Genomic DNA, 55965 nt, shown 5'->3' with positions numbered 1-55965 from the left:
CCTGATTTTGCTGGTGGTGGTGGGGCCGATGCTGCTCGCCACCGGCATGTACAAACTGCAGTTCTGGGTGCCGGAAGGCCGCAGCTACCACGGCGAGATGATCGGCAATGGCCAGAGCCTGGCCGACCTTGGCGTGCAGTCCGACGACCAGCGCTGGCAGTTGCTGGTCACCACGCCGAAGGAGTGCGCGGTGGACTGCCAGCAACTGGTCTACCTGGCCCGCCAGATCAACATCGGCCTGGCCCGCGACGCCGGCCGCGCCAGCCACGCCCTGGCCAGCACGGAACCGCTGAGCGGCGAGTACCTGGCGCGGGTCGAGCGCGAATACCCGCAATTGCAGCGCTACGCACTGGACCCGACGCGCTATGGCGCGACCATTCCCAACCGCGGCGAGGCGCAACTGTGGATCGTCGATCCTCACGGCAACCTGGTGTTGCGCTACGACGCACGGGTCAAGGGCAAGGACGTGCTCAACGACCTGCGCCACCTGCTCAAACTGTCCAACATCGGTTAGGAGCACGTCATGACCCGACCTGGATATCGCCTCGCTGTGTTCGCCACCGGGCTGGCGCTGCTGGTGGTGCTGCTCGGCGCCTACACCCGCCTCACCCACGCCGGCCTCGGCTGCCCGGACTGGCCGGGCTGCTACGGCTTCATCAGCGTGCCCAAGACCGAAGCGCAACTGGCCCACGCCGAGCTGAACTTCCCCGACTCGCCGGTGGAAGCGCACAAGGGCCGCAACGAGATGGTCCACCGCTATTTCGCCGGCACCCTGGCCCTGGTGATCGCCATGCTCGCGGTGCAGGCGCTGCGCCGCCATGGGCATGACGGCCAGCCCTATCGCCTGCCACTGATCGTGCTCGGGGTGGTGCTGGTGCAGGCGGCGTTCGGCATGTGGACCGTGACCCTGCAACTCTGGCCGCAGGTGGTGACGGCGCACCTGCTCGGTGGCTTTGCCACCTTGAGCCTGCTGTTCCTGCTCAGCTTGCGCCTGTCCCGCGCCTATATGCCGCTGCCCGGTCTGCCGCGACGACTGCGTCGGTTGGCGGCCGCGGCGTTGTTGCTGGTGATCGGGCAGGTCGCCTTGGGGGGCTGGGTCAGCGCCAACTACGCGGCGGTGGCCTGCATCGACCTGCCAACGTGCCACGGGCAATGGTGGCCGGAGGCGGACTTCGCCAACGGCTTCCACCTCACCCAGCACATCGGCCCCAACTACCTGGGCGGCCAGCTCGACAGCGAGGCCCGCACCGCCATCCACCTCACCCACCGGCTCGGCGCGATGCTGGTCACCTGCGTGGCGCTGGTGCTGGCCTGGCAACTGCACCGCGTCGGCTTGCGGCGCCTGGCCAAGCTGGTGCTGGCGGCGCTGTTCATACAAATCGCCCTGGGCATCAGCAACGTGGTGTTCCACCTGCCGCTGGCCGTGGCGGTCGCGCACAACGCCGGCGGCGCCGGATTGCTGCTGACCATGGTGCTGGTCAATTACCGCACCCGCCTGGCCATGCAGCCACGCGCGCGCCGCGTCAGCCCGGGCTGGCGGCTTACCCCGCTCAGGCTTGCGGGTGACCTTCATTATCTGGGAGACAATCCATGGCAGCGCTTCTGACCGAAAGCCAGAGCCAGGCCGGCTGGCGTGACTATCTGGAACTGACCAAACCCAAGGTGGTGGTGCTGATGCTCATCACCTCGCTGGTGGGCATGTTCCTCGCGACGCGCGCCGGGGTGCCCTGGACCGTGCTGCTGTTCGGCAACCTGGGCATCGGCTGTTGCGCCGGCGCGGCGGCGGCGGTGAACCACGTAGTGGACCGGCGGATCGACGCGCTGATGGCCCGCACCCACAAACGACCGCTGGCCGAAGGCCGGGTGGCGCCGCTGCCGGCGATGCTGTTCGCGCTGCTGCTGGCGCTGGTCGGCCTGACCCTGCTGCTGACCTTCACCAACGCCCTCACCGCCTGGCTGACCCTGGCCTCGCTGCTGGGCTACGCGGTGATCTACACCGGCTTTCTCAAGCGCGCGACACCGCAGAACATCGTGATCGGCGGACTGGCCGGCGCGGCGCCGCCGCTGTTGGGCTGGGTGGCGGTAAGCGGGCATCTGAGCGCCGAACCGCTGCTGCTGGTGCTGATCATCTTCGCCTGGACCCCGCCGCACTTCTGGGCCCTGGCCATCCACCGCAAGGCCGAATACGCCAAGGCCGACATCCCGATGCTGCCGGTGACCCACGGCGAGCACTACACCAAGGTGCACATCCTGCTTTACACCTGCGTATTGCTGGCGGTGAGCCTGCTGCCGTATGCCATCCATATGAGTGGGCCGCTTTACCTGGCCTGTGCCGTGCTGCTGGGGGCGCGCTTCCTGCAGTGGGCCTGGGTGTTGTACCGTGGCGTTCGGCCGCACGCTGCGATCAAGACCTTCAAGTACTCTGTCTGGTACTTGTTCCTGCTGTTCATCGCGCTGCTCGTAGACCACTACCTACTACTGAATCTATGACTCGAACCCAGAAAACCGTCTTTATCCTCGTCGCCCTGGTCGCATTGATTCTCGGGCTTACCATCAACAAAGTGCTCAGCGGTCGCAGCCAGGGCAACCCGGCCGAGCTGATCGACGCCGGCATCATCCTGCTGCCGCAGAGCCGCGCGGTGCCGGAGCTTGAAATGAGCGACGAAAACGGCCAGCCGGTGCGCGTGGACCAGTTGAAGGGCAAGTGGTCGCTGGTGTTCTTCGGCTACACCTTCTGCCCGGACATCTGCCCGACGACCCTGGCGCAATTGCGGCAGGTGAAGAGTGAGCTGCCGAAAGAGGCGGTGGAGCGGATGCAGGTGGTGCTGGTCAGCGTCGACCCGAACCGCGACACGCCGGCTCAGCTCAAGCAATACCTGGGTTATTTCGACAAGGATTTCCGCGGCCTGACCGGCTCGCTGGAAGCGACGCAGAAACTGGCGAATGCCCTGAGCATTCCGTTCATTCCGGCGGATACCAGCAAGGAGGGGTACACCGTGGATCACAGCGGCAACCTCGCGGTGATCGGACCGGATGGCGCGCAGCGGGGCTTTATACGGGCGCCGTTCAACAACCAGAAGCTGGTAGCGCAATTGCCGGGGTTGGTGAAGCGGGATTGAGGCGGGCCATCGCGACGGTTCGGTGCCCTGACAAGCTCGCGCCTACAGAGAACCTGTAGGAGCGAGCTCGCTCGCGATGCAGATAGATCAGAACGCCGGAATAACCGCGCCCTTGTACTTCTCGAGGATGAACTGCTTCACCTCAGGCGAGTGCAGCGCACCGACCAGTTTCTTCAGCGCGTCGGAGTCTTTGTTGTCCGGACGGGCAACCAGGATGTTCACGTAAGGCGAGTCGCTGCCTTCGATGATCAGCGCGTCTTTCTCCGGGTTCAGCTTGGCTTCCAGCGCGTAGTTGGTGTTGATCAGCGCCAGGTCGACCTGGGTCAGCACGCGCGGCAGGGTGGCGGCTTCCAGTTCGCGGATCTTCAGGTCTTTCGGGTTTTCGGCGATGTCTTTCGGCGTGGACAGGATGTTGGCCGCGTCTTTCAGCTTGATCAGGCCAGCCTTCTGCAGCAGCAGCAGCGCGCGGCCGCCGTTGGTGGCGTCGTTCGGGATGACCACGTTGGCGCCCGACGGGATTTCGTCCAGCTTCTTGAACTTGCTCGAGTAGGCGCCCAGTGGCTCCAGGTGCACGCCGGCAATGCTCACCAGATTGGTGCCCTTGCCCTTGTTGAACTCATCCAGGTACGGCTGGTGCTGGAAGAAGTTGGCGTCCAGGCGCTTTTCGGCAACCTGCACGTTCGGCTGGATGTAGTCAGTGAACACCTTCACTTTCAGGTCCACGCCTTCTTTGGCCAGGGTCGGCTTCACGAATTCGAGGATCTCGGCGTGCGGCACGGCGGTCGCCGCGACGCTCAGGGTTTCCGCGGCATTGGCGGAGATGGCCGCGAAGGCGGCGACAGCAACAAGCAGTTTTTTCATTCCATCACTCCTTGAGGGGGCCATCACGACCCCCGGCGTGTCGGCAGCGCCGACCCATTACTTACGGGAAAAATGCACAACCAGTTTGTCGCCGACGCTCTGCAGAACTTGAACCAGGATCAGCAGCAGGACCACGGTGACGATCATCACGTCGGTCTGGAAACGCTGGTAGCCAAAGCGGATGGCCAGGTCACCCAGACCGCCGGCACCGACCACACCCGCCATCGCGGTGTAGGACACCAGGGTGATAGCGGTCACGGTGATGGCGGCGAAGATACCCGGCCGCGCTTCCGGCAGCAGGGCATTGACGATGATCTGGCGGGTGGTGGCGCCCATCGACTGGGTCGCCTCGATGATGCCGCGGTCAACCTCGCGCAGCGCGGTTTCCACCAGGCGCGCGAAGAACGGCGTGGCACCGACCACCAGCGGCGGGATGGCCCCGGCCACGCCCAGCGAGGTGCCGGTGATCAACACCGTCACCGGAATCATCACGATCAGCAGGATGATGAACGGCAGCGAGCGCAGGATGTTGACGATCAGCGACAGCAGCGCATACACGCCCTTCTGTTCGAACATCTGCCGCGGCCCGCAGAGGAACAGCAGCACGCCCAGTGGCAAGCCCAGCAGCACGGTGAACAATAGCGAGCCGAACAGCATGATCATGGTGTCGCCGGTGGCCAGCCAGATCTCGGACCAGTCGACGTTGGCGAAGAAACTCAGGGCGTCCATCAGCGCAGTACCTCCATGTGAACGTCAGCCGCGGTGAAGCGGGCGAACGCCGCTTCCATGTCGCCGCCGGTGACGGCCAGGGTCAGTTGCCCATACGGAGTGTCCTTGATGCGGTCGATGCGCCCGGCAAGGATGCTGTAGTCCACGCCCGTCTCGCGGGCCACGGTGCCCAGCAGCGGCGCGTAGGTGGCGTCGCCCTGGAAGGTCAGGCGCACGATGCGGCCCGGTACGTGGGCGAAGTCGTCGCGCTGCTCGGCTTCGTCGACTTGCTCGTCTTCCTGGACGAAGCGCTTGGTGGTCGGGTGTTTCGGGTGCAGGAACACCTCGGTCACCGTGCCCTGCTCGACGATCTGGCCGGCGTCCATCACTGCAACCTGGTCGCAGACACGGCGGATCACGTCCATTTCATGGGTGATCAGCACGATGGTCAGTTTCAGCTCGCGGTTGATCTCGGCCAGCAGTTGCAGCACCGAGGCGGTGGTCTGCGGGTCGAGGGCGCTGGTGGCTTCGTCGCACAGCAGAATCTTCGGCTGGGTCGACAGGGCGCGGGCGATGCCGACGCGCTGCTTCTGTCCGCCCGACAACTGCGCCGGATATTTCTTCGCATGCTCGGACAACCCGACCCGCGCCAGCAGCTCGCTGACCCGCGCGTCGATGTCCTTGCGCGACAGCTCGCCGGCCAGGGTCAGTGGCAGGGCGACGTTGTCGGCCACGGTCTTGGAGGCGAGGAGGTTGAAGTGCTGGAAGATCATCCCGACCTGCTGGCGGAAACGGCGCAGGGCGTTGGCGTCGAACGCGGTCACGTCCTCGCCATCGACGATGATCTTGCCGCCGCTCGGGGCTTCCAGGCGATTGATCAGACGCAGCAGCGTACTTTTGCCGGCACCGGAATGGCCGATCAGGCCGAACACCTGGCCGTTGTCGATGCTCAGGCTGGTGGGGTGCAGCGCGGGAATGTCCCTACCGGCGACGCGGTAGGTCTTGTGGACTTGTTGAAACTCGATCACGTAGCGAACCTTGTGGGGCGCATGGAAAGGGGGTCAGCGGTTAGCCGGTCGCGCATTTTAGCCTGTTCGTATAGAGGTTCTTAGCATTTATTTCGTATTGGACCAACGTCGCGGGAATAACGCGATCAGTGGTCGCCACATCCGATGGAACGCCTGGCTTGCCGCCCCAGTCACTAACAGAACAAGCCCGCGAAGGGCGCCTGACGACTGATGAGGAAAGCAGATCATGCCCAGCAAGAAGAACCCGCCGCGGGAAAGCCAGCTCGCCGGTGTCGACACCCCCGACCGGGCCAACACCAACGCTAAGCTGCAGAGCCTCGAGACGGTGCGCAGCGACGCCACGGGCCAGGCCTTGCGCACCAACCAGGGCGTGAAAGTCGCCGACAACCAGAACAGCCTCAAGGCAGGCGACCGCGGGCCGTCGCTGCTGGAAGACTTCATCATGCGCGAGAAAATCACGCATTTTGACCACGAACGCATTCCGGAACGCATCGTCCATGCCCGGGGTGTCGGCGCCCACGGCTTTTTCCAGTCCTACGAGAACCACGCCGCGCTGACCAAGGCCGGTTTTCTTCAAGACCCGGAAAAGATCACCCCGGTGTTCGTCCGTTTCTCCACCGTCCAGGGCCCTCGCGGCTCGGGCGACACCGTGCGCGATGTGCGCGGCTTTGCCGTGAAGTTCTACACCGATGAGGGCAATTTCGACCTGGTTGGCAACAACATGCCGGTGTTCTTCATCCAGGACGCGATCAAGTTTCCCGACTTCGTCCACGCCGTGAAGCCCGAACCGCACAACGAGATCCCCACGGGCGGCTCGGCCCACGACACCTTCTGGGACTTCGTCTCGCTGGTGCCGGAGTCGGCGCACATGGTGATTTGGGCCATGTCTGACCGGGCCATTCCGAAAAGCCTGCGAACCATGGAAGGCTTCGGCGTGCACACCTTCCGCCTGGTCAACGCCGAGGGCGTGGCCAGTTTCGTCAAATTCCACTGGAAGCCGAAACAGGGCGTGCTGTCGCTGCTTTGGGACGAAGCGCAGAAACTCGCCGGCAAAGACACCGACTACCATCGCCGCGACCTCTGGGAGGCCATCGAAACCGGCAATTACCCGGAATGGGAATTTGGCGTGCAGATCGTGCCGGAGGCCGACGAACACAAGTTCGAATTCGACCTGCTCGACCCGACCAAGATCATCCCCGAGGAGCTGGTGCCGGTAACCCCGCTGGGCCGGCTGGTGCTCAACCGCAACCCGGACAACTTCTTCGCCGAGACCGAACAGGTGGCGTTCTGTCCTGGGCATATCGTGCCGGGCATCGATTTTAGTAACGACCCGTTGCTGCAGGGCCGGCTGTTCTCCTACACCGACACCCAGATCAGCCGCCTGGGCGGGCCGAACTTCCACGAAATCCCGATCAACCGCCCGCTGGCGCCGAACCATAACGGCCAGCGCGACGCCCTGCACCGCGTCACCATTGACAAGGGCCGCACCTCCTACGAGCCCAACTCCATCGACGGCGGCTGGCCGAAAGAAACCCCGCCCGGCCCGCGTGACGGCGGTTTCGAGTCGTACCCGGAACGCATCGAGGCGCACAAGATCCGTCAGCGCAGCGAGTCGTTCGGCGATCACTTCTCCCAGGCCCGGCTGTTTTTCCACAGCATGAGCCCGAACGAGCAGGCGCATATCGTCGCGGCCTACAGCTTCGAGTTGGGCAAGGTCGAGCGCGAGCACATCCGCGTGCGCGAGGTGAATGAAATCCTCGCCAATATCGACCTGGACCTGGCGGCGAAGGTCGCCGCTAACCTCGGCCTGCCGGCCCCGACCGCCGGAACCCTGGATACGCCTGACTCATCGCTCAAGGCCTCGCCGGCGCTCAGCCAGATGAATCATCCGGGCGAAGGCATCAAGGGCCGCAAGGTGGCGCTGCTGGTGGCCGACGGTGTCGACGCCGCCGAAACCGACAAACTGGTCAAGGCGCTGGAAGCGGAAAGCCTGCAGATCAAGGTGCTGGGCCCGACCTCGGCGCCGGTCAAGACGTCCGCGGGCAAACCGCTGGCGGTGGACGCGTCGATGGAGGGCATGCCGTCCGTGATTTTCGACGCGGTATGGATCGCCAGTGGCAAGTCGGTGCTGGATGCGCTGAAAGGCGACGGCGTGGCGGTGCACTTCATTCTCGAAGCCTACAAGCACCTCAAGCCCGTCGCGGGCGATGCGGCCGCGAAAGGCTGGTTCGACAGCCTCAACCTCAAGGCCGACAGCGGTTTGCTGGCGGGCAGCGATGGCAAAACGGTCAAGGCGTTCATTGCCGCGATCGGCAAGCATCGGGTGTGGGAGCGGGAGGCGGCGGCCAAGGCAATTCCGGCCTAAGCCCTTCGCGACGGTTCGGCGCCCGGCAAGCTCGCTTCTACAGATCCAACTGTAGGAGCGAGCTTGCTCGCGAAAGGGCCCCAGATTCGAAGAGGGATCTTTAAATCACTCGCTGCGACGGGGAGTCAGAACCACCTGCGCCGGCTGATTGCGGTGGATTTCATTGCGCACCTGCAACTCGAAATCCGGATCGCGCTTGTTCACCCGCTTGGCCAGTAAACCCGAAAGCCACGGGTAATCGGCCGTACGCGGCACCTGGAAAAGCACGTCGCACTGGTAATTGACCACGTCGGTGGCAATGTCATCGAGCTGGCGACGCAGTTTGCCGATCTCGCGGATATCCAGGGCGATCACCGTGCTCGGCGCGGTGGGATCAATCAGCTTGGCCTTGGGCTTGGCTTCGGCAGCCTTGAGCGCAGCTTCGGCCTTGTCCAGCTCGGCCTTGCGCGCCTGGGCGATGGCGCCGTTGACGCCGCCAGTCAGCGCCGGGGCCTTGGGCATCAGTGCGCGAGCGCGCGCCAAAGCGGTTGCGGCGGCATTCACATCACCTTTCTGCAGGACGATCTGGCTGCGTTGCAGGTAGGCCTCGGCCAGTTGCCGCTGGTATTGCTCGACGCGGCTGTCGTTGGGCGATTCGGTTTGCAGGGTTGCCAACTGGTCCTCGGCGGTGGCCAGTTCGTTGCTGGCGATGCTTTGTTGCAGTTGTTGCCAGGCATCCGGCGCGGCCGGCACGACGGTGCTTTCGACCGGCTTGCTGGCGCAAGCGGTCAGGATCAGGGAAAACGCGGCAAGGAGCAGATAACGGGACGCGAACGGCTTCATTCCTACGACTCTCTATTTGCGCAAAAAACGAGCAAGTCTACACCCAGTCCATGGCGTCGAACATCATTCCTTCGAAGGCTGGCGGGTAAATCGTGCTGCCGGACGCCCGCCGCGCAGGTGGCGTCCGGACGCCGGTCAACGCTTGGGAATGGCCAGGCTCAGCAAGAATAGCACCGCGGCACAGACCACGATCGACGGGCCGGCCGGGGTGTCTTTGAACCACGACATGGCCAGTCCGCCGCACACCGCGAGCACGCCCAGCAGGCTGGCGCCCAGGGCCATCTGCTCGGGCGAGCGGGCGTGGCGCTGGGCCGCGGCGGCGGGAATGATCAGCAGTGAGGTGATCAGCAGCACGCCGACGATCTTCATTGCCACGGCGATCACAACGGCGATCAGCAGCATCAGCGCCAGGCGCAGGCCGGTGACCGGCAGGCCTTCGACCCGGGCCAGTTCCTCGTGCACGGTGACCGCCAGCAGCGGCCGCCACAACACCACCATCAACAGCAGCACTGCGGCGCTGCCGCCGAGGATCCAGGCCAGGTCGCCGGGGCTGATCGCCAGCAGGTCGCCGAACAGGTAGGCCATCAGGTCGATGCGCACGTCGTGCATGAAGCTCAGCACCACCAGGCCCAGCGACAGCGTGCTGGGCGCGAGGATCCCCAGCAGCGTGTCCGAGGCCAGCGGCTGGCGTTGTTGCAGCGTCACCAGCAGCAGCGCCAGCAGCAGGCAGCCGACGGTGACGGCCAGGGCCGGGCTGATGTCGAGCATGAAACCGAGGGCGACGCCGAGCAGTGCGGCGTGGGACAGGGTGTCGCCGAAATAGGCCATGCGCCGCCAGACCACGAACGATCCCAGAGGGCCGGCGACCAGCGCCAGGGCCAGGCCCGCGAGCAGGGCGTAAAGCAGGAAATCAGCCATGCTTGCAGTTGTCTCCGTGAACATGTCCGCCCTTGGCGGGTGCGACGACCGAGCCATGCAGGTCGTGGCTGTGGTCGTGATGGTGGTGATAGATGGCCAGGCTTGGCGCGTTCTTGCCGAACAGCTCGACGAACGCCGGGTCGCCGCTGACCTGTTCCGGATGCCCGGAACAGCAGACGTGGCGGTTGAGGCAGACCACCTGGTCGGTGGTGCTCATCACCAGGTGCAGGTCGTGGGACACCATTAGCACGCCGCAACCATGGCGGTCGCGCAGGCGGGTGATCAGGCTGTACAGCTCGGCCTGGCCGGCGACATCGACGCCCTGCACCGGCTCGTCCAGCACCAGCAGCTCGGGTTCGCGCAGCAGCGCCCGGGCCAGCAGCACGCGCTGCATTTCACCGCCGGAGATGGTCTGGATCGGGCTGTCGATGACCTGTTCGGCGCCCACTTCTTCCAGCGCGCTCATCGCGGCGGCGCGGTCCACACCCGGCACCAGACGCAGGAAGCGCAGCACCGACAGCGGTAGCGTGGCGTCCACCTGGAGTTTCTGCGGCATATAGCCGATACGCAGCTTCGGCTTGCGCCAGACGCTGCCGGTCCCAGGCTTGAGCAGGCCGAGCACGGCGCGCACCAGCGTGGTCTTGCCGGCGCCGTTGGGGCCGATCAGGGTGACGATCTGGCCGGGCTCGACGGTCAGGTCGATGCTGTCGAGGATGGTCTGCCCGGCAAACGAGACGCCCACCTGCTGCAGGCGGATCAGAGCGTTGCTCATCAGGCGCTCCGGCAGTTGCCGCAGAGGCCGACCACTTCGACGGTCTGCGCTTCCACGCTGAAGCCGACATCCTTGGCGCTGTCGATGATCGCGTCGCTGATCGCCGCCTGTTCCAGCTCGATCGCCACGTGGCATTCGCGGCAGATCAGGAACTGGCCCTGGTGGGCGTGCTCGGGGTGGTTGCAGCCGATGAAGGCGTTGAGCGAGGCGATGCGGTGGACCAGGCTGTTTTCCAGCAGGAAATCCAGCGCCCGATAGACGGTCGGTGGCGCGGCGCGGCGGCCGTCCTGCTCGCTGAGCACGCCGAGGATGTCGTAGGCGCCCAGCGGCTTGTGGCTTTGCCAGACCAGCTCCAGCACGCGACGGCGCAGGGCGGTCAGGCGCACCCCTTGGCGCGCGCACAGCGCATCGGCTTCGGCCAGGGCGGTGTGGACGCAATGGGAATGGTCGTGTGGGCGGTTGGCCAGCGGAGTATTGGGCATGGGCGGCGACGGTTTTGAGGAGAGACGTTATTATGTTACCTGTCTTTGCCTCATTGAGTGGTCATCGTGTCCCGATTTTTTGCCCTTTTTGTCGCTTTTGTCTCAACCCTGGTCGTCCTCCCGGCGCACGCCGAGGTACGCGTACTGACCAGCATCCAGCCTCTGCAACTGATCGCCGCGGCGGTCCAGGACGGTGTCGGCAAGCCTGAAGTGCTGCTGCCGCCAGGGGCGTCGCCGCATCATTACGCGCTGCGCCCGTCGGATGTGCGGCGGGTGGCCGAGGTCGACCTGCTGTACTGGATCGGCCCGGACATGGAAGGTTTCCTGCCGCGGGTGCTGAATGGCCGCAGCAAGCCGACCGTCGCGGTGCAGAGCCTGCCGGGCATGCACCTGCGCCATTTTGGCGAGGACAGCCAGTCTCACGATGAACATGAAGAACACGGCGACGATGCCGATGAGCACGATCACGACCACCGCCCCGGCAGCCTTGATGCGCATTTGTGGCTGTCGACGGTCAACGCGCGGGTGATCGCCGGGCGCATGAGTGCCGACCTGAGTGCTGCGGATCCGGCCAACGCCGCGCGTTACCAGAGCAACCTGAAAGCCTTCGAACAGCGCCTCGACGCGCTGGACCAGCGCTTGAAAGAGCGTGTTGCGGGCGTGGCGGGCAAGCCGTTCTTCGTCTTCCATGAGGCGTTCGATTACTTCGAGTCGGCGTATGGCCTGAAGCACGCGGGCGTGTTCAGCGTGGCGGCGGAAGTCCAGCCGGGCGCCCAGCATGTCGCGGCGATGCGCAAGCGCCTTCAGGAAGCAGGCAAGACCTGCGTGTTCAGCGAACCGCCGCTGCGGCCGCGTCTGGCCGAGACCCTGACGGCGGGGTTGCCGGTGAAACTGGCGGAACTGGATGCACTGGGCGGCACGCTGCCGGTGACTGCTCAGGGGTATGAGCAGTTGCTGGATAACCTGGGGAATGGGTTGGCGGGGTGTCTGGAAAGTCTGTAGCGGCTGCAATCGCTGCGGTTCGGCGCCCCGAACCGCAGCGATGCTTTTAGAGGCTCAAAGCGCAAACGGCAACGCCAGCTCCACATCCTGCCGCGCCTTCAGGCGCACCTCGAACTCCGCCGGGTCATGGATCAACACATCCATCCCCGCAAAGGACTCGGCGGCAATCAGCCGCGACAGCCAGAACCGCACACACGCCACCCGCAACATCACCGGCCAGAGCTGGGCTTCGGCCGCGGTGAACGGGCGCAGCGCCGCGTAGGCGCCGAGGAAGGCGCGGGCGCGGGCCGGGTCGATTTCGCCGGCTTCGTCGCAGCACCAGTCGTTCAGGGCGATCGCCAGGTCGTAGAGCATCGGTCCGGAGCAGGCGTTGTAGAAGTCGATCACGCCGGTCAGGTGCGTGCCTTCGAACAGCGCGTTGTCGCGGAACAGGTCGGCGTGCAGGTTGGCCCGTGGCAGCGCCATGATCTGTGGCTGGTGGGCGACGATCTCGTCCAGGCTGGCCTGTAGCAGCGCCTGCTGTTCCGGGGTCAGGCGGCCCATCAGTTCGTTGCCGGTTTCCAGCATCCAGTCCAGGCCACGGTCGGTCTTGCGCTCCAGCACCTTGCCGCGGGTTGCCAAGTGAACGTGCGCGACGAACGCGGCGACCTGGATGCAATGCTGGTTGTTGGTGACCTTGATGTGCTTGCCGGCCAGGCGTGGCTGCAGCAGCGCCGGCTTGCCGGCCAGTTCGCGCAGGGCGTCGCCATCGGTGGTGCGCAGCGCGTAGGGCACCGGCAGGTCGGCTTCGTGCAGCACGTCGAGCAGTTCGATGAAGAACGGCAGGTCCTGGATCGGCCCGCGTTCGACCAGCGTCAGCACGAACTCACCCTGTTCGAGGCTGATGAAGAAGTTGCTGTTCTCGGTGCCGGCGGCAATGCCCTGGAAGTCCCGCAGGCGACCCAGTCCGTAAGGGGCCAGAAAGGTTTCCAGCTCGGGCCGGGTCAGGGGGGTGAAGACAGACATGGTCAAAAACTGCTCATACGGGCACGTCGTATCGACGTGCCGGGTGGATGTTAAAGGTCCGCGTTACCACTCGAAGATCTTCCAGGCCGGAATCAGCATGTCGGGTTGGTCGGAGCGGATGAAGTTGGCATCGGTGCCGTCCGCGCGCACCAGAAAGTAGGGCTTGCCCCCTTTCGGTGTGACCTTGATTGCGTACAGGAACCCGTTCTGACGGTACTCCTGAATGGTTTTGTCACCTTCCTGGCGAATGGTTACGTCTGGGTCGGCGGAGGGCGCGTCGTCTGCTGCAATGGCCGCGACAGGAGCGGCAGCGAGCAGGCCGAGCAACAACAGGCGATTTAATGTACCCATGATAACCTTGTCCCTTTGTCGTCAATGTTCCGGACATTCTAGCGCCGGGCCCGTCGAAAAGGTTGATTCCGCTCATGAGCCAAACCCCCCTCGTCCTGGTGGACGGTTCTTCTTACCTCTACCGCGCCTTCCATGCGCTGCCGCCGCTGACCACCTCGAAAGGCATGCCGTCCGGCGCGGTCAAGGGGGTGTTGAACATGCTCAGGAGCCTGCGCAAGCAATACCCCGAAAGCCCGTTCGCGGTGGTGTTCGACGCCAAGGGCGGGACCTTCCGCGACGAGCTGTTCGCCGACTACAAGGCCAACCGCCCAAGCATGCCCGACGACATGCGCGTGCAGATCGAGCCCCTCCACGCCGCGGTCCGCGCCTTGGGTTTCCCGCTGCTGTGCGTGGAAGGGGTCGAGGCCGACGACGTGATCGGCACCCTGGCCCGCAGCAGTGCGGCGGCGTCCCGTCCGGTGGTGGTTTCCACCGGTGACAAGGACATGGCCCAACTGGTCGACGAGCACATTACGCTGGTCAACACCATGACCGGAACCGTGCTCGACATCGAAGGCGTAAAAGGGAAATTCGGTGTCGCGCCGGAGCAGATCATCGACCTGCTGGCGCTGATGGGCGATACCGCCGACAACATTCCCGGGGTCAAGGGCGTCGGCGAGAAGACCGCCGTCGGCCTGCTGGTCGGGGTGAACGGCGGCCTGAAAGAACTCTATGAAAATCTCGACCAGGTTCCGGCCCTGCCGATCCGCGGGGCCAAGACCCTGCCGGCCAAGCTGCTGGAGCACAAGGAGATGGCCTTCCTCTCCTATCAACTGGCGACCATCAAGTGCGATGTCGAACTGGACGTGGGCCTGGACGACCTGCACCTGCGCGAGCCGGACCGCGAGAAACTGCGGGAGCTGTACACCCTGCTGGAGTTCAAGGGTTGGATCGACGACCTCGACCGGGAAGTCCGCCGTGCAGCGCAACCAGCGCCAGCGGCTGCGCTGAACCTGACGGCGGCGGCTGCCACGCCCGAGGCGGCGGTCGCTGCCGAGGTCGTAGCGCCGGCCGCTCCAGAGTACGAAACCATCCTCGACCAGGCGCGTTTCGACGTCTGGCTGCAGAAACTCAAGGATGCCCCGCTGTTCGCCTTCGATACGGAAACCACCGGGATCGACGCCCACCAGGCGCAACTGGTCGGCGTCTCGTTCGCGGTGAAGGCGCATGAAGCGGCGTACATCCCCCTGACCCACAGCTACCCCGACGCGCCAGTGCAACTGGACCGCAGTCAGGTGTTGCGTGCGCTCAAGCCGTTGCTGGAAGACCCGGCCAAGCTCAAGGTCGGCCAGCACGCCAAGTTCGACATGAACATCCTCGCCAACTGCGCCATCGAGGGTGATCAGGCCAATGGCATCGAAGTGCGCGGCGTGGCGTTCGACACCATGCTCGAATCCTACGTGCTCAATTCCACGGCCATCCGTCACGACATGGACAGCCTGGCGAAGAAGTACCTGGAACACACCACCATCACCTTCCAGGACATCGCCGGCAAAGGCGCCAAGCAACTGACCTTCGACCAGATCCCGCTGGAGAAGGCCGGGCCTTACGCCGCCGAAGACGCCGACGTGACCTTGCGCCTGCACCAGGCGCTGTTCCCGCAACTGCAGGCCATCCCGAGCCTGGCCAGCGTGCTGACCGACATCGAGATGCCGCTGGTGCCGGTACTGGCGCGGATCGAGCGCCAGGGTGCGCTGGTGGATGCAGACCTGCTGAAAATCCAGAGCCAGGAACTGGGCGACAAGATGGCCGCGCTGGAGCGCGAAGCCATTGAGTTGGCCGGCGAGGAGTTCAACCTCGGCTCGCCGCGTCAGCTTGGCGCGATCCTCTACGACAAGTTCGGCCTGCCGGTGCTGAAAAAGACCGCGAAGGGCCAGCCGTCCACCGCCGAAGAGGTTCTGGACGAACTGGCCGAGGAAGGCTATCCGCTGCCGAAGGTGCTGATGCAGTACCGCTCGCTGAGCAAGCTCAAGAGCACCTATACCGACCGCCTGCCGGAGCAGATCAACCCGCGCACCGGTCGCATCCATACCTCCTACGGGCAGGCGGTGGCTGCCACTGGTCGGCTGTCGTCGAGCGATCCGAACCTGCAGAACATCCCGGTGCGCACCGCCGAAGGCCGGCGCATTCGCCAGGCGTTCGTCGCGCCCAAGGGCTACAAGCTGCTGGCGGCGGACTACTCGCAGATTGAATTGCGCATCATGGCGCACCTGTCCCGCGACGAGGGCTTGATGAACGCCTTCCGCAACGGCCTGGACGTGCACACCGCCACCGCCGCGGAAGTGTTCAACGTGCCGCTGGAGGCGGTGACTTCCGACCAACGGCGCAGCGCCAAGGCGATCAATTTCGGTCTGATCTACGGCATGGGCGCGAAGAAGCTGGGCAAGGACATCGGCGTCGAAACCAAGCAGGCCAAGGCCTACATCGATGCCTATTTCGCCCGCTACCCCGGCGTTCGCGAATACATGGAGAGCACCCGCAAGCAGGCTGCGGAACAGGGCTACGTGGAAACCCTGTTCGGCCGCCGGTTGTACTTGCCGGCCATCAATTCAAGCCGCCCGCAGGAACGTGCCGGCGCTGAGCGCACCGCGATCAACGCGCCGATGCAGGGCACGGCCGCCGACATCATCAAGCGCGCCATGGTGGCGGTGGATAACTGGCTGCACAGCTCGGGGCTGGATGCCCGGGTGATCCTCCAGGTACACGACGAACTGGTGCTGGAGGTGCGCGAAGACCTGGTGGAACAGGTTCGTGAAGAAATTCGCCCGCACATGAGCGGCGCCGCGCAACTGGATGTTCCGCTGCTGGTTGATGTCGGAATTGGCGCGAATTGGGACGAAGCGCATTGAAAATGCAGGGAAATGCTGCGGCATAAGGTCGCGGCATTTGTCTCGCTGGCGGGGTTGGTCTTAAGAATTTTCCTACTTATCGCAAATAGTTTTCACGGCTCAGGAACTAAACCGGTGAATCGCTACTCAGAGGTACTGAATGGCTGGTGAAGCCCTTCAATGCTCCTATGTTGTGTTAAGTGTTGGCAGATATCCGGACCCCGCCCTAGCGGTTCGGAACTTGAACCCCGAACTTCCCCCTCCCCATACGAAGTCCGGGGTTTTTTTTGCCCGGCGTTTGCCGGGCAAAAGCCACCGAAGCCTTATTCTGCGGGCTTGTCAGCCAATTCCATCCAGCGTGCCAGCACCGCGTAGGCCTCTTCCAGACCTTGGCGTTTCGGCGCCGAAAACAGCTGGATCGTGACGCTTTCGCCCCAACCCTTGCGAATTTCCGACTGCACCTTGAGCAGGGTGTTCTTGGCTGCGCCAAAGGTCAGTTTGTCGGCCTTGGTCAGCAGGATGTGCATCGGCATGCCGCTGGCGATCGACCAGTCGAGCATCATCCGGTCGAAGTCCGTCATCGGGTGACGCACATCCATCATCAGGATCAGGCCCTTCAGGGCCTCGCGGCTGCCCAGGTAGGCTTCCAGGTGGCGCTGCCAGTGCTGCTTGAGCGGGATCGGAACCTTTGCATATCCGTAGCCCGGCAGGTCGACCAGACGCCGATCGTCGTCCAGACTGAAGAAGTTCAACAACTGGGTACGCCCCGGTGTTTTCGAGGTGCGGGCCAGGCTGGCGTGGGTCAGGGTGTTGAGGGCGCTGGATTTGCCGGCGTTGGAACGCCCGGCGAAGGCGACTTCGTAACCTGCATCGGGCGGGCATTGATCGACTTTTGCCGCGCTGATGGCGAATTTCGCCGTTTGGCAAAGTCCGAGGATGGGGTTTTTGACTTGCATGGGATGTCCGGTTTGGGTGTTGCCAGAGGCTGGCTCGGCAAGCGGTGTCGTTTCCGTTTCGGTAACGGGAGTATATAATGCCCTAGATTTTGTGTGCGCATTATCCCAGCGTAGGACGATGTGCACGGGGGCCTAGAATTACAGATTGCGCGACAGAACGCAGTGCAACCCCCAACCCTGAAAGGTCGTTCGCATGACGAAATGGCTGCTTGCATTCGGTGTCTTGATACCGTTTTTCAGCGCTCAGGCTACACAGGATCCCGAGGCGTTGTACAACCGCACGTGTGCGGCTTGTCACGCCGGGCAGCTGCCACAGGCACCGAAAGCGGGTGACAGTGCGGCTTGGGAGCCAAGACTGGCGCAGGGTATGGAGATGTTGGTCGGGCATGTAACCCAGGGTTTCAAGGCTATGCCGCCGCGTGGATTGTGCATGGACTGCAGTGCCGAGGACTACCAGGCAATCATCCGATGGATGAGCCAGTAGGCCCGATACATAACTCTTTCACCCTTAGCCGTAGTTGGATTAGCTGATGAACAAACTACTCGTGAGTCTGCTGTTGACCTTGGGCGTTACAGGCGGCGCCAATGCCGCAGGCACTATCGTTGGCGATGCCGCTGCCGGTCAGAGCAAAACCGCTGTTTGTGGCGCTTGTCACAATCCGGACGGCAACAGCCTGGCACCGAACTTTCCGAAGCTCGCAGGCCAGGGTGACAAATACCTGCTGAAGCAACTCAACGACATCAAGGGAGGCAAGCGCACCGTTCTGGAAATGACCGGCATGCTCACCGCCTTCTCCGATCAGGACCTGGCCGACATCGCCGCCTATTTCTCCAGCCAGAAAGGCAGCGTGGGTGCCGCCGATCCGAAACTGGTCAAGCGTGGCGAAGAGCTGTTCCGCGGCGGTGACCTGAGCAAGGGCCTGCCGGCCTGCACCGGTTGCCACTCGCCAAATGGCGCGGGTATCGCAGCCGCCGGCTTCCCGCATTTGGGCGGCCAGCACGCCAGCTATGTGGCCAAGCAGTTGACCGCGTTCCGCGAAGGCGAGCGCACCAACGACGGCGACGCCATGGCCATGCGCTCGATCGCCGCCAAGCTGAGCAACAAGGACATCGAAGCGCTGTCCAGCTACATCCAGGGTCTGCACTGATCCGGGGGCGCACCTTTAACGTTGGGTTAATGGTGCGTCACGAACATGAAAAGGGCGGCTTCGGCCGCCCTTTTTTCGTTCTACTGCCGTTACACTTACGAACTCGCACCCGCCTTGGCCTGTCAGAAGATAGGTCGTTTCAGGGCGACCCATGACTGCTCAGGAGTAAAGCATGCGTAAACTGATTCTCAGCGCCGCGTTGGTGGCTGCCAGCGCTTTCGGTATGACTGCACAGGCTGCCGAGCCAATCGAGGCGGGCAAGCAATATATCGAGCTGAGCAACCCGGTGCCGGTGTCCCAGCCGGGCAAGATCGAGGTCGTTGAGCTGTTCTGGTATGGCTGCCCGCACTGCTACGCATTCGAGCCGACCATCAATCCGTGGTCCGAAAAACTTCCCGCCGACGTCAACTTCAAGCGCATTCCCGCCATGTTCGGCGGTCCGTGGGATGCTCACGGCCAGATGTTCCTGACTCTTGAAGCCATGGGCGTGGAACACAAGGTTCATGCCGCCGTCTTCGATGCCATCCAGAACCAGAAGAAGCACCTGACCAAGCCGGACGAAATGGCCGACTTCCTGGCAACCCAAGGCGTGGACAAGGACAAGTTCCTGGCGACCTTCAACTCCTTCGCGATCAAAGGCCAGATCAACCAGGCCAAGGAACTGGCGAAGAAGTATGAAATCACCGGTGTTCCGAGCCTGGTGGTCAACGGCAAATACCGCTTCGACCTGGGCACTGCTGGCGGCCCGGAAGGCGTGCTGAACGTTGCCGATCAACTGATCGCCAAGGAGCGTGCCGCCAAGTAAGCGGCGATCACCATGAGACGTTGGAGAAGCGAGCGGATTGCCGGCCTGTGTGATCCACGGGTCAACGAAAATCATCTGGTGGAGAACAGTCTCCCGGAAGACGGTCGTCTGCGCCTGCTCAGCTTCAACATCCAGGTCGGTATCAGCACCGAGCGCTACCGGCACTACCTGACCCGCGGCTGGCAACACCTGCTGCCGCACACCGGGCGTGCCGGGAACCTGCAGAAGATCGGCGACCTGCTCAGCGACTTCGATCTGGTGGCCCTGCAGGAAGCCGATGGTGGCAGCCTGCGCTCGGGCTACGTCAATCAGGTCGAACACCTCGCCCACCTTGGTGCCTTTCCCTACTGGTACCAGCAGCTCAACCGTAACCTCGGGCGTTTCGCCCAACACAGCAATGGCGTACTCAGCCGGCTGAAGCCGCAGTTGCTGGAAGATCACCCGCTGCCCGGCCCCGCAGGGCGCGGCGCGATCCTGGTGCGCTTTGGCGAAGGCGAGGACGCGTTGGTCGTGGTGATGATGCACCTGGCCCTCGGTTCCAAGACCCGGGCGCGGCAACTGGCCTATATCCGTGAACTGATCAGTGGTTATCGCCATCAGGTGTTGATGGGCGACATGAACACCCACGCCACTGACCTGCTGCAACACTCGCCGCTGCGTGACCTCGGGCTGATCGCCCCGCAGGTCGAGGCGACCTTCCCCAGTTGGCGCCCGCAGCGCTGCCTGGACCACATTCTGCTCAGTCCGACGCTGACCCTGGAACGGGTCGAAGTCCTTTCCCAGCCAATTTCCGATCATTTGCCGGTAGCCGTTGAGATTCGTTTGCCTGATGCACTGACTGTGGATACGCTTCCGGTTTTGCGTTAGTCCCCTCCTTTGCGGACCCAGGCATGACCGACGAAGCCCAGCGCTGGAAAGAGAAGTACCTCAAGAGTATCGAGCAGCAGGAGAAGCTGGAGCGCCGTTGGGATGCCCGCCTCGACTTGCTGCGCCGTGGCCTCGTGCGCAGCACCCTCGCCGCTGAAGGCAGCGACCGCGTGGTGGACGAGTGCATGAAGGAAATGCGCGACGTCATCCGCACCGACAACATGGACGCCGCCCTCGCCGGCTTGATCCCGCGCCTGGAAAAAGCTGTGCTCGACTCCGAGCAGCGCCGTGCCACCCGGGTTTCCCAGGTCAGCACTGCGCTCACCGCGCTGGTCAACCAGTTGCAGTCGCTGTCGCTGCCCAGCGAAGTGCGCCGTCCGCTGAAGAAGTTCGCCAAGCAGGTGGAAGCCCGCGCCAGCCAGTCGCGCGAGGTGCCGTTGCTCCTCGGTGAACTGAGCAAGCTGCAAGGTCAGGCGCTGGAATTGCTGAACAATCCCGAGGAGCACAAGCAGCCGGGCTTGTTGCAGCGCCTGTTCGGTGGCCGCGATGCCGAGGCCGAAGCGGATGTCGCCCCGGCCGTCGCCGATGAGCGCCCTGTCGAAGCTGCGCCACCGCCGGCGCGGAAGGTCGAAGACGCGCCGTTGGCGGATGTTGATGAGCTGCGGCCGCTTCCGGTTGCCGCTGAGGTGACGGAGCACCGCGCCCCGACACCCGCGCCGCAACCTGCGCCTGTCGAAGCGCCGCCGCCAGCCGTCGAGATCGAGACGCCCGCCGAGCCTGTCGCCGTAGTCGAGCCTTTCGAGGTCACTGCGGCCGCCGCCGCCCCGGCCGAGGATCAGCCGCAAGCACCTGCAGAGCCCGTCGAAAGCCCGGAAGCGGAACGTCCCACGGACGAAACCCCGGAAACGACCGAAGAGCCCGCTCAGGAGCTGACCCCGGAAGAGCTTTTGTATTCGCTCCCCGATGGCACCGAGCCGACCTACAGTTCGGTCGCCACGCACATCGAAGAAACCCTGCTCGGCCTGCTCGACGACCTGACGCTGCCCGAACGCCACCAGCCGCAGGCGCAGTCCGTGCGTAATCGTCTCGAACACGGGCTGAACTGGTACGAACTGCTGCCGGTGCTGGACGACCTGGCCGTCTTGATGCTGGCCATCACCGACAGTGGCCAGCACGAATTCGAGGCGTACCTGCAACAGCTCAACGAGCGCCTGGAGTCATTCCAGAGCCATCTGCAGGAAGCCAGCGAAGGACACGCCGACAACCAGACCGCCGAACGCGACCTGAACAGCCAGTTGCGCGAACAGGTCGACGGCCTGCAAACCAGCGTGCAGGGTGCGGCAGACGTCGACAGCCTCAAGCACATTCTGGAAAACCGCCTGGAAGGCCTGCTCGGCACCATGGACGAGCACCAGAGCGAGCGCGACAAGCGCGAGCAGGAAATGTCCACCCGCCTCAAGGGCCTGGCCGAGCGTGTCGCGCACATGGAGCAGGAAGCCCAGGGCTACCGCGAGCACCTCGAAGAGCAGCGGCAGAAAGCCTTGATCGATCCGCTGACCGGCTTGCCGAACCGTGCGGCGTGGTCCGAGCGGCTGGACCTGGAAGTCGCCGACTGGCAGGAAAAAGGCGGTCACCTGCTGATGGCCATCCTCGACCTCGACCATTTCAAACGCATCAACGACAACTACGGCCACCTGGCGGGCGACAAGGTGTTGAAGATCGTCGCCAACGAACTGCGCAAGCGCCTGCGCACTCGCGACTTCATCGCCCGCTTCGGCGGTGAGGAGTTCGTCCTGCTGGTTCCGCAGACCGGCATCGCCGGTGGTCTACAGTTGGCGGAGAGCCTGCGCGCGGCGGTGGAAGCCTGCCCGTTCCACTTCAAGGGCGAGCGGGTCACCATCACCCTGTCGGTGGGCATCACCGCATTCCGCTCCGGTGAGCGCAGCGATGTGGTACTCAAGCGGGCCGACGAAGCGCTCTACCGGGCCAAACACCAGGGTCGCAACCGCGTCGAACAGGGGTGAGCGGCCTTCAGTGAGGTACGTTATGCTATTGCATTACAGACTTCCCAGGCGTCGCCCTCTTTTCATGAAAGCGTTTTTCTCCCTCCTCCTGCTGGCCGTGCTGGCAGGTTGCAGCAGCGGCCCGCAACTGCGCATCGATCGCAGCCATGTCTCGGCCAACCAGGACAGCCGCATCCAGTTCGTCGTGCTGCATTACACCAATGCCTCACTCGACCGCTCGCTGGCACTGCTGACCCATGGCGAAGTCAGCAGCCACTACCTGATCGGCGATGATCGCGACGCCACCATTTACCAACTGGTCGATGAAAGCCGCCGGGCCTGGCATGCCGGTGACAGCCAGTGGGAAGGCCGCACCTGGCTCAATTCCACCTCCATCGGTATCGAAATCGTCAATCCCGGCTTTACCGACACGCCAACCGGGCGGGTCTGGCACCCGTTCAGCGAGGCGCAGATCCAGTCGCTGATCGTCTTGCTCAAGGACATCGTCCAACGCAACAACATCCAGCCGCGGCACATCATTGGCCACAGCGATATTGCCCCGCTGCGCAAGCTCGATCCCGGCCCGCTGTTCCCCTGGAAACGCCTGGCTGATGCCGGTCTGGGCATCTGGCCCGACGCGCGGGCGGTGGCGCAGGTGCAAGCGCGCTTCGCGGTCAATCCGCCCAGCGTGACCTGGTATCAGCAGCAACTCGCCCGCTTCGGTTATGCGATCGAGCAGAGCGGCGAGCTGGATGTCGCCACCCGTCATGTCCTTGCCGCCTTCCAGATGCGCTTCCGTGCGCAGCGTTTCGACGGCCAGCCCGACGCGCAGACAGCGGCGATCCTGCAGGTGCTCAACAACGCCCGCTGATGGGGCCTGAAGGCCGCCGCCCAACGGGCAGGCTGAGTCGTCCTCCTGTTGCTATACCTCTTGGTACTCGACGGGATATTTTTGATGTCATCTGCCCTCCTGATGTTGCGCGGCCTGCTCTATCGTCCCTGGCTACTGGCCACGCTTGCGGCCTCGGCGAGTGCGATCTTGTTGCTGCTGGCCAGCCTCGGCGTGGCGATGCATCAGTTGCAGGTCAACGAAAGCGAGCAGATGAATGCCCGCGGCGAGCGCTTCCTCGACCGGCTGGAGCAGATCTTCGGGCAATTGCGCGAAGGCGTCGATGAACTCCAGGCGCAGCCGGCGCGCGGTTGCGATGCCAACATGCTCGCGGCCTTGCAGCAGGTGGCGTTCAATAATCGCTTCGTCTTCGAGGCCGCCTATGTGGACGGCCAGCAAACCTGCTCCAACCGTCTTGGCGATCGCACCTCCGAATCCCTGCCGCCCCCGGACATTCAGGGCCCCACCTACAGTTACTGGCTCAACACCAGCACCGAGCCCGATGACAACCGTGCCGCACTGGTACTCGGGCGCGGGCCGTTTCGCGTGTCCACGTCGCGCGGCCACCTCACCGACGTGGTCGACCTGCCCGCCGGCGGCAGCCTGTTGGTGGTGCTCGACCGCGGCGCCCGCGCCGTGCCGGTGTTGGGCCCGGTTCAGGCATGGCCGCCACCCGGCGACGTCTGGCCGCCGGTTTCCACGAAAGCGCTGGTGGAACTGCCGGATCGCCTGGTTTACCGCATGCCGACCAAGTCGCCGGATTACCAGCTGGTGCTGATCGCGCCGCGCGCCAGTCTGCCGTTGAAAATGAACGGCGTGCTCTGGCTGCTGTTCCCCGGCAGCCTGCTGTTGGCCTGGTGCATCGGCTGGGCGGTGCTGCAACTGGTGCGGCAGAGCCGCTCCATGAGTTCGGAACTGCAAGGCGCTTTGCGCCGGGGTGAATTGCAGGTGCTCTACCAGCCGATCTTCGAACTCACCAGCCGCAACTGCGTGGGCGCCGAGGCGCTGGTGCGCTGGCGCCGTCCGGACGGCTCGCTGACCAGCCCCGACCTGTTCATCCCGCTGGCCGAGAACACCGGCCAGATTCGCCAGATCACCGACTTTGTCCTGCAACGGGTGTTCGACCAGTTGGCCCAGCTCTTGCGCGCCAATCCGAAGCTGTACATCTCGGTCAACCTTGCCGCCTGCGACGTGATGGTGCCGCGCATCGGCCGGGTGGCGGCGCGGCTGTTGGCCACGCACCATGTGGCGGCGAGCCAGATTGCGTTCGAGGTGACCGAGCGTGGGCTGATAGACGTGGTAGTGGCCCGGGACAACCTCCAGGCGCTGCGGGCGGTGGGCCATCAAGTGCTGATCGACGACTTCGGCACCGGCTATTGCAGCCTCGCCTATTTGCAGACCCTGCCGGTGGATTGCCTGAAGATCGACAAGGCGTTCGTCGATGCCCTGGGCCATGATGCCGCCAGCAGTGGCGTCGCCCCGCACATCATCCGCATGGCCCATGCCCTGCAACTGCGGGTGATTGCCGAGGGCATCGAATACGAAGACCAGGCGCTGCTGCTCAACAGCGAGGGCGTGAATTATGGCCAGGGCTGGCTGTTCGCCCACCCGCTGAGCGCCCGCCAGTTCGTAGAGCTGATTACCCGCGGTCGGCGCCTGGGCCCACGGCGCATCGACGACGAAGCCTGAAACGCCTCAGACCGGCAGCGCCATGTAGAACTGTGTGCCTTGCTCGGGCCGCGAATAAACCCCCATGCGCCCGCCATGCAACTGGACGATCTCCTTGCACAGCGCCAGGCCGAGGCCGGCGCCGCCTTTCTTGCGTCCGACCTGGACGAAAGGCTCGAAGATCCTGCCCTGCTGGCTGTAGGCAATGCCTTCGCCGTTGTCTTCGACGCTGATGATTACCCGCTCGCCATGTCGCCTCGCCTGCAGGCGGATGCGCCCGCCCGACGGGGTGTGGCGAATGGCGTTGTCCAGCAAGTTGTCCAACACCCGGTCGAGCTGGGCGACGTCGGCCTGAATCCGCGGCAACGGGTTGCCCAGCTCCAGTTGCAGGTCGATCTGCTTGGCCGCCGCCGCACTGGCGTAACGCGCTCGCGCCCGCTCCAGCAATTCATCAAGGGGGCAGAGGCTGCGCTCCAGCTTCTGCTGGCCGCTCTGGTAACGGGAGAAGTTCAGCAGGTCGTTGATCAGTTGGGTTAGGCGCTGCATTTCCTCGCCGATGGTGTCGAACAGATCGCTCTCGCGGGACTGCTCGGGAAACTTGACCCGCTCGCGTAGCAGGCCGAAAGCCATGTGCATGCCGGTCACCGGCGTGCGCAACTCGTGGGAGGCGCGCAGCACGAACTCGCTGCGGACCCGCTCGAACGCGCGCTGCTCCGTCACATCGTGAAGCACCATCACCGCGCCGAGGATCTGCCCGTCCGGGCGGCAGACCGGCGTCAGGCTGTAGGTCAGCACGCGGTTTTCCTTTTCGATCTCCAGGTGCAGGTCTTCCGGCACCCGCTCCAGATTGCCGCCGCGCAGGACCTGATGCAGTTGCTGGTCCAGCTCGGGGCGCTGCATGGCTTCGCCAAGGCGACTGCCGGCGCGGGAGTCGTCCCAGCCCAGTTGGCGCTGGGCCACCGGGTTGAGGTGTTCCAGGCGACCCTGGCGGTCGATGATCAGCAGGCCGTCGTCGATGCTGTCGAGCACGGCTTGCAAGCGTTGCTGGCCGGCGACCAGTTCATCGACATTGGTCGCCTGATGCTGGCGCAACGCCTCGGCCATCAGGCCGAAGCGCCGGGCCAGTTGGTTGATTTCCAGTGCCGAGGTTACCGGCAGGGTCACCTCGAAATCACCGCGCCCGACTTGGTCGGCTGCGGTAGCCAGCGCCTCGATCGGCTGGCCGAAGCGACGGGCGATGCCGTGCGCGGTGAGAAAGCCTAGGCCCAGCACGGCGAGGCCAACGAAGCCCAGCACCCCGGACATCAGCACGGCTTTTTCCCGCGAGACTTTCTCCGCTCCGCGAATCTGCTCGACGGCCTGTTTGTGGGATTCGATCAGGCTGCTGCGCAGCGCGCTGAAGGCTTGCCCCAGTGGCTGATCGACGCTCAGGTTGCGCCCCGGCGCCGAGGTAGCCCGCAGTTCGCGAAGGAAGTGCTGAAACTCACTGTTGGCCCGGGTGAAGTCGTCGAAGCCGTCGGCCTGCTGCTCATGACTCAGGCCCTCGTCCAGCAACCGCTGGAACTCGCTCTGCAACTGGCTCAGGACCGACGCATCGCTGTTCTCGTCGAGAATCTGCGTCAGTTGCTCGCTGAGGTTCTGGCGCATCTTCAGGCCCATGTCGAGGACATAGGTGTTGTTGCGGATCATCGCTTCCTGCGAACTGGCCATCTGCTGAACGCTGACCAGGCTCAGCAGCAGGCCGAGCAGGGCCACGGTGATCAGCGCCGAAATGCTGAGAAACAGCCTTGTCCGCAACTTCATCGCCCATTTCATAAGTTGTACTGCTTGCGCTTGCGGTACAGCGTCGAAGCGTCGATCCCCAGGGTCTTGGCGGCTTGGTCGAGGGTGTCGCTGGTGGCCAGTACCGCGCCGATATGCGCGCGTTCCAGTTCGTCCAGGCTGAGCGCGGCACCGATGCGCGGTGCATTGCTGGCGGGTTGCTCGGCCATGCCGAGGTGGACGATTTCGACTTTCTCCTGCGGGCAGATGATGCTCGCGCGCTCGATCACGTTACGCAGCTCGCGGATGTTGCCCGGCCAGCGGTAGTTGAGCAGCGCGGCCCGCGCTTCTTCGCTGAAGGCCCGCGCCGGACGCGAGTATTCCTTGACGAAGCGGGCGAGGAAACGATCGGCCAGGGTCAGGACGTCCTCGCTGCGCTCGCGTAACGGCGGTAGGTGCAGGGTGATGACGTTGAGGCGATAGAGCAGGTCTTCGCGGAAACGGCCTTCGCGGACCATGTCCTCGAGGTTGAGGTTGGTCGCGGCGAGGATGCGCACATCGGCGCGGCGGGTGACCGGGTCGCCGACCCGCTCGTATTCCTTGTCCTGGATGAACCGCAGCAGCTTGGGTTGCAGGGCCAGGGGGAAGTCGCCGATTTCGTCGAGGAACAGCGTGCCGCCGTCGGCCTGGTTGACCCGGCCCAGGGTGCTTTCGCTGGCGCCGGTGAAGGCGCCGCGGCTATGGCCGAACAGTTCGCTTTCCATCAGTTCGGCGGTCAGGGACGGGCAGTTGATGGTGACGCAGGCCTTGCGCGCGCGCTTGCTCCAGCCGTGGATGGCCCGGGCCAGCTCGCCCTTACCGGTGCCGGACTCGCCGAGGATCAGAATGTTGGCGTCGGTGGTCGCCACCTGCCGGGCGGTTTCCAGCACCACCATCATGGCCGGGCTGTGGGAGTCCAGGCCGTCCTTGGGCTTACGGATTTCGCCTTCGAGGGCTTCGAGGCGCGCCGAAAGCTGGCGCACTTCCAGTTGCTTGGCGGTGGCCAGGCGCAACTGGTCGGGGCTGCAAGGCTTGACCAGGTAATCGGCCGCGCCGGCCTGGATAGCATCAACGGCGGTATCCACCGCCGAATGGGCGGTGACGATCACCACGCGCATCCATGGGGCCTGAATACGCATCTGTGCGAGGACGTCGAGGCCGTTGTCCTCGCCCAGGCGCAGGTCGAGGAAGCACAGGTCGAACACCTGACGCTGCAGCAGGGTTTCGGCCTGCGCAGCGCTGTTGGCGGTGGCGACGGTATAGCCCTCGTCCTCCAGGCAATAACGGAAGGTACGCAAGATGGCGGACTCATCGTCCACCAGCAGAATGCGGCCTTGAGGATCTGGGGCTGACTCCATTTTCCATGCGCTCCTTAGGAATTATCTTGGTTAGTGTCGGAAAAATCGGGCAAGTTGCATGGTCAATTCTGATTCATTCCTTTCCTTGCATGCTAGCTCCCTGCTTGCCGACCTAAATTTGGGAAAATTCCTACGGAAAAATAGTCTCTGACCATGCAAAAAGCACGACGCCGCCAGGGGGCATCGTGCAGGATGCTTTCCCGACGGTATTTGCTTCATGCGTAAATTATTGATTTATATAGAAAATATTATTAGATGCGGGCTGGCATGCAGGCTGCAATGACCCTTCCAGGTCATAACAAGATGCAGCAAGAGGAGCCCGGCATGAACCGCACACCCGCCGCCCTGGTGCTTATATCGCCATTACATCTGCGCCAGCTTTTGTTTCTCTCGCTGGCGCTGCTGCTGACACTGATTGCCGGCCAGGTGTATCACGCCTGGCAGGTCAAACAGGTCGACAGCCAACTCGCAATCCAGGTCGAGCGCCTGCATGAAAGCCGTGCCGTGCCCCTGCAAACCGCTCCGCTGATGCGCTCCAAGGCGCTGCCAGCCGCCACCGCCGCTGCCCATGTTCCACAAGAACGCTGGGTGTTTTAACGGCGAACGGCCAAGGACCCTTTCCATAACAGAAGGAGAATCACCATGTTGAGTTGGGCCATTACCTTCCTGATTATCGCCATTGTCGCTGCCGTGCTGGGCTTCGGTGGTATCGCCGGCGCCGCTACCGGTATCGCGAAGATCCTCTTCATTATCTTCCTGGTGCTGTTCGTGGCTTCCTTCTTCTTCGGACGTCGCGGTCGAGGTTGAACCAATGAAAGGCGTGATACGCAACGCCCTGGCCGCCGCCCTGTTGCTGGGCGGCTGCACGGCGGCAATGGCGGCCAATGACGGCCAGGTCCGGGCCACCGACATTCTCGGTGCGGACCCCGAGTATCGGGAAACCTGGCAGGACATGGTCAAAAAAGAGGAGCGGTTGCCCGAGTGGGTGCTCAACCTCAGCGGTGTTTCCGAGCAGCAGATGTCAGCGGTCGAGGAAGACGGCGACAAGTATCTGGTCGGACCGTTGTGCGAAAGCGAAGGCAAATGCCTGAACAAGCGTCTGATCGTGGCCTTCCGTTGGGATAAGGAAAAAGCCTACGGAATGCTGGTTGAGGTGCCTGAGGGGCTGCCCGGTGACAAGTCACCGACCCGCCACGCCGATTATCGCTGGCTGGGTGACCCCGACCCGGGCATGCAGGCCATGCTCAGGGAACAACTCAAGCGTGATCCGAACTGGTACTGAAGCCCCGCCGGGTGCTTCGGGACAGAGACAGAAGCTGAACCTTTTCACCGTTCAAGCTTCTATGTTGCGCCCACTCGAGGAGGGCAGGCGCATGACCAAGGGGCCGGGCTGCTCTGATTGCTACAGGATCGGAGGGGCCTAGGGGTACAAGGAGTGCCTCCGTCGAGGGCCGGGTCAGGAAGCAACGCCGGGAGTGGTCTGTCAGGGTGTCCCGTAATCCGGGATACCTTTGACGGGCTCTCCCGGCCGTATCCATTCCGGCAGCCCTTTCTTCCCGACAGATGGCAAATCCGCCACCCGCTCGTCTGTCCGGCAAAAATATTTTCGGCTTTTTCCTACATGCGCCGATGCGATTTTCACCCATTCGGATTGTCGAACACCTGCCTGTCGCACCTGCCGATTACCCTCCGAATCTGCCGCAATATGGCGGATTGATCGTATTCGGAATCCCGAACACCCCTTTCGCAACCCTCCTTGACGACCGTTTTTTGCCGAAAAACTCATGCCGATTCGGCATGGGGTACTCGTTTCCGGCATTAGACTAGGCCCCTCCACGCCTGAATAGTTGCGCCTTTTTTCGCCTGCCAGCGCTCATTACCGCTCGCTCGCGATGACCTTCTGCGGTGCCTTTGACTGTTGCCGAAGAAGTCTTCCAGACCCCTTTTAATGGCTCTGGAATGCTGGTTACAGCGCAATGCCCGTGTCCACTTGAACAAAAAGGTAATGACATGAAGAAGGCAAAACTGAGCCTCGCCTGGCAGATCCTCATCGGTCTGGTACTGGGTATCGCCATCGGAGCACTGCTGAATCATTTCAGTGCAGAAAAGGCATGGTGGATCAGCAATGTGCTGCAGCCAGCCGGTGACATCTTCATTCGCCTGATCAAGATGATCGTCATCCCGATCGTGATTTCGTCGCTGATCGTGGGTATCGCCGGGGTTGGCGATGCGAAGAAACTTGGCAGTATCGGCCTCAAGACCATCATTTACTTCGAGGTGGTGACCACCATCGCCATCGTCGTCGGCCTGGTCCTGGCCAACCTGTTCCACCCGGGCGCTGGCATCGACATGAGCACCCTGGGCACCGTGGACATCTCCAAGTACCAGGCCACCGCGGCCGAGGTGCAGCATGAACACGCGTTCATCGAGACCATCCTCAACCTGATTCCATCGAACATCTTCGCGGCGCTGATGCGCGGTGAAATGCTGCCGATCATCTTCTTCTCGGTACTGTTCGGCCTGGGCCTGTCCAGCCTCAACGCGGAAATCCGCGACCCGCTGGTGAAGACCTTCCAGGGCGTTTCCGAAGCCATGTTCAAGGTCACCCACATGATCATGAACTACGCCCCGATCGGTGTGTTCGCCCTGATCGCCGTGACCGTCGCCAACTTCGGCTTCGCCTCGCTGCTGCCGCTGGCCAAGCTGGTGCTGCTGGTGTACTTCGCCATCGCCTTCTTCGCCTTCATGGTGCTGGGCCTGGTGGCGCGCCTGTTCGGCTTCTCCATCATCAAGCTGATGCGCATCTTCAAGGACGAACTGGTCCTGGCCTACTCCACCGCCAGCTCGGAAACCGTGTTGCCGCGAGTGATCGAGAAGATGGAAGCCTACGGCGCGCCGAAGGCCATCTGCAGCTTCGTGGTGCCGACCGGTTACTCGTTCAACCTCGACGGTTCGACCCTGTACCAGAGCATCGCGGCGATCTTTATCGCCCAGCTCTACGGCATCGACCTGTCCATCAGCCAGCAGTTGCTGCTGGTGCTGACCCTGATGGTCACCTCCAAGGGCATCGCTGGCGTGCCGGGCGTTTCCTTCGTGGTCCTGCTGGCCACCCTGGGCAGCGTTGGCATTCCGCTGGAAGGCCTGGCGTTCATCGCCGGTGTCGACCGCATCATGGACATGGCGCGTACCGCCCTGAACGTGATCGGCAACGCTCTGGCGGTCCTGGTCATCTCCCGTTGGGAAGGCATGTACGACGACGCCAAGGGCAAGAAATACTGGGATTCGCTGCCGCACTGGCGCAGCAAGGAAGTGGCGGTGGCTGGCAAGGCCGTCAAATCCTGAGTCGTTTTCCTGCTGAATGAAAAAGCCCCGATTCGTCGGGGCTTTTTGTTTTCTGTGAGTTTGTAGGGGCCTTATCGCGAGGCAGCGTATCGGTAGGAGCGAGCTTGCTCGCGATAAGGCCCTGAAGGGGTCGCAACAGAGGACACTGGTTCTGCCGGCCGCTATCATTCAGCCCATCTTTGGGGGAGTTAACGGATGCTCAACGGCCTTTGGCTTGGTTTTTTCGTGGTGGCGGCCATTTCGGCCCTGGTGCAATGGCTGGTGGGCGGCAACGCCGGGGTCTTCGCGGCGATGGTCGAAAGCATTTTCGCCATGGCCAAGCTGTCGGTCGAGGTCATGGTCCTGCTGTTCGGCACCCTCACCCTCTGGCTGGGCTTTCTGAAGATCGCCGAGCAAGCCGGGATCGTCGAGTGGCTGGCCAAAGTGCTTGGCCCGCTGTTCCGCCGGCTCATGCCGGAAGTCCCGCCCGGTCATCCGGCGTTGGGCCTGATCACGCTCAACTTCGCCGCCAACGGCCTGGGCCTGGACAACGCCGCCACGCCCATCGGCCTCAAGGCCATGCGCGCCCTGCAGGAGCTGAACCCCAGCCCGACCACCGCCAGTAACGCGCAGATCCTGTTCCTGGTGCTCAACGCCTCGTCGCTGACCCTGTTGCCGGTGACCATCTTCATGTACCGCGCCCAGCAAGGCGCGATGGACCCGACTCTGGTGTTCCTGCCGATCCTCATCGCCACCACCGGCTCGACCCTGGTCGGCCTGCTCTCGGTGGCGGTGATGCAGCGCCTGCGCCTGTGGGATCCGGTGGTGCTCGCCTATCTGGTGCCCGGCGCCTTGCTGCTGGGCGCGTTCATGGCACTGCTGGCCGGCCTGTCCGCCACCGCGCTGGCCAACCTGTCGTCGATCCTCGGCAACCTGACCCTATTCGGCCTGATCATGCTGTTCCTGCTGATCGGCGCCTTGAAGAAGGTGAAGGTGTACGAAACCTTCGTCGAAGGGGCGAAGGAAGGCTTCGACGTAGCCAAGAATTTGCTGCCGTATCTGGTGGCGATGCTGTGCGCGGTTGGCGTGCTACGGGCGTCCGGCGCGCTGGAATTTGGTCTGGACGGGATTCGCCATACGGTCGAATGGCTGGGCTGGGACACCCGCTTCGTCGATGCCTTGCCGACCGCGCTGGTCAAACCGTTCTCCGGCAGCGCGGCGCGGGCCATGCTCATCGAAACCATGCAGACCCACGGCGTGGACAGCTTCCCGGCGCTGGTAGCGGCGACGGTGCAGGGCAGCACCGAAACCACCTTCTACGTGCTGGCGGTGTACTTCGGCGCCGTCGGTATCCAGCGCACCCGCCACGCGGTGGGTTGTGCGCTGTTGGCTGAACTGGCCGGCGTGCTGTCGGCCATCGCGGTCTGCTACTGGTTCTTCGCCTGATAGCGGTTGCCCTCGGCTACGGTCCAGTCGAGCAACTGCGCCATCAACCGGTCAGTGACCTGGCCCAGGCCACTGACCACCGCCGGGATTTCCTTGTCGGCCTGTGGCTGGCGGACTTCGAAATGACGGCTGGCGAGGATGCGCTGGGTGCGCCCCTCCACCAGCCGCGCATCCAGGCGGATCACCACGCTGATGCCCTGGGCGCTGTATTCACTCTGGAGTGCCTGTAGCTCGCCGACCAGCTCGTAGTCGGCTTGCAGGTTGCTGTCGTCGGCGCTCAAGCGCGGCACTCGGCCATCGCGCTGGAAGGCATCGAGGATGCGATTGCGCAGCAGGGTCGGGGCCGGGTCGGTCCAGCGCGCGCCCTTATAGCTGCTGATCTGGTCGCCCTGCGGCACCACGGCGATGCGCGGGACATTGAAGATGTCGCTGGCCAGCGGCTTGTTCACCCGCAACGACCAGCTCACCGGCGCGCTGGTCGACGACGCGGCCACCGCCGCCGGCAGGCGATAAACCTCGGCGTTCTCGGCCTGGGGCAGGATCGAGCAGGCGCTGCTCAGGCTGATCAGCAGGGCCAGGGTCAGGCGGCTGGCGAGGCTCATGGCTCGAACTCCTTGTTTTGATCACGGCCGAGCAGGTAGCCGCTGGGGTTGGCTTCAAGGCGACGGGAAATCCCCTTGAGCGAGTTGAGGGTGTCACGCAGTTCGCGGATCGCCGGCGACAGCTCGCGGAAGCCTTGGGCACCGCTGTCGATGGCGTCGCGATTGCTTTCCAGCAGCGCATTGAGCGTCGCGGTGCTCTGCGCCAGCGAACGCATCGCCTGGTCGGCGCTGTTGACGATCTGCGGGCCCTGGCTGCCAAGCAGCTTGTTGGCGTTGCGCATCAGCTCGCTGGTTTGCTCCAGCGTGGCGCCGGCCTGCTGGCCGATGGTCGCCAGTTCGCGGATGGCATGGCTGATGTCCTCGCGCTGCGCGGCGATGGCGCCGGTGGTTTGCTCCAGGTGTTCCAGGGTCGAGCCCAGGCGCGTGGCGTTTTCTTCGGAGAACAGGCGGTTGGCGTTGTGCAGCAGCAGGTTGATGTTGGTCACCAGGTCGCTGCTGTTGGTCAGCAGGCGGGCGATAGGCGATGGAGAGGCGATGATCACCGGCAGTTTGCCGCCCTTGCCCACCAGCGGCGGACTTTCCGGAGTACCACCGCTGAGCTGGATCAGCGAGGTGCCGGTGACGCCGGTCAGGGTCAGCTTGGCCTGGGTGTCCTGTTTCACCGGGGTTTCGGCGTTCAGGCGGATGCGCGCCAGAACCCGGCGCGGATCGGCGGGGTCCAGGTGCAGGCTGGTGACATCGCCCACCTTGATCCCGCTGTATTGCACGGCGCTGCCTTTGGACAGGCCGGTGACCGGCTCGTTGAACACCACCTCGTAGTCCTTGAAGGTGCTGTCGACGCTGGATTTGGCCAGCCACAGGCCGAACAGCATGGCGCCGGCCACCACCAGGACGGTGACCATACCGATCAGCACATGGTGCGCGCGGGTTTCCATTTCACTTCTCCTTCAGCGCTGTGGCGGCCTGATACGCCGCCCGGCCACGCGGGCCATGGAAATACTCGTGGATCCACGGGTCGTCAGTCTGGGCCACTTCGTCGATGGGCGCGGCCACCAGCACCTTCTTCTGTGCCAGTACCGCGACCCGGTCGCTGATGGTGTAGAGCGTGTCCAGGTCGTGGGTGATGAGAAACACGCTCAGGCCGAGGGCATCGCGCAGGGTCAGGATCAATTGGTCGAAGGCCGCCGCGCCGATGGGGTCGAGGCCGGCGGTGGGTTCGTCGAGGAACAGGATGTCCGGGTCCAGCGCCAGCGCGCGAGCCAGAGCGGCGCGTTTGATCATGCCGCCGGACAGCGAGGCGGGAAACTTGTCCGCCGCCGATTGCGGCAGGCCGGCCAGGGCCAGCTTGACCCCGGCCAGGTGCTCGGCGTCGTCGCGGCTCAGGCCGGCGTGCTCGATCAGCGGCAGGGCGACGTTTTCGGTGATGGTCAGCGAGGAGAACAGCGCGCCCTTCTGGAACAGCACGCCGAAGCGACGTTCGATCAGCGAGCGCTCGTTCGCGTTGGCGTTGGACAAGTCCTGGCCGAACACCCGCACCGTGCCTTCGTTGGGCCGGCGCAAGCCGATGATGCTGCGCAGCAGCACCGACTTGCCGCTGCCGGAGCCACCGACCACCGAGAGAATCTCGCCGCGGTACAAGTCCAGGTCGAGCTGCTCGTGCACGCTCTGGCTGCCGAAGCGGTTGCACAGGCCACGGACTTCGATCACCGCCTCGCGGGCGTCGGGCCGGCTCACCAGCCCATCTCCATGAAGAACAGCGCGGCCACGGCGTCGAGGACGATCACCACGAAGATCGACTGGACCACCGCCGAGGTGGTGTGGGCGCCTACCGACTCGGCGCTGCCGCTGACCTTGAAGCCTTCCAGGCAACCGATCGCGGCGATCAGGAAGGCGAAGAACGGCGCCTTGGCCATCCCCACCAGGAAGTGCTGCACACCGATGTCGTCTTCCAGCAGCGAAAGGAACATCGCAGGCGAGATGTCCAGCGACAGCGCGCAGACCACCCCACCGCCAACGATGCCGCAGAGCATCGCCAGGAACGTCAGCAGCGGCAGGGAAATCAGCAGCGCCAGCACGCGCGGGATCACCAGCAGCTCCACCGGGTCCAGGCCGAGGGTGCGAATTGCGTCGACCTCCTCGTTGGCCTTCATCGAGCCGATCTGCGCGGTGAAGGCGCTGGCGGTGCGGCCGGCCATGAGGATGGCGGTCAGCAGCACGCCGAACTCGCGCAGGAATGAGAAGGCGACAAGGTCGACGGTGAAGATGCTCGCGCCGAAGCTGGCCAGTACCGTGGCGCCGAGGAAGGCCACCACCGCGCCCACTAGGAACGTCAGCAGGGCGACGATGGGCGCGGCGTCGAGGCCGGTCTGTTCGATATGGGCGACCACCGAGGTGATGCGCCAGCGTTTGGGTTGCAGTGCGCGCCGGGCCAGGGTGGCGATGATCAGGCCGATGAAGCCGAGTAGCTGGCGGCTGTCCTGCCAGAGGGTGTCCACCGCCGCGCCGATGCGCGCCATCAGTTGGGTCATTACCGGAAGCTGGGTAACGCGCGGCGGGATGCAGAACTCGGTCAATGAAGCTTGCACGCTGTGCAGCAGGTGGCGGCTGGCGGGCGGCAGCGGGCTTTCGCTTTCCAGTTGCGCCAGGCGCTCGGGCCCGAGCAATTCCACCAGCAGCGAGGCGCCGGCGGTGTCGAGCTTGCCGAGCTGGTCCAGTTCCACAGGGGTGTTGCTGTCGTACTGGCCGCTGAGGGCCGCGGTGCTCTGCTTGAGGCTGGCGTAGTTGACCAGCGTCCAGTCACCGCTGAGCCGCAAGCGCGGCGGGCTTTGGCTCGTGTCGAGAATGGCGCTGGCGGGGCTGGTAATACGGGTCATAGGCTCCGGAGGTCCATGGGCGCTTGAACGCAGTCTGATCGTCGCGCAGGCACTTTTCCTACAAAGCCCTGAGCATAGCGTCACTGTGTGGCGGATGCTTGACCATCATCAACCACGCGGAAGCGCAACACGCCGATCACCTGGCCGTCCTCGGTCAGCACCCGGACCTGCCAGCGCCCCACCGGGTTGGCCGGGAACACCTGTTTGTGGGTCCAGGCGCGGTAGCCTTCCTTGCGCCCGCCATTGATATCGAGGGCGATGCGATCGACCTCTTTGCCGTTGAATTGCCAGACGTGATAGATGCGCTCGTTCAGCCCGCGCGGGGCCTTGATCGCGGTGTAGGCGTAAAGTCCGGCGCTGCGGATCTGGCTGGCGCTGACCTGCTTGAGGCTGTCGCCGGGGGTGCGGTTCTGCAGTTGGCTGCTGATCGCCACCTCGGTCATCCACAGGGTCGCCGGCGGCACCCAGGAACGCAGCAACCAGCCGGCACCGCCGATCGAGAGCGTCACCAGCACCAACGCGATCGCCCGGCGCGCATTGTTGATCGGGAAGCTGCTGGCCAGGCTTGGGAAGGACAGCAGCATCGCCACGCCCAGCGCGAGCTTGAAGCTCTCGGCGGTGGTCAGGTGGAGGATGATCGGCAGCGCCGTGAGCATCGCGGCGAATAGGGTCAGGGTGTGCAGGGCGAGGAACAGCCAGCGCCGGGGCGCGACCCAGCGGTAGTAGAGCGGGTCGATGATCGACACCAGCCCGGCGGCGCCCAGCAGACCGGTGAAGATCAGTTGGCCGCTGTTCCAGGTGGTGGTGACGAAGAAGAACGGCAGGACGAAGAACAGGCTTTCCTGGTGGATCATCTGCGTCGCGTAGCGCAGAAGCGGTTGCGGGATTTCGCGCTTGAACAGGCGGGCGAACAACTGGGTGAAACTGTTTTCCAGCATCAGCCAGACCCAGCTCACCAGCATCAGGATCGCGACCCAACTGGCCAGGCTTTCCTGGCGATCGACCAGGATGAAGCTGCCGATACCGGAGAGGAAACCACCGAGTGCGATGACCCCGGGATAGCGCTTGATCAGTTCGATGAGGCGCTGGATGTAGATAGGCATGGGGACATTCGCAGAGGGCTGTAAGAAACGGTTACAAGAATACTCCGGTTTGGTCGATTTTGGGGCGGCAGAGCGGCATACAAAGACGCGCGTAGGAGCGAGCTTGCTCGCGATGGGTGCCCGCCTATCCAGCGGACCTGCGCCGATACCAGGCAACCCCGCCACCCACCACCACAACCAACCCCAACACGCCCCACCAGAACAGTTCGTCATACCCCAGCAACGGCTTCTCCACCCGCACATACCCGGTGGTCTTGAACAATTCCCGCATCGCCTGGTTCGCCTCTTCCAGGCTCACCCCGCGCAGGCGCTGTTTCGGGTCGACGAAATGCCCATCGGCATAGGTGTTCAACGCGCCCCAGTAATAGTCCGCCAACGCGCTGTTGCCCTGGGTGGTCCAGGATTCGCGGTCGATGGCCGCCGCCTTGATCCGTTCGAAGGTAGACGGGTCGAGGCCCTCGTCACGCAGGCGCTTGATCAGGTCCTGCATCACCTCTTCCGCTTCTTCGACCTGATCGCGCTCCAGGTCGGCATTCAAGCTGAGCATGCCGCTGTCGCCAAAGGTTTCACGCTGGCTCCACGGTCCGTAGGACAGGCCGTGCTTGAGGCGCAGTTCGCTGTACAGCGCCCAGTCCAGGTAACGCTGGACCAGATCGAGGGTCTGGTCGTGCTCGTTGTCCAGCACCGGCTCCAGGAACAACCAGCTCAGCCGCGCGCCGTTGCCCAGCAGGCCGCGCACCAGCGTGCGGTTTTCCTCAGCCTGCCGGCTAACGCCATCCAGCGCCCGCCGCTCGGCCGGCTCCACGGGCTCCAGCTCAGCCCAGGAGCGCTCGAGATAAGCCGGCAGCAGCCGGTCGAGGCCGCCGACGATGATCAAGGTCATGTTGTTGGCCGCGTACCAGCGCTGGCGAATCTCGTCGACCTGTTCCAGGGTCATGTCGTCCAGATCGGAGCGCTCGGCGCATTTCAGGCCAAGCTCCACCGCCAACTGGTCGCTGGCGCGGTGACCGATGGCCTGACGGTCGAGCCAGCGTTGCAGGTGGGAATAGTGGCCACCGTCTTCGCGCTCGATGATGCGCTTGGACTGCGCCAGCGCGTCGTCATCGAACTGGGTCTGCTGCAGCAAGGCGAGCAGCAGGTCGAGCACTTTGCGTTGGTTGCGGGCCGGCGCTTCGATCACGAAGGTGGTGTCGGCGCTGCTGGTGTAGGCGTTCCATTCCCCGCCGAGGGCCTGAAGGCGTTGTTCCAGGCCGCCTTCGCCGCTGTCGTCAATGCCGCTGAACAGCAAGTGTTCGAGCAGGTGCGGCAGTTCTTGCCGGTCGCAGGGAAAGTCATCGAAACCGATGCCGACCACCAGGCGGATCGACACATGGTCCCGTTCGTAGCCCGGTTTGAGCAGCACTTGCAGGCCGTTGGGCAGCAGATAGCCCTCGACTTGCGTGCGGTCCAGGGCAAAGCCGGGCATGGCGCCCAGCAACAGACAAACGAACATCAGGCAACGCATGCAGGGCTTCCTTGCAGAGTGTCGACGCAGTAAAGGGTCACGGCGAGTGGATCTCGTCCGGCACGGTGTCGATCAGCAAGCCGCCGGTGTCGTGACCACCCAGTACCACATAGGCACTGCTGCAGAACAATGAGTTCAGTCGTTTCATGTCGGCGATCAGTTCCAGGTGCAGCGAGCTGGTCTCGATACTCTGCACCACCTTGCGTTGCAGGCGGCTGACGTGGGCGTGAGCCAGGCGCCGCTCCTGGGCGCGGAAGCGGCGTTTTTCCCGCAGTAGCTGGCGGGCGCTCTCCGGGTCGGCACTGAGGAACACCGACAGCCCCAGGCGCAGGTTGGCCAGCAACTGGCCCTGCAAGCCGGTCAGTTCTTCCAGGCCCACTTCGGAGAACTCGCGGCGCTGCGAGGTCTTCTGCTGCTGGATCTTGCGCAGCATGCGTTCGATCAGGTCGCTGGCCATCTTCAGGTTGATCGCCAGCTCGATGATCTCGGCCCAGCGCTGGCTGTCCTGCTCGCCGAGGTCTTCCCGCGGCATTTGCGCCAGGTACAGTTTGATGGCGTTGTACAGCGACTCGACATCGTCATGCAGGACGCGGATTTCCTGGGTCACCGCGGTCTGGGTGCCGCGCAGCACGCTGTTCATGGCTTCGAGCATGGTGTCCACCAGATCGCCCAGGCGCAGGGTTTCGCGCACGGCGTTGGCCAGGGCCAGGCTGGGTGTGGCGAGGGCGGTCGGGTCGAGGTGGCGCGGGGTGGTGTGGCCGTTGGTTTCCGGGCGTTCGGGCAGCAGCCAGCTGCAGGCCCTGGCCATCAGCTTGACCGTGGGCAGCAGGGTCAGGCAGCGCAGGCTGTTGTAGAGCAGGTGGAAACCGATCACCAGTTCGGCCGGGCTGAACGTCAGGCTGTCCATCCAGGCGACCAGCGGGGTCAGTAGCGGAATGGTCACCAGCAGGCCGATCAGCTTGTACAGCAGGCTGCCCAGCGCCACCTGGCGCCCGGCGCTGTTACGCATGCTGGTGCTGATAAAGGCCAGCAGGCCGCTGCCGATGTTGGCACCGATGACCAGGCCGATGGCGACCGGCAGGCCGATCACCCCGGCGCCGGCCAGGGTGGCGGTCAGCAGCACGGCGGCGAGGCTGGAGTAGGAAATCATGGCGAACATCGCGCCAATCAGGGCATCGAGGAGGATGTCGCCGGTCAGCGAGGCGAACAGGACTTTCACTCCTTGCGCGGTGGTGATGGGCGTCGCCGCCTCGACGATCAATTGCAGCGCCAGGATGATCAGCCCCAGGCCGATGCCCACGCGCCCGAGTTGGCCGGCGCGGGTCTGTTTGCGCGACAGGAAGAAGATCACCCCGAGGAAGATCAGCAGCGGCGACAGCCATGACAAGTCGAGCGTCAGCACCCGCGCCATCAGCGCGGTACCGACGTCGGCGCCGAGCATGATCGCCAGGGCCGGGGTCAGCGCCATCAGGCCCTGGCCGACGAACGAAGTGACCAGCATCGCCGTGGCGTTGCTGCTCTGCACCATGGCGGTGACCAGAATGCCGGCGATGAACGCCAGTGGCCGGCGTGACATGTTCTGGCTGATTACCCGGCGCAGGTTTGAACCATAGACCCGCAGGATGCCGGTACGGACGATGTGTGTGCCCCAGATCAGCAGGGCGACGGCTGACAATAGATTGAGCAGGGTCAGCATGAACGGGCCCCCTGTGTGTCTGCCCCAGCGGGGCCAATGAATGTGCGCGGAGCCTGGCCGTTGGCAACGGCGGTTTTTTCCAGTGCTCACTTAAGCTTTAGTTCGCCAGAGGCCTTGGCGCCAGCAGGGTTGGCGGGTTCTGGCAGATAAAGCCGAGAAACCGCCGCTGTTGCCGCCACAATGAAAAAAGGCCCCGGAAGGGGCCTTGATTCAGCAACTGGCCAGTATTACTGACCCGGGATGTCCTTGCGAAGTTTCACCGGTTCGCTCTGTGCTTCTTTGCGTTTCTTCGCCATCGCCGTGCGCATGCGGATATTGACGGCTTCCACGGCCAGCGAGAAGGCCATGGCGAAGTAGACGTAGCCCTTCGGCACATGCACGTCGAAGGCTTCGGCGATCAGCACGGTACCGACCACCATCAGGAACGACAGCGCGAGCATTTTCAGCGACGGGTGCTTGTCGATGAAATCGCTGATGGTCTTGGCGCAGAGCATCATCACCAGTACGGCGATGATGATTGCCGCGACCATGACCGGCACGTGGGACACCATGCCAACCGCGGTGATCACCGAGTCCAGGGAGAACACGATGTCGATGATGGCGATCTGGATGATGGTGTACAGGAACTTGCCGCCGGCGCTCGTCGTAGTCTCGTCGGCGCTTTCGTCTTCGCCCTCGAGGCCGTGGTAGATCTCCTGGGAGCTTTTCCACAGCAGGAACAGGCCACCGAAGAACAGGATCAGGTCACGGCCGGAAATGCCCTGGCCGAAGACTTCGAACAGGTCGGCGGTGAGGCGCATGACCCAGGTGATCGACAGCAGCAACATAATGCGGGTGACCATCGCCAGGGCGAGGCCGAAGATCCGGGTGCGCTGCTGCATGTGCTTGGGCATGCGGCTGACCAGGATCGAGATCATGATGATGTTGTCGATCCCGAGCACGATTTCGAGTGCGGTCAGGGTGAAAAGGGCAACCCAGATTTCCGGGTTGGTCAGCCATTCCATGTTTGTTCCTTCAGGTGTATGACGTTGCGCGCCGGATCAGGCGCGCAAACGGGTTGGGTGGATCTGTTTACTAGAGGCTACTGAACAGCGGGAAAATTCCCATGAGCAGCGCGGCGAGCATTATGCATAGGCAGACTAGCACTGCCCACTTCAGGGTAAAGCGCTGGTGGTCGCCGAACTCGATGCCGGCCAGGGCGACCAGCAGGTAGGTCGACGGCACCAGCGGGCTGAGCAGGTGAACCGGCTGTCCGACGATCGAGGCGCGGGCCATTTCCACTGGCGAAATGCCGTAGTGGCTGGCGGCTTCCGAGAGTACCGGCAGCACGCCGTAGTAGAAGGCGTCGTTGGACATGAAGAAGGTGAACGGCATGCTCACGATCGCGGTGATCACCGCCAGGTACGGGCCCAGCGCGTCCGGGATCACGGCCAGCAGGCTCTTGGACATGGCCTCGACCATGCCGGTGCCGGACAGGATGCCGGTGAAGATACCGGCGGCGAAGATCAGCCCGGTTACCGCCAATACGCTGCCGGCGTGGGCGGCGATGCGGTCTTTCTGCTGTTGCAGGCATGGGTAGTTGACGATCATCGCGATACTGAAGGCGATCATGAACAGCACTGGCAGCGGCAGCAGGCCGGCGATCAGCGCGACCATCAGCGCGGCGGTCAGGGCGCCGTTGAACCACAGCAGTTTCGGGCGGCGGGCGTCCGGGTATTGGGAAACGGTGATTTCGCTGTGGTCTATCTCGTCACCCGGCAGGTGCAACTCGCCGAGACGGGCGCGCTCGCGCTTGCCGTACATGTAGGCGATGGCCAGGATCGCCACGACACCGGCGAGCATGGCCGGGATCATCGGCACGAAGATGTCCGAAGGGTCCACATGCAGCGCGCTGGCGGCACGGGCGGTCGGGCCGCCCCACGGGGTCATGTTCATCACCCCGCCGGCGAGGATGATCAGGCCGGCCATGATCCGCGGGCTCATGCCCAGGCGGCTGTACAGCGGCAACATCGCGGCGCAGCAGATCATGTAGGTGGTGGCGCCGTCACCGTCGAGCGAGACGACCAGGGCCAGCACCGCGGTGCCGACCGAGACTTTCAGCGGGTCGCCCTTGACCAGCTTGAGGATCTTGCGCACGGCCGGGTCGAACAGGCCGGAGTCGATCATCAGGGCGAAATAGAGAATGGCGAACATCAGCATCACGCCGGTTGGGGCGAGCTTGCTGATGCCTTCCAGCATCATCGGGCCGATCTTGCTGGAAAAGCCGCCGAACAGGGCGAACAGGATCGGTACCAGGATCAGCGCGATCAAGGCCGACAGGCGCTTGGTCATGATCAGGTACATGAAGGTGATGACCATGGCGAAGCCGAGGAAGGTCAGCATGGGGGTACTCCAGGCGTAGTGCGTCGGGACGGGACGTGACGGACGGATCAGCGGGCGAGGCGCTGTGTCTGGAGTAGCGGGGGGAAATCAGGGCGCAGGAAGGTACGGAAGGACATCAGAATCACCATTGTTCTTGTTGATTGGGCCGGGCTCGGTAAATCGGATGCCCTGGCGCGCCGGTCGCTATGCCGGTGGTGAGGCGATGCTAAGGGGCTAAGCTTTCAGCCAGCTTTCGAGGGTTGAAAGGTGACGAGAGGTATTTTTCGGGACTGCCTTCGCGAGCAAGCTCGCGCCTACAAGGCAATGGTTACCCTGTAGGAGCGAGCTCGCTCGCGATGAGGCCCCAAGAACCACGGCTGAATCTGCATCAACAAGGAGTGCTGAACAAATGACTCAATTCCACGAGGGCGGCTGCCACTGCGGCGCCCTGCGCTACCGGGCCGAAGGCCCGCTCACCGATGTCGCCCACTGTCATTGCTCGATCTGCCGACGGGTCACCGGCGGTTTGCTGGTCACCTGGGTCACCGTGCCCTGCGGTGGCTTCCAGTGGTTGACCGGAACCCCGCAGCGCTACGATTCGTCCGCCAGTTGCGTGCGTTATTTCTGCAGCCGTTGTGGCGCGCATCTGGCCCTGACCACCGACCTGAGCCCGGAAACCATCGATATCACCGTCACCACGCTGGATGATCCGGAATCCGTGCCGCCAAACCGGCATATCTGGACCGAGAGCCGCTTGCCCTGGCTGCACCTGGACGAACAGTTGCCCAGCGAGCGGCACGAATCACTCTGAGGCCTAAGGCAGTTCTAGCCCGCCCGCGGCCTTGTGCAAGGCCCGCAGGTGCTCGCCGAGCTGTTTGATATTGGCCTCCACCGCTTTGATCTGCGCCGCCCGCTCCGGCCCGAGCAAGGCGCGCACTTCCGTGTCCAGGTCCACGCTCAACGCCTGCAACTGTTGCTGGCGCTGGCTGCTGCTCTGCTCCAGTTGCTGGCGCTCGGCGGGCTGCGGCAGGCCATAGCCGCCCTCCCCCAGCAATTCCGCCGGTTTGCTCAGGAAGCCACTGTTGGCGAGGATCTGCTGCAAGGTGTTGTTGGCCTTGGCCACGCTGCCGTCCTCCAGCGCGCGCCCGGTCAGGTAGCGTTGCTTGACCTCGTCCTGGGCCAGCAGCAACTGCCGGCGCAGTCCGGCCTGTTCCAGCAGCAGCAAGGCGGCGCTGGTGCGCAGGTCGGCGCGGTCGAACCACGGGCGACGCTGTTCGGCGCTCTGTTCCAGCCAGCTTTCGACGCTGTCGGCGGGGACCGGCAACTGCTTCTTGAGAATCTGGAACATCGCCTGGTAGCGATCACGGTAGGAATCAAAGCGATAGCCCAGGCGCAGCGCCTCGCGCGGGTCGTCCAGCACGCTGGTATCCGCCAGACCGCGGCCCTTGAGCACTTCCAGCAGGCCGTTGGGCATGATGTTGTCGAGGCTGGTCAGGCGTGGGTTGGCGGTGCCGCTGCGCAGCAACTTGAGGGTTTCCACCGCGCAGTTGTTGGAGAGGAAGAAGTAGTTGCCGTCGTAGCTCCAGTGCATCTCCAGTGCCTGACGCACCAGGGCCTCGAGCTCCTCGCGGGACAGCTTCAGCGGGATCGACGCGAGGCTGCGCAGCTCGGTCTTGGTGTATTCATCGATGACCTGGCCCAGCGGCAGTACGAACAGTCGCGACGGGTAGGCACCGACCAGGCCATCCCAACTGGACAGTTGCACATCGTTGACGAACGCCCGATACGACAGCACCAGATGCTGGTCCAGATCGAGACGGCAGTCCGGCCCGCGTGGCCGGCCAGGGGCGCAGATCACCAGGCGCAGCATGCTGTGGCCCCAGCGGCTGACCCAGTTCTGGTTGGCTTCGGCCAGCAGGTAATCGACCGCATAGACGCGCTCCGGGTCGATCTGCCCCAGCGGTTGCTTGGCGAAATCGTTGCCGGCATTGAGGAACGGCAGCGCCGGCTCGCAGGCCGGATGCGCCGGCGCCCAGCCGAAGTGCTTGCTCAGGTAAGCCTGCAAGGCCGGGCGGCGGCAGGCATAGCTCGGGTCGAGGAGGAAGTACTCCATGTTGACCGCGATGAATTCCTTGGGGCTGCTCAGCTCATAGCTGTCCGGGCTGCGGGCGATCTGGCGATTGTGCTGCTCGCGTTCGCCGCGACGGCCAACGTATTGCGGCCAGCCGGCAAGGTCGAGCAGGCGCGGATCATCGCTGAGGGTAAAGCGGCGTTCGGGCTGGCCGCGGCATTCATCACGCAGCCCCACCTTGCCCTGGCTGTCGTTCTGGCGTTTGCACTGGAAGATCAGCCGCCGCTCGTCGTTGGGCCAAAGCCGGGCACGGTCGTAGATATGGGTGGTTTCGTGGAGGACGGTGGCCAGCAATTCCTGGCGCACGGTGCCATGGGGGCGACCGGTCTTCTGTGTGACGGCACTGCCGTCGGTGAGGCTGGGCAGCAGGCGGCGATTGAGCGCCAGTGTGGACACCAGCGAGGCCTGGCCGTAGGCGTCTTCGGGCATGCGCGCGTCCCAACTGACCGTGATGGTGCGGTCGAGGCGGGTCTTGAAGCTGGGCGGAAGCTTCTCCATCGCTTCATCCAGCAGCGCCTGGGTGGCCTGGCGCTGGGATGAAGTCAGGCTGTCGTCCTGCAACACCAGTTCCAGGTCGGCCAACGCGGGGACGCTGAACAGTGCCAGTGCACCGCTCAGCAGCCAGTTACGCAGGGATTTCACAGGGCCAGGATGGCTTCGGCCAGGACCTGATCACTGGCCTGGCGCGCTTCCGGGACGCGTTGGCGCAGGGTGTCGAAAGCGGCTTCCAGTTGCGCGCCACGGATGTCGCCGTTGCTGGCGACGAAGCTGGCGGCATCGTCGCGGGCTTCGCGGACGACTTTCGAGTCGCGGATCGAGGTGGTGGTGTCAGAGGTAAAATCGATCGAACGGCCAAAGGCGCGGACGATGATGTTGCTGGTGGCGACCACGGTGTGTGCCTGGGCTACGTCGGCCAGCAGCAGGAAGCCGAGGGTGGCGGCAATCAGCGGATTACGCATGGAACATCTCCGGAAAAACAGGTGTGGTCATTGGACGAGAATTGCCTGCGCCAGTTCAAGGTCGCCAGCATGAAGTTCGGGGTTTTCATGGCGCAATCGCTGGATGACCGCCTCCAGCCGTGCGCCGCGCAACTGGCCGTCGCTGGCAATGAAGGCCGCGGCGTCATCGCGGGCGGCCCTGACCCACTTGCGGTCGAACGGCGCGGTCGTCACCTGGCTGGTGGCGTAGCCGCTGACGACGAGTGTGGCAGTGGTCATATCGAAGGCCAGGGCGGTGCCGGGCCCGAACAGCACAAGCAGCAATGGCAAATAACGCATGGGGAAACAGTGCCTCCGGAATCGAGGCGGCAAAGGCTATCCCAATGTGCAAGCCCGGGCCAGAGCGGTCGGCCCGGGTGTTTTGCCTGGTGTTTCGAGGGCGGACGACCCGTGTCGGATCAGATCGCCAGAATCGCCTGGGCCAGTTGTGCGTCGCTGGCCTGCAGCATTGGCTGTTGCTGGCGGATGTGGATGAAGGCGCTTTCCAGCTTCGCGCCACGGATGTCGCCGTTGCTGGCGACGAAGCTTGCGGCGTCGTCACGCGCGGCGCGGACGATCTTGTCGTCGCGGAACGAGGAGGACACATCGGAAGTGGCATCGGTGGAAGCGGCCACGGCACCTACAACGGCGTCGGTGGTGACAACGAAGCTGGTGGCCTGGGCAGTCGAGGCCAGGGCCAGCAAGACGGCGGCGCCCAGCAAGCGGGTACGGAACATGGTCGATCTCCTGAGTAGGGCTTTGGTCATCTGAATGTCAGACGCGCGCTCAGCTTATTGCGTTACGGGTGAGTCAAGCTGCGTGAAGCAAGCGTAACACGGGGTAAGCGAAACGGCGTCGGATGTAACTGTTATGGTCTTTTTTTGCTTTGTGGAAATTGTACTGCTCGTGGAGCTAGGCGCTCTATTTCGCACCTTCCAGAACGAAAAAACCCGTCAGCAGTTACCTGCGACGGGTTTCTCGGAATTCGGTGCCGGCCTTGGCCGGCGCTCCTGGCTTAACGCCAGAAAGGCTTGCTCAGCTCTTCGTAGCGCTGTGCTTCGCTGATACCGGCGTCGGCCAGCAGGCGGGCATCCAGACGGGCCAGTTGATGGCGGCTGGAGATGCGGCGCTGCCACAGCATCAGGTTAGCCAGCAGGCGCAGAGGCAGAGCGGCTTGGGATTGTTGAGCGTTGTTTTCGAAAATCAGATCGGAACTGAGGGTACGTTCCATGATGTCTTCCTTCCGCTTATGGCGGCATTGGCTAGTGGTTTAACTGATGCCAATGATCCTCCTCCGCCGTCCATAACAGTAGATACAGTTCACCTTGATTGTGAGGGTCCAGTTAACTGTTTAAGGGTGCTGTTGCACTCAAAATACGCGCAACTGTACTGGTCTGCGCACTTTTGGTGCATTTATAGTCAAGGGGAGGGTCGTGAGGTGGAAAAGCTGTGGGATATTACCGGTACAGTAGAACAGTTTTTGTGGATTTGAATGAGGCAACTGTACAGCCGGTGCGCATTGCGCGTCACCGGCTGCCAACTGTCATGGATCAACCGGCGAGCATGCGACCGGTTTCTTCCAGGTTTTCGTGCCAGGCCAGGGCCTCACGCAGGATGTGCGGGGTATGACCGCCACGCTCGCACGCGCGGGTGAAGTAGTCGTTCAGAGCCTCGCGGTAATCCGGGTGCACACAGTTGTCGATGATTACCCGGGCTCGCTCGCGTGGCGCCAGGCCGCGCAGGTCGGCCAGACCCTGCTCGGTCACCAGGATGTCGACGTCATGCTCGGTATGGTCCACATGGCTGACCATCGGAACGACGCTGGAAATTGCGCCGCCCTTGGCGATCGACTTGGTGACGAAGATGGCCAGGTGCGCGTTGCGGGCGAAGTCGCCCGAGCCGCCAATGCCGTTCATCATCCGCGTGCCGCAGACGTGGGTGGAGTTGACGTTGCCGTACAGGTCGAACTCCAGCGCGGTGTTGATGCCGATGATGCCCAGGCGACGGACCACTTCAGGGTGGTTGGAGATTTCCTGCGGACGCAGCACCAGCTTGTCCTTGTAGCGCTCCAGGTTGCCGAATACGTCGGCGTTGCGGCGGCTCGACAGGGTGATCGAACTGCCCGAGGCGAAGCTCAGCTTGCCGGCGTCGATCAGGTCGAAGGTCGAGTCCTGCAGCACTTCGGAGTACATGGTCAGGTCTTCGAACGGCGACTCGATCAGGCCGCACATCACCGCGTTGGCGATGTTGCCGATACCGGCCTGCAGCGGGCCGAGCTTGTTGGTCATGCGGCCAGCATCGACTTCCTGTTTGAGGAAGTTGATCAGGTGGTTGGCAATGCCCTGGGTTTCTTCATCCGGCGGCAGCACGGTGGACGGCGAGTCGGACTGGTTGGTGATGACGATGCCGACGATCTTCGCCGGGTCGATCGGGATCGCGGTGCTGCCGATGCGGTCGTCGACCTTGACCAGCGGAATTGGCGTGCGGGTCGGGCGGTAGGTCGGGATATAGATGTCGTGCAGGCCTTCGAGGTTGGCGTTGTGCGCCATGTTGATCTCGATGATCACTTGCTTGGCGAAGATCGCGAAGCTGGCCGAGTTGCCCACGGAAGTGGTCGGCACGATGTGGCCTTGCTCGGTGATCGCCACGGCTTCGATGACGGCGATGTCCGGCAGCTTGAGCTGGGCGTTGCGCAGTTGCTCGACGGTTTCCGACAGGTGCTGGTCGATGAACATCACCTTGCCTTCGTTGATGGCCTTGCGCAGGGTGCTGTCGACCTGGAACGGCATGCGCCGGGCCAATACGCCGGCTTCGGTCAGTTGCTTGTCCAGGTCATTGCCCAAGCTGGCGCCGGTCATCAGGCTGATTTTCAGCGGCGACTGCTTGGCCCGTTCGGCCAGCGCGTGGGGAACGGCCTTGGCTTCACCGGCACGGGTGAAACCGCTCATGCCGACGGTCATGCCATCCTGGATCAGGGCGGCGGCGTCTTCCGCGCTCATGACTTTACTGTGCAGCGAGGACAAGCGAATGCGATCACGGTACATGGATTGTTATCTCGGGCTACTGAAGCTAGATGCGCAGTCTAGTGATTTCGCAAATGTTCGTCGCGCGACCAAGGTCGTAGGCGACGCCCGGAAATAGAGCCTTCCGTCGGCGGGCCGGGGACGAAAAAGCCCCAGGCGTTACCGCGCTGGGGCTTTTTGTCACAGTACCGCGAGGGGCTTATTCCACCGCTTTGACCATGTCCTCGATGACCTTCTTGGCGTCGCCAAAGACCATCATGGTCTTGTCGAGGTAGAACAGTTCGTTGTCCAGGCCGGCATAGCCGCTGGCCATCGAGCGTTTGTTGACGATGATGGTCTTGGCCTTGAAGGCTTCCAGGATCGGCATGCCGGCGATCGGCGACTTCGGATCGTTCTTCGCCGCCGGGTTGACCACGTCGTTGGCGCCGAGCACCAGCACCACGTCGGCCTGGCCGAACTCGGAGTTGATGTCCTCCATCTCGAACACCTGGTCATACGGCACTTCGGCTTCCGCCAGCAGCACGTTCATATGGCCGGGCATACGGCCCGCCACCGGGTGGATCGCGTACTTCACGGTCACGCCGTTGTGGGTCAGCTTCTCGGTCAGTTCCTTCAGCGCGTGCTGGGCACGGGCCACCGCCAGGCCGTAGCCGGGAACGATGATCACGGTGTCGGCGTTGCTCAGCAGGAAGGTCGCGTCGTCGGCCGAACCGGACTTCACCGGACGGGCCTCCTGCGCGCCCGCCGGGCCGCCGGCATCTGCTGCACCACCGAAACCGCCGAGGATTACATTAAAGAAGGAACGGTTCATCGCCTTGCACATGATGTACGAGAGGATCGCACCGGACGAACCCACCAGGGAGCCTGCGATGATCAGCATCGAGTTGTTCAGCGAGAAGCCGATACCGGCGGCCGCCCAGCCCGAATAGCTGTTGAGCATCGACACCACCACCGGCATGTCCGCGCCGCCGATCGGGATGATGATCAGCACGCCCATGACGAACGCCAGGGCCAGCATGACTGCGAAGGCAGTGAGGTTGCCGGTGAAGGTGAACACCAGGCCCAGGCCGATGGTGGCCAGGCCGAGCACCAGATTGAGCTTGTGCTGGCCGGCGAACTGTACCGGTGCGCCCTGGAACAGGCGGAACTTGTACTTGCCCGAGAGCTTGCCGAAGGCGATGACCGAACCGGAGAAGGTGACCGCACCGATGGCCGCGCCAAGGAACAGCTCCAGGCGGTTACCGGCGGGGATCGGGTCGCTGATGCTGCTGACGATGCCCAGCGATTGCGGCTCGACCACCGCGGCGATGGCGATGAATACCGCCGCCAGGCCGATCATGCTGTGCATGAACGCCACCAGCTCCGGCATCTTGGTCATTTCAACGCGCTTGGCCATGATCGCGCCGGCGCTGCCACCGACCAGCAGGCCGACCAGCACGTAGGCGATGCCGTCGGTGGCCAGCTCGGCGCCAAGCTTGTAGATCAGGCCGACGGTGGTGACCACCGCCAGCGCCATGCCGAGCATGCCGAACAGGTTGCCGCGGCGGGACGTGGTCGGGTGCGACAGGCCTTTCAGGGCCTGGATGAAGCACACCGAAGCGACCAGGTAGAGAAGAGTTACCAGGTTCATGCTCATTTTTACTTCTGCCCCTCAGCCTTCGCGGCCTTCTTCTTGAACATCTCCAGCATGCGCCGGGTGACGAGGAATCCACCGAATACGTTCACCGCTGCCAGGGCGACCGCGAGGGTGCCCATGACCTTGCCCAGCGGGGTGACGGTCAGGGCGGCGGCGAGCATGGCGCCGACGATGACGATGGCGGAGATGGCGTTGGTGACCGCCATCAGCGGGGTGTGCAGCGCGGGCGTGACGTTCCAGACCACGTGGTAACCGACATAGATCGCCAGCACGAAGATGATCAGGTTATAGACGCCGTGAGAGATCAGCATGTCTTCCATTGTCTGGCTCCTTATCCGTTCTTGCGGATGACCTGGCCGTCGCGGCACATCAGGCACGCGGCGACGATGTCGTCTTCGAGGTTGATCGTCAGCGCGCCGTCTTTGTCGAGCAGCAGCTTCATGAAGTCCAGCAGGTTGCGGGCGTACAGCGCCGACGCATCGGCACCGACCTGCGCGGGCAGGTTGGTCGGGCCGACGATGGTGACGCCGTTCACCTGTACCACCTGGTCGGCGACGGTCAGCGGGCAGTTACCGCCCTGGGCCGCGGCGAGGTCGATGACCACCGAACCTGGCTTCATTTGCGCCACGGTCTCGGCGCTGAGCAGCGTCGGTGCCTTGCGGCCCGGGATCAGCGCGGTGGTGATGACGATATCGGCCTGCTTCGCGCGTTCGTGTACGGCTTGCGCCTGACGCTGCATCCAGCTGGCTGGCATTGGTCGGGCATAGCCGCCGACGCCTACGGCGCATTCGCGTTCTTCGTCGGTTTCATACGGCACATCAAGGAACTTCGCACCGAGCGATTCGATTTGCTCCTTCACCGCCGGACGCACGTCCGAGGCTTCGATCACTGCACCCAGGCGCTTGGCCGTGGCAATGGCCTGCAGGCCGGCCACACCGGCACCGAGAATCAGCACGCGGGCGGCTTTCACCGTACCGGCGGCGGTCATCAGCATCGGCATGAAGCGTGGATAGTGGTGAGCGGCGAGCAACACAGCCTTGTAGCCGGCGATGTTGGCCTGCGAGGACAGCACGTCCAGGCTCTGGGCCCGGGAAGTGCGCGGCGCGGCTTCGAGGGCGAAGGCGGTAATGCCGCATTCGGCCATCTTGGCGATGAGTTCGTTGTTGAACGGGTTGAGCATGCCCGCGAGCACGGTACCGCTCTTGATCTGGCCCAGTTCGCTGTCGTCGGGCGCTACAACTTTCAGGACAAGCTGCGCGCCAAACGCATCGGCGGCGCTTCCCATGACGGCGCCGGCAGCCTCATAGGCACTGTCCGGGATGCTGGCGTTGAGGCCGGCTCCGCGTTGCACAGTGACCTGATGACCCTGTCCCACCAGTTTCTTGATGGTTTCGGGAGTGGCAGCGACCCGTGTTTCGCCCGTCTGCGTTTCGAGAGGAACACCAATGTGCACGTCGTATTCTCCTGCGTGATCTTTTGTAGTTGAACCAGCGCACTACGGATGGTGCGTCTGGGCGGCCGATCAGCACGATCCCGCCTGAACGAGGCGGGGCGCGGCATTTTGCAAGCGATCCTTAATCGCTTCAATGGGTTCTGAATGGAAACGACAAACAAACTACAAGTCACCCTGTGACCGTATGTCGCAACGATTCGGCTCCAGCCCGTCAAATACGGGCTTTAGCGACATTAAAAGAAAAATTAAAAATTTTCTGACAATTTTCATGTGGGCCACGAAAAACGTCGTTTGAATGGCAGGAAAGCCCCGAAAACAGTGGGGTTTGACGGGGTTTTTAACGTGACTGAAACAGTTGTCGCCTATGCGACATTTCCATACATCTGTAGGGCTTCATTTTTATTGACTACTGGGTCAGTAATCCTGTTTTGTCCTTGTGGGCCGCGGCGTAGCGCTGAGCCTCGCCCACCAGCCAGTCGCGAAAAGCACGCAAGGAAGCCGATTCCACCTTCCTTTCCGGGATCATCAGGTAATACGCCTTGATGCTGGACAACGCGTGCGGGTTGGCGATCACCAGGCGGCCCTCCCCCAGTTCGCGTTGGATCAGGAAGGGTGGAATCAGCGCCACACCCATCTCATGCATCGCTGCCTGGGCCAACATCGAGAATAGTTCATAGCGTGGGCCTGTCATGTCCCGGGCGACATTCATGTCCACACTGTCGAACCACTGGCGCCATGCGTAGGGCCGGGTGGTCTGCTGCAGCAAGGGCAGTTGCGCGACGGCCTGGGGCCCCAGATGTGGGTGCTGGCCCAGCAGCGCAGGGCTGCACACCGGCACCGGGTTTTCTCCCATGAGGCGGTGGGATTGCGTACCGGACCAGTCGGCATCGCCAAAGTAGATCGCGGCATCGAAATGGGTGTCGGCAAACAGGAAGGGCCGCGTCCGGTTCGTGAGGTTGACCGTCACCTCCGGGTGGCGCTGCTGGAAGTCCTTCAGTCGCGGCAACAACCATTGCGTGCCAAAGGTCGGCACGACCGCCAGCTCGATCACGTTGGCACCTTGCTGGCCCATCACCGACAGGGTGTCGCGCTCCACCGCATCCAGTTGTGTCGCCACTCGCCGGCTGTAGGACAAACCCGCTTCAGTGAGCTTCACCCCGCGCCGCGAACGGCGGAACAGTTCGACATTGAGGAACTCCTCCAGGCCACCGATCTGTCGGCAGACGGCGCCTTGGGTGAGTGACAGTTCCTGCGCCGCCTTGGTGAAGCTCTCGTGGCGGGCCGCGGCCTCGAAGCAGACGAGGGCCGTAGTGCTGGGGATCTTGCGCCGCATATACGTCAACCTCACTAATCAGCGGTGGAAATGGCCTCCCAGCCTGCCACGGAGTGAGAAAACATCACAAGAGTATGCGCAATCCTCGTTTGTCGCCCTGCCCGTTCAGGCCTAGGATCAATGCACGACAAAAACATCTCCCTTCCCTACTTCGAGGACTCCCTCATGGCCGGCAAAGCAAGCTTCAACTGGATCGATCCGCTGCTGCTCGATCAGCAGCTCACCGAAGAAGAGCGCATGGTGCGTGAAAGCGCTTTCCACTTCGCCCAGGACAAGCTGGCGCCACGCGTGCTGGAAGCCTTCCGTCATGAACAGACCGATCCTGCGATCTTCCGCGAAATGGGCGAAGTCGGCCTGTTGGGTGCGACCATCCCCGAGCAGTACGGCGGCAGTGGCCTGAGCTACGTGTGCTACGGCCTGATCGCGCGTGAAGTGGAGCGTATCGATTCCGGCTACCGCTCGATGATGAGCGTGCAGTCCTCGCTGGTGATGGTGCCGATCAATGAGTACGGTACTGAAGCACAGAAACAGAAATACCTGCCCAAGCTGGCCAGCGGTGAATGGATTGGCTGCTTCGGCCTGACCGAACCGAACCACGGCTCCGACCCAGGCTCGATGATTACCCGGGCGAAGAAAGTCGACGGCGGCTATCGCCTGAGCGGCAGCAAAATGTGGATCACCAACAGCCCGATCGCCGACGTGTTCGTGGTCTGGGGGAAGGACGATGCCGGCGATATCCGTGGATTCGTCCTGGAGAAAGGCTGGCAAGGTCTGAGCGCGCCAGCGATTCACGGCAAGGTTGGCCTGCGGGCGTCGATCACCGGTGAGATCGTCATGGACAACGTGTTCGTGCCGGAAGAGAACATCTTCCCGGACGTGCGCGGCCTGAAAGGTCCGTTCACCTGCCTGAACTCGGCGCGCTACGGCATTTCCTGGGGCGCCCTGGGTGCCGCCGAAGCTTGCTGGCACACGGCTCGCCAATACACCCTGGATCGTCAGCAGTTCGGTCGCCCGCTGGCAGCCAACCAACTGATCCAGAAAAAACTGGCCGACATGCAGACCGAAATCACGCTGGGCCTGCAAGGCTGCCTGCGTCTGGGCCGCATGAAAGACGAAGGTACCGCTGCGGTGGAGATTACCTCGATCATGAAGCGCAACTCCTGCGGCAAAGCGCTGGAGATTGCCCGTCTGGCGCGGGACATGCTGGGCGGCAACGGCATCTCCGACGAGTTCGGTGTTGCCCGTCACCTGGTCAACCTCGAAGTGGTCAACACCTACGAGGGTACCCATGACGTGCACGCGCTGATCCTCGGTCGCGCACAAACCGGTATCCAGGCCTTCTATTAATAAGGAGCCAGCCCATGGGCGCGCTTTCTCATTTGCGGGTGCTGGATCTGTCCCGGGTGTTGGCCGGGCCATGGGCCGGCCAGATCCTCGCGGACCTGGGGGCGGAGGTAATAAAGGTCGAGCGTCCGGGTGCGGGCGATGACACCCGGGCCTGGGGCCCGCCCTTCCTCAAGGACGTCAACGGCGAGAACACCAGCGAAGCGGCTTACTACCTGTCCGCCAACCGTAACAAGCACTCGGTGACCATCGACTTCACCCAGCCAGAGGGTCAGCGCCTGGTGCGCGAGCTAGCAGCGAAGTCCGATATCGTCATCGAGAACTTCAAGGTGGGCGGGCTGAAAGCCTATGGGCTGGATCATGAAAGCCTGCGTCAGGTGAACCCGCAGCTTATCTATTGCTCGATCACCGGCTTCGGCCAGACCGGGCCGTATGCCAAGCGCGCCGGTTACGACTTCATGATTCAGGGCCTGGGCGGGCTGATGAGCCTGACCGGGCGCCCCGAGGGCGAAGATGGCGCCGGGCCGGTGAAGGTCGGCGTAGCGCTGACGGACATCCTCACCGGGCTGTATTCCACGGTCGCCATCCTGGCCGCCCTCGCCCACCGCGATCAGCATGGCGGCGGGCAGCACATCGATATGGCGTTGCTGGATGTGCAGGTGGCTTGTCTGGCCAACCAGGCAATGAACTACCTCACCACGGGTACGCCTCCGCAGCGGCTGGGTAACGCACACCCGAACATCGTGCCTTATCAGGACTTTCCCACGGCAGATGGAGACTTCATCCTGACGGTGGGTAATGACGGCCAATTCCGCAAGTTTGCTGAGGTTGCGGGTCAGCCTCAGTGGGCGGACGATCCGCGTTTCGCTACCAACAAGCTGCGGGTAGCCAACCGCGCCGAGCTGATCCCGCTGATTCGCCAGGCCACGGTGTTCAAGACTACGGCCGAGTGGGTTAGTCAGTTGGAGCAGGCAGGTGTCCCTTGTGGTCCGATCAACGACCTGGCGCAGATGTTCGCGGACCCGCAAGTGAAGGCTCGAGGTCTGGCCATCGATATCCCTCATTCGTTGGGGGGCAGCGTTCCGCAGGTGGCCAGTCCTATTCGACTGTCCGAGACACCGGTGGAGTACCGCAATGCTCCGCCGCTGTTGGGCGAACATACCGAGCAGGTCCTGAGCAGCGTATTGGGGCTGGGGGCGGACGATATCCTGCGTTTGCGCGAGGCCAAGGTTCTTTAAGGCAGCGCTTCTATATATAGAAGCAATAAAACGGGGCCTCAAAAGCTGATTTGGATCAATTTCAAATTAGTTCTTGACGCCCCGTTTTATCTGTCTATAATTCGCCCCACTTCCGGCGCAGTCGAAACGG

The 55965-nt window shown here is 63.5% G+C and carries 53 protein-coding genes (1 of these 53 only partly in view); 22 read left to right on the top strand and 31 right to left on the bottom strand.

Annotation, left to right across the window (positions count from 1 at the left end):
* The 4 genes in view from NTD88_RS25035 to NTD88_RS25020 are tightly spaced (at most 9 nt apart) and all read left to right on the top strand, a layout consistent with a single transcriptional unit that may run on beyond the window.
* A protein-coding gene (locus NTD88_RS25035; RefSeq protein WP_410017090.1) for a hypothetical protein crosses the window boundary here: on the top strand, positions 1–514 show its 3' portion. Its footprint begins 80 nt before the window's first position; only the last 514 of its 594 coding nucleotides appear in the window; its start codon lies off the left edge, out of view; it ends in the stop codon at positions 512–514.
* A gap of 9 nt (positions 515–523) precedes the next feature.
* Positions 524–1606 carry a COX15/CtaA family protein gene (locus NTD88_RS25030; protein WP_262156461.1) on the top strand — a complete coding sequence of 361 codons (1083 nt, stop codon included), beginning with the start codon at positions 524–526 and terminating at the stop codon, positions 1604–1606.
* Entirely contained in the window at positions 1591–2490 is a 900-nt protein-coding gene (gene cyoE / locus NTD88_RS25025) for a heme o synthase (RefSeq protein WP_095159059.1), read from the top strand. The genes NTD88_RS25030 and cyoE overlap by 16 nt, the downstream gene beginning before the upstream one ends.
* On the top strand, positions 2487–3119 hold the full coding sequence (locus NTD88_RS25020) for an SCO family protein (RefSeq protein WP_262130773.1): 633 nt from the start codon (positions 2487–2489) through the stop codon (positions 3117–3119). The genes cyoE and NTD88_RS25020 overlap by 4 nt, the downstream gene beginning before the upstream one ends.
* Positions 3120–3206: 87 nt before the next feature.
* Here the strand turns inward: NTD88_RS25020 and NTD88_RS25015 are convergent, their stop codons facing one another.
* The 3 genes from NTD88_RS25015 to NTD88_RS25005 are packed head-to-tail and all read right to left on the bottom strand — an operon-like array spanning position 3207 to position 5716.
* Complete coding sequence (locus NTD88_RS25015; RefSeq protein ID WP_262156460.1) at positions 3207–3980, bottom strand: MetQ/NlpA family ABC transporter substrate-binding protein; 774 nt, start codon at positions 3978–3980, stop codon at positions 3207–3209.
* Positions 3981–4037: 57 nt separating this feature from the next.
* Positions 4038–4709 carry a methionine ABC transporter permease gene (locus NTD88_RS25010; protein WP_262130774.1) on the bottom strand — a complete coding sequence of 224 codons (672 nt, stop codon included), beginning with the start codon at positions 4707–4709 and terminating at the stop codon, positions 4038–4040.
* Positions 4709–5716, bottom strand: a complete 1008-nt coding sequence (locus NTD88_RS25005; protein ID WP_110969907.1) for a methionine ABC transporter ATP-binding protein — start codon at positions 5714–5716, stop codon at positions 4709–4711. The genes NTD88_RS25010 and NTD88_RS25005 overlap by 1 nt, the downstream gene beginning before the upstream one ends.
* Before the next feature lie 226 nt (positions 5717–5942).
* Here NTD88_RS25005 and katE point away from each other — a divergent pair, with 226 nt between their 5' ends.
* Entirely contained in the window at positions 5943–8081 is a 2139-nt protein-coding gene (katE, locus tag NTD88_RS25000; protein ID WP_262156459.1) for a catalase HPII, read from the top strand.
* A gap of 105 nt (positions 8082–8186) precedes the next feature.
* Here katE and NTD88_RS24995 read toward each other — a convergent pair whose 3' ends face one another.
* From NTD88_RS24995 to zur, 4 genes are all read right to left on the bottom strand, one after another.
* Complete coding sequence (locus NTD88_RS24995; RefSeq protein ID WP_095159053.1) at positions 8187–8903, bottom strand: PA5502 family lipoprotein; 717 nt, start codon at positions 8901–8903, stop codon at positions 8187–8189.
* A 135-nt stretch (positions 8904–9038) separates the two neighbouring features.
* Positions 9039–9821, bottom strand: a complete 783-nt coding sequence (gene znuB / locus NTD88_RS24990) for a zinc ABC transporter permease subunit ZnuB (RefSeq protein WP_095159052.1) — start codon at positions 9819–9821, stop codon at positions 9039–9041.
* Positions 9814–10593 carry a zinc ABC transporter ATP-binding protein ZnuC gene (znuC, locus tag NTD88_RS24985; protein WP_175652522.1) on the bottom strand — a complete coding sequence of 260 codons (780 nt, stop codon included), beginning with the start codon at positions 10591–10593 and terminating at the stop codon, positions 9814–9816. The genes znuB and znuC overlap by 8 nt, the downstream gene beginning before the upstream one ends.
* A complete protein-coding gene (zur, locus tag NTD88_RS24980; RefSeq protein ID WP_095159050.1) occupies positions 10593–11075 on the bottom strand; it encodes a zinc uptake transcriptional repressor Zur in 483 nt (160 codons plus the stop codon). The genes znuC and zur overlap by 1 nt, the downstream gene beginning before the upstream one ends.
* Before the next feature lie 57 nt (positions 11076–11132).
* Between zur and NTD88_RS24975 the strand changes: the two genes are divergently transcribed.
* Positions 11133–12077: a zinc ABC transporter substrate-binding protein gene (locus NTD88_RS24975; RefSeq protein WP_262156458.1), complete on the top strand. Its 945-nt coding sequence runs from the start codon at positions 11133–11135 to the stop codon at positions 12075–12077.
* Between the two features lie 54 nt (positions 12078–12131).
* On the opposite strand, the gene NTD88_RS24970 is transcribed toward NTD88_RS24975, so the two are convergent.
* Both NTD88_RS24970 and NTD88_RS24965 read right to left on the bottom strand, forming a co-directional pair.
* Positions 12132–13082, bottom strand: coding sequence for a homoserine kinase (locus NTD88_RS24970; protein WP_262156457.1), 951 nt, complete (start codon positions 13080–13082; stop codon positions 12132–12134).
* 63 nt (positions 13083–13145) lie between these two features.
* The gene (locus tag NTD88_RS24965) at positions 13146–13433 is read right to left on the bottom strand and encodes a DUF2782 domain-containing protein (RefSeq protein WP_262130781.1); all 288 of its coding nucleotides are present in this window, start codon (positions 13431–13433) and stop codon (positions 13146–13148) included.
* Between the two features lie 74 nt (positions 13434–13507).
* On the opposite strand from NTD88_RS24965, the gene polA reads away from it, so the two are divergent.
* On the top strand, positions 13508–16321 hold the full coding sequence (polA, locus tag NTD88_RS24960; RefSeq protein ID WP_262156456.1) for a DNA polymerase I: 2814 nt from the start codon (positions 13508–13510) through the stop codon (positions 16319–16321).
* Between the two features lie 302 nt (positions 16322–16623).
* Here polA and yihA read toward each other — a convergent pair whose 3' ends face one another.
* Positions 16624–17256 carry a ribosome biogenesis GTP-binding protein YihA/YsxC gene (yihA, locus tag NTD88_RS24955; RefSeq protein WP_095159045.1) on the bottom strand — a complete coding sequence of 211 codons (633 nt, stop codon included), beginning with the start codon at positions 17254–17256 and terminating at the stop codon, positions 16624–16626.
* 193 nt (positions 17257–17449) lie between these two features.
* Here yihA and NTD88_RS24950 point away from each other — a divergent pair, with 193 nt between their 5' ends.
* From NTD88_RS24950 to NTD88_RS24920, 7 genes are all read left to right on the top strand, one after another.
* On the top strand, positions 17450–17740 hold the full coding sequence (locus NTD88_RS24950) for a c-type cytochrome (protein WP_095159044.1): 291 nt from the start codon (positions 17450–17452) through the stop codon (positions 17738–17740).
* A 46-nt stretch (positions 17741–17786) separates the two neighbouring features.
* Positions 17787–18404: a c-type cytochrome gene (locus NTD88_RS24945; RefSeq protein WP_110969919.1), complete on the top strand. Its 618-nt coding sequence runs from the start codon at positions 17787–17789 to the stop codon at positions 18402–18404.
* 172 nt (positions 18405–18576) lie between these two features.
* Positions 18577–19209, top strand: coding sequence for a thiol:disulfide interchange protein DsbA (gene dsbA, locus NTD88_RS24940; protein WP_095159042.1), 633 nt, complete (start codon positions 18577–18579; stop codon positions 19207–19209).
* Between the two features lie 12 nt (positions 19210–19221).
* Complete coding sequence (locus NTD88_RS24935; RefSeq protein WP_095159041.1) at positions 19222–20076, top strand: endonuclease/exonuclease/phosphatase family protein; 855 nt, start codon at positions 19222–19224, stop codon at positions 20074–20076.
* A 23-nt stretch (positions 20077–20099) separates the two neighbouring features.
* A complete protein-coding gene (locus NTD88_RS24930) occupies positions 20100–22100 on the top strand; it encodes a GGDEF domain-containing protein (protein WP_262156455.1) in 2001 nt (666 codons plus the stop codon).
* A gap of 64 nt (positions 22101–22164) precedes the next feature.
* Positions 22165–22950 carry an N-acetylmuramoyl-L-alanine amidase gene (locus NTD88_RS24925; protein WP_262156454.1) on the top strand — a complete coding sequence of 262 codons (786 nt, stop codon included), beginning with the start codon at positions 22165–22167 and terminating at the stop codon, positions 22948–22950.
* Between the two features lie 84 nt (positions 22951–23034).
* Positions 23035–24657: an EAL domain-containing protein gene (locus NTD88_RS24920; RefSeq protein WP_262156453.1), complete on the top strand. Its 1623-nt coding sequence runs from the start codon at positions 23035–23037 to the stop codon at positions 24655–24657.
* 6 nt (positions 24658–24663) lie between these two features.
* Here NTD88_RS24920 and NTD88_RS24915 read toward each other — a convergent pair whose 3' ends face one another.
* Together NTD88_RS24915 and algB are read right to left on the bottom strand one after the other, a co-directional pair.
* Entirely contained in the window at positions 24664–26451 is a 1788-nt protein-coding gene (locus NTD88_RS24915) for an ATP-binding protein (RefSeq protein ID WP_262156452.1), read from the bottom strand.
* A complete protein-coding gene (gene algB, locus NTD88_RS24910; RefSeq protein WP_095159036.1) occupies positions 26448–27794 on the bottom strand; it encodes a sigma-54-dependent response regulator transcription factor AlgB in 1347 nt (448 codons plus the stop codon). The genes NTD88_RS24915 and algB overlap by 4 nt, the downstream gene beginning before the upstream one ends.
* 324 nt (positions 27795–28118) lie before the next feature.
* Here algB and NTD88_RS24905 point away from each other — a divergent pair, with 324 nt between their 5' ends.
* From NTD88_RS24905 to NTD88_RS24885, 5 genes are all read left to right on the top strand, one after another.
* Entirely contained in the window at positions 28119–28391 is a 273-nt protein-coding gene (locus NTD88_RS24905) for a hypothetical protein (protein WP_095159035.1), read from the top strand.
* Positions 28392–28436: 45 nt separating this feature from the next.
* Positions 28437–28601 (top strand): DUF1328 domain-containing protein, encoded by a 165-nt coding sequence (locus NTD88_RS24900; RefSeq protein WP_042127667.1) that lies wholly within the window; start codon positions 28437–28439, stop codon positions 28599–28601.
* Positions 28602–28605: 4 nt separating this feature from the next.
* On the top strand, positions 28606–29076 hold the full coding sequence (locus tag NTD88_RS24895) for an inhibitor of vertebrate lysozyme family protein (protein WP_095159034.1): 471 nt from the start codon (positions 28606–28608) through the stop codon (positions 29074–29076).
* A 728-nt stretch (positions 29077–29804) separates the two neighbouring features.
* Positions 29805–31136, top strand: coding sequence for a glutamate/aspartate:proton symporter GltP (gltP, locus tag NTD88_RS24890; RefSeq protein ID WP_095159033.1), 1332 nt, complete (start codon positions 29805–29807; stop codon positions 31134–31136).
* A 195-nt stretch (positions 31137–31331) separates the two neighbouring features.
* A complete protein-coding gene (locus tag NTD88_RS24885) occupies positions 31332–32561 on the top strand; it encodes a nucleoside recognition domain-containing protein (protein WP_262156451.1) in 1230 nt (409 codons plus the stop codon).
* Here NTD88_RS24885 and NTD88_RS24880 read toward each other — a convergent pair.
* From NTD88_RS24880 to NTD88_RS24840, 9 genes are all read right to left on the bottom strand, one after another.
* Positions 32543–33163, bottom strand: a complete 621-nt coding sequence (locus NTD88_RS24880) for an ABC-type transport auxiliary lipoprotein family protein (protein ID WP_262156450.1) — start codon at positions 33161–33163, stop codon at positions 32543–32545. The genes NTD88_RS24885 and NTD88_RS24880 overlap by 19 nt on opposite strands.
* Positions 33160–34098: an MlaD family protein gene (locus tag NTD88_RS24875; protein WP_262130790.1), complete on the bottom strand. Its 939-nt coding sequence runs from the start codon at positions 34096–34098 to the stop codon at positions 33160–33162. The genes NTD88_RS24880 and NTD88_RS24875 overlap by 4 nt, the downstream gene beginning before the upstream one ends.
* Before the next feature lies 1 nt (position 34099).
* Complete coding sequence (locus NTD88_RS24870) at positions 34100–34897, bottom strand: ABC transporter ATP-binding protein (protein ID WP_095159029.1); 798 nt, start codon at positions 34895–34897, stop codon at positions 34100–34102.
* Positions 34894–36036 (bottom strand): ABC transporter permease, encoded by a 1143-nt coding sequence (locus tag NTD88_RS24865; RefSeq protein ID WP_262156449.1) that lies wholly within the window; start codon positions 36034–36036, stop codon positions 34894–34896. Before NTD88_RS24865 ends, NTD88_RS24870 begins: the two co-directional genes overlap by 4 nt.
* A gap of 80 nt (positions 36037–36116) precedes the next feature.
* Positions 36117–37139: a DUF2914 domain-containing protein gene (locus NTD88_RS24860; protein ID WP_262156448.1), complete on the bottom strand. Its 1023-nt coding sequence runs from the start codon at positions 37137–37139 to the stop codon at positions 36117–36119.
* Positions 37140–37263: 124 nt separating this feature from the next.
* Complete coding sequence (locus NTD88_RS24855; protein ID WP_262130792.1) at positions 37264–38643, bottom strand: M16 family metallopeptidase; 1380 nt, start codon at positions 38641–38643, stop codon at positions 37264–37266.
* 37 nt (positions 38644–38680) lie between these two features.
* Complete coding sequence (locus tag NTD88_RS24850; RefSeq protein ID WP_262156447.1) at positions 38681–40339, bottom strand: Na/Pi cotransporter family protein; 1659 nt, start codon at positions 40337–40339, stop codon at positions 38681–38683.
* Between the two features lie 227 nt (positions 40340–40566).
* Positions 40567–41343, bottom strand: coding sequence for a TerC family protein (locus NTD88_RS24845; protein ID WP_095159024.1), 777 nt, complete (start codon positions 41341–41343; stop codon positions 40567–40569).
* Positions 41344–41413: 70 nt separating this feature from the next.
* Positions 41414–42721, bottom strand: a complete 1308-nt coding sequence (locus NTD88_RS24840) for a CitMHS family transporter (RefSeq protein ID WP_095159023.1) — start codon at positions 42719–42721, stop codon at positions 41414–41416.
* Between the two features lie 388 nt (positions 42722–43109).
* On the opposite strand from NTD88_RS24840, the gene NTD88_RS24835 reads away from it, so the two are divergent.
* On the top strand, positions 43110–43511 hold the full coding sequence (locus tag NTD88_RS24835; protein ID WP_095159022.1) for a GFA family protein: 402 nt from the start codon (positions 43110–43112) through the stop codon (positions 43509–43511).
* A gap of 3 nt (positions 43512–43514) precedes the next feature.
* Here NTD88_RS24835 and NTD88_RS24830 read toward each other — a convergent pair whose 3' ends face one another.
* The 10 genes from NTD88_RS24830 to NTD88_RS24785 form a co-directional block, all read right to left on the bottom strand.
* Positions 43515–45473, bottom strand: coding sequence for a DUF4105 domain-containing protein (locus tag NTD88_RS24830; protein WP_262156446.1), 1959 nt, complete (start codon positions 45471–45473; stop codon positions 43515–43517).
* A complete protein-coding gene (locus NTD88_RS24825; RefSeq protein WP_095159020.1) occupies positions 45470–45790 on the bottom strand; it encodes a DUF2388 domain-containing protein in 321 nt (106 codons plus the stop codon). The genes NTD88_RS24830 and NTD88_RS24825 overlap by 4 nt, the downstream gene beginning before the upstream one ends.
* A gap of 27 nt (positions 45791–45817) precedes the next feature.
* Positions 45818–46108 carry a DUF2388 domain-containing protein gene (locus tag NTD88_RS24820; RefSeq protein WP_262156445.1) on the bottom strand — a complete coding sequence of 97 codons (291 nt, stop codon included), beginning with the start codon at positions 46106–46108 and terminating at the stop codon, positions 45818–45820.
* A 119-nt stretch (positions 46109–46227) separates the two neighbouring features.
* Positions 46228–46545, bottom strand: coding sequence for a DUF2388 domain-containing protein (locus tag NTD88_RS24815; protein ID WP_095159018.1), 318 nt, complete (start codon positions 46543–46545; stop codon positions 46228–46230).
* A 278-nt stretch (positions 46546–46823) separates the two neighbouring features.
* The gene (locus NTD88_RS24810) at positions 46824–47039 is read right to left on the bottom strand and encodes a DUF1127 domain-containing protein (RefSeq protein WP_095159017.1); all 216 of its coding nucleotides are present in this window, start codon (positions 47037–47039) and stop codon (positions 46824–46826) included.
* Between the two features lie 319 nt (positions 47040–47358).
* Positions 47359–48852, bottom strand: coding sequence for an acetyl-CoA hydrolase/transferase family protein (locus NTD88_RS24805; RefSeq protein ID WP_110969943.1), 1494 nt, complete (start codon positions 48850–48852; stop codon positions 47359–47361).
* A gap of 178 nt (positions 48853–49030) precedes the next feature.
* Positions 49031–50467, bottom strand: coding sequence for an NAD(P)(+) transhydrogenase (Re/Si-specific) subunit beta (locus tag NTD88_RS24800; RefSeq protein ID WP_095159015.1), 1437 nt, complete (start codon positions 50465–50467; stop codon positions 49031–49033).
* Between the two features lie 2 nt (positions 50468–50469).
* Entirely contained in the window at positions 50470–50787 is a 318-nt protein-coding gene (locus NTD88_RS24795; protein WP_009403440.1) for an NAD(P) transhydrogenase subunit alpha, read from the bottom strand.
* A gap of 11 nt (positions 50788–50798) precedes the next feature.
* Complete coding sequence (locus tag NTD88_RS24790; protein ID WP_262156444.1) at positions 50799–51920, bottom strand: Re/Si-specific NAD(P)(+) transhydrogenase subunit alpha; 1122 nt, start codon at positions 51918–51920, stop codon at positions 50799–50801.
* Positions 51921–52326: 406 nt separating this feature from the next.
* Positions 52327–53253 (bottom strand): LysR family transcriptional regulator, encoded by a 927-nt coding sequence (locus NTD88_RS24785; RefSeq protein WP_262156443.1) that lies wholly within the window; start codon positions 53251–53253, stop codon positions 52327–52329.
* Between the two features lie 165 nt (positions 53254–53418).
* On the opposite strand from NTD88_RS24785, the gene NTD88_RS24780 reads away from it, so the two are divergent.
* Together NTD88_RS24780 and NTD88_RS24775 are read left to right on the top strand one after the other, a co-directional pair.
* The gene (locus tag NTD88_RS24780) at positions 53419–54600 is read left to right on the top strand and encodes an acyl-CoA dehydrogenase (protein WP_262156442.1); all 1182 of its coding nucleotides are present in this window, start codon (positions 53419–53421) and stop codon (positions 54598–54600) included.
* Between the two features lie 14 nt (positions 54601–54614).
* Positions 54615–55835: a CaiB/BaiF CoA transferase family protein gene (locus tag NTD88_RS24775; RefSeq protein WP_262156441.1), complete on the top strand. Its 1221-nt coding sequence runs from the start codon at positions 54615–54617 to the stop codon at positions 55833–55835.
* Positions 55836–55965: the final 130 nt, after the last annotated feature.

The organism is Pseudomonas sp. 20P_3.2_Bac5 (assembly GCF_025466035.1).
GTDB lineage: Bacteria > Pseudomonadota > Gammaproteobacteria > Pseudomonadales > Pseudomonadaceae > Aquipseudomonas.
Note: the sequence above shows the minus strand (reverse complement) of the source record. Positions and strands in the feature narration are given on the sequence as shown.

What these genes read in the sequence shown, in the direction of transcription:
- NTD88_RS24815 (WP_095159018.1), bottom strand. Translation starts at nt 46,545, where the DNA reads ATGTTCCGTACCCGCTTGCTGGGCGCCGCCGTCTTGCTGGCCCTGGCC.
- znuC (WP_175652522.1), bottom strand. Translation starts at nt 10,593, where the DNA reads ATGAGCAACGCTCTGATCCGCCTGCAGCAGGTGGGCGTCTCGTTTGCC.
- NTD88_RS24945 (WP_110969919.1), top strand. Translation starts at nt 17,787, where the DNA reads ATGAACAAACTACTCGTGAGTCTGCTGTTGACCTTGGGCGTTACAGGC.
- NTD88_RS24935 (WP_095159041.1), top strand. Translation starts at nt 19,222, where the DNA reads ATGAGACGTTGGAGAAGCGAGCGGATTGCCGGCCTGTGTGATCCACGG.
- gltP (WP_095159033.1), top strand. Translation starts at nt 29,805, where the DNA reads ATGAAGAAGGCAAAACTGAGCCTCGCCTGGCAGATCCTCATCGGTCTG.
- NTD88_RS24865 (WP_262156449.1), bottom strand. Translation starts at nt 36,036, where the DNA reads ATGACCCGTATTACCAGCCCCGCCAGCGCCATTCTCGACACGAGCCAA.
- NTD88_RS24920 (WP_262156453.1), top strand. Translation starts at nt 23,035, where the DNA reads ATGTCATCTGCCCTCCTGATGTTGCGCGGCCTGCTCTATCGTCCCTGG.
- NTD88_RS24885 (WP_262156451.1), top strand. Translation starts at nt 31,332, where the DNA reads ATGCTCAACGGCCTTTGGCTTGGTTTTTTCGTGGTGGCGGCCATTTCG.
- NTD88_RS24995 (WP_095159053.1), bottom strand. Translation starts at nt 8,903, where the DNA reads ATGAAGCCGTTCGCGTCCCGTTATCTGCTCCTTGCCGCGTTTTCCCTG.
- NTD88_RS24800 (WP_095159015.1), bottom strand. Translation starts at nt 50,467, where the DNA reads ATGAGCATGAACCTGGTAACTCTTCTCTACCTGGTCGCTTCGGTGTGC.
- NTD88_RS24860 (WP_262156448.1), bottom strand. Translation starts at nt 37,139, where the DNA reads ATGCCTATCTACATCCAGCGCCTCATCGAACTGATCAAGCGCTATCCC.
- NTD88_RS24950 (WP_095159044.1), top strand. Translation starts at nt 17,450, where the DNA reads ATGACGAAATGGCTGCTTGCATTCGGTGTCTTGATACCGTTTTTCAGC.
- NTD88_RS25015 (WP_262156460.1), bottom strand. Translation starts at nt 3,980, where the DNA reads ATGAAAAAACTGCTTGTTGCTGTCGCCGCCTTCGCGGCCATCTCCGCC.
- NTD88_RS24895 (WP_095159034.1), top strand. Translation starts at nt 28,606, where the DNA reads ATGAAAGGCGTGATACGCAACGCCCTGGCCGCCGCCCTGTTGCTGGGC.
- algB (WP_095159036.1), bottom strand. Translation starts at nt 27,794, where the DNA reads ATGGAGTCAGCCCCAGATCCTCAAGGCCGCATTCTGCTGGTGGACGAT.
- NTD88_RS24820 (WP_262156445.1), bottom strand. Translation starts at nt 46,108, where the DNA reads ATGCGTTATTTGCCATTGCTGCTTGTGCTGTTCGGGCCCGGCACCGCC.
- NTD88_RS25020 (WP_262130773.1), top strand. Translation starts at nt 2,487, where the DNA reads ATGACTCGAACCCAGAAAACCGTCTTTATCCTCGTCGCCCTGGTCGCA.
- NTD88_RS24840 (WP_095159023.1), bottom strand. Translation starts at nt 42,721, where the DNA reads ATGCTGACCTTCCTCGGCTTCGCCATGGTCATCACCTTCATGTACCTG.
- NTD88_RS24780 (WP_262156442.1), top strand. Translation starts at nt 53,419, where the DNA reads ATGGCCGGCAAAGCAAGCTTCAACTGGATCGATCCGCTGCTGCTCGAT.
- NTD88_RS24900 (WP_042127667.1), top strand. Translation starts at nt 28,437, where the DNA reads ATGTTGAGTTGGGCCATTACCTTCCTGATTATCGCCATTGTCGCTGCC.
- znuB (WP_095159052.1), bottom strand. Translation starts at nt 9,821, where the DNA reads ATGGCTGATTTCCTGCTTTACGCCCTGCTCGCGGGCCTGGCCCTGGCG.
- NTD88_RS24775 (WP_262156441.1), top strand. Translation starts at nt 54,615, where the DNA reads ATGGGCGCGCTTTCTCATTTGCGGGTGCTGGATCTGTCCCGGGTGTTG.
- NTD88_RS24825 (WP_095159020.1), bottom strand. Translation starts at nt 45,790, where the DNA reads ATGCGTAATCCGCTGATTGCCGCCACCCTCGGCTTCCTGCTGCTGGCC.
- NTD88_RS25010 (WP_262130774.1), bottom strand. Translation starts at nt 4,709, where the DNA reads ATGGACGCCCTGAGTTTCTTCGCCAACGTCGACTGGTCCGAGATCTGG.
- dsbA (WP_095159042.1), top strand. Translation starts at nt 18,577, where the DNA reads ATGCGTAAACTGATTCTCAGCGCCGCGTTGGTGGCTGCCAGCGCTTTC.
- NTD88_RS24835 (WP_095159022.1), top strand. Translation starts at nt 43,110, where the DNA reads ATGACTCAATTCCACGAGGGCGGCTGCCACTGCGGCGCCCTGCGCTAC.
- NTD88_RS24905 (WP_095159035.1), top strand. Translation starts at nt 28,119, where the DNA reads ATGAACCGCACACCCGCCGCCCTGGTGCTTATATCGCCATTACATCTG.
- NTD88_RS24930 (WP_262156455.1), top strand. Translation starts at nt 20,100, where the DNA reads ATGACCGACGAAGCCCAGCGCTGGAAAGAGAAGTACCTCAAGAGTATC.
- katE (WP_262156459.1), top strand. Translation starts at nt 5,943, where the DNA reads ATGCCCAGCAAGAAGAACCCGCCGCGGGAAAGCCAGCTCGCCGGTGTC.
- zur (WP_095159050.1), bottom strand. Translation starts at nt 11,075, where the DNA reads ATGCCCAATACTCCGCTGGCCAACCGCCCACACGACCATTCCCATTGC.
- NTD88_RS24850 (WP_262156447.1), bottom strand. Translation starts at nt 40,339, where the DNA reads ATGCTGACCCTGCTCAATCTATTGTCAGCCGTCGCCCTGCTGATCTGG.
- NTD88_RS24810 (WP_095159017.1), bottom strand. Translation starts at nt 47,039, where the DNA reads ATGGAACGTACCCTCAGTTCCGATCTGATTTTCGAAAACAACGCTCAA.
- NTD88_RS24970 (WP_262156457.1), bottom strand. Translation starts at nt 13,082, where the DNA reads ATGTCTGTCTTCACCCCCCTGACCCGGCCCGAGCTGGAAACCTTTCTG.
- polA (WP_262156456.1), top strand. Translation starts at nt 13,508, where the DNA reads ATGAGCCAAACCCCCCTCGTCCTGGTGGACGGTTCTTCTTACCTCTAC.
- NTD88_RS24875 (WP_262130790.1), bottom strand. Translation starts at nt 34,098, where the DNA reads ATGGAAACCCGCGCGCACCATGTGCTGATCGGTATGGTCACCGTCCTG.
- NTD88_RS24965 (WP_262130781.1), bottom strand. Translation starts at nt 13,433, where the DNA reads ATGGGTACATTAAATCGCCTGTTGTTGCTCGGCCTGCTCGCTGCCGCT.
- NTD88_RS24795 (WP_009403440.1), bottom strand. Translation starts at nt 50,787, where the DNA reads ATGGAAGACATGCTGATCTCTCACGGCGTCTATAACCTGATCATCTTC.
- NTD88_RS24845 (WP_095159024.1), bottom strand. Translation starts at nt 41,343, where the DNA reads ATGGAATGGCTGACCAACCCGGAAATCTGGGTTGCCCTTTTCACCCTG.
- NTD88_RS25030 (WP_262156461.1), top strand. Translation starts at nt 524, where the DNA reads ATGACCCGACCTGGATATCGCCTCGCTGTGTTCGCCACCGGGCTGGCG.
- NTD88_RS24785 (WP_262156443.1), bottom strand. Translation starts at nt 53,253, where the DNA reads ATGCGGCGCAAGATCCCCAGCACTACGGCCCTCGTCTGCTTCGAGGCC.
- NTD88_RS24855 (WP_262130792.1), bottom strand. Translation starts at nt 38,643, where the DNA reads ATGCGTTGCCTGATGTTCGTTTGTCTGTTGCTGGGCGCCATGCCCGGC.
- NTD88_RS24805 (WP_110969943.1), bottom strand. Translation starts at nt 48,852, where the DNA reads ATGTACCGTGATCGCATTCGCTTGTCCTCGCTGCACAGTAAAGTCATG.
- yihA (WP_095159045.1), bottom strand. Translation starts at nt 17,256, where the DNA reads ATGCAAGTCAAAAACCCCATCCTCGGACTTTGCCAAACGGCGAAATTC.
- NTD88_RS24880 (WP_262156450.1), bottom strand. Translation starts at nt 33,163, where the DNA reads ATGAGCCTCGCCAGCCGCCTGACCCTGGCCCTGCTGATCAGCCTGAGC.
- cyoE (WP_095159059.1), top strand. Translation starts at nt 1,591, where the DNA reads ATGGCAGCGCTTCTGACCGAAAGCCAGAGCCAGGCCGGCTGGCGTGAC.
- NTD88_RS24925 (WP_262156454.1), top strand. Translation starts at nt 22,165, where the DNA reads ATGAAAGCGTTTTTCTCCCTCCTCCTGCTGGCCGTGCTGGCAGGTTGC.
- NTD88_RS24915 (WP_262156452.1), bottom strand. Translation starts at nt 26,451, where the DNA reads ATGAAATGGGCGATGAAGTTGCGGACAAGGCTGTTTCTCAGCATTTCG.